The 56383-nt window shown below is 60.8% G+C and carries 52 protein-coding genes and 4 pseudogenes (1 of these 56 cut by a window edge); 31 read left to right on the top strand and 25 right to left on the bottom strand.

What is annotated here, in order from left to right:
• Positions 1 to 59: 59 nt before the first annotated feature.
• Positions 60 to 959 (bottom strand): LysR family transcriptional regulator, encoded by a 900-nt coding sequence (locus ACUSIJ_RS24300; RefSeq protein ID WP_449311011.1) that lies wholly within the window; start codon positions 957 to 959, stop codon positions 60 to 62.
• A gap of 204 nt (positions 960 to 1163) precedes the next feature.
• On the opposite strand from ACUSIJ_RS24300, the gene ACUSIJ_RS24305 reads away from it, so the two are divergent.
• The 11 genes and pseudogenes from ACUSIJ_RS24305 (at position 1164) to ACUSIJ_RS24355 (ending at position 13794) form a co-directional block, all read left to right on the top strand.
• Entirely contained in the window at positions 1164 to 2351 is a 1188-nt protein-coding gene (locus ACUSIJ_RS24305; RefSeq protein WP_449311012.1) for an acyl-CoA dehydrogenase, read from the top strand.
• 109 nt (positions 2352 to 2460) lie between these two features.
• A pseudogene (locus ACUSIJ_RS24310) lies at positions 2461 to 3169 on the top strand (4Fe-4S dicluster domain-containing protein).
• A gap of 533 nt (positions 3170 to 3702) precedes the next feature.
• Positions 3703 to 4317 (top strand): LysR family substrate-binding domain-containing protein, encoded by a 615-nt coding sequence (locus ACUSIJ_RS24315; RefSeq protein ID WP_449311013.1) that lies wholly within the window; start codon positions 3703 to 3705, stop codon positions 4315 to 4317.
• A gap of 1155 nt (positions 4318 to 5472) precedes the next feature.
• Positions 5473 to 6204 (top strand): metallophosphoesterase, encoded by a 732-nt coding sequence (locus ACUSIJ_RS24320; RefSeq protein ID WP_449311014.1) that lies wholly within the window; start codon positions 5473 to 5475, stop codon positions 6202 to 6204.
• Positions 6205 to 6693: 489 nt separating this feature from the next.
• Positions 6694 to 6876 carry a CsbD family protein gene (locus ACUSIJ_RS24325; RefSeq protein WP_449311015.1) on the top strand — a complete coding sequence of 61 codons (183 nt, stop codon included), beginning with the start codon at positions 6694 to 6696 and terminating at the stop codon, positions 6874 to 6876.
• A gap of 153 nt (positions 6877 to 7029) precedes the next feature.
• Positions 7030 to 7329 carry a PRC-barrel domain-containing protein gene (locus ACUSIJ_RS24330; RefSeq protein WP_449311073.1) on the top strand — a complete coding sequence of 100 codons (300 nt, stop codon included), beginning with the start codon at positions 7030 to 7032 and terminating at the stop codon, positions 7327 to 7329.
• 109 nt (positions 7330 to 7438) lie between these two features.
• The gene (locus ACUSIJ_RS24335) at positions 7439 to 8968 is read left to right on the top strand and encodes a PAS domain S-box protein (protein WP_449311016.1); all 1530 of its coding nucleotides are present in this window, start codon (positions 7439 to 7441) and stop codon (positions 8966 to 8968) included.
• A 135-nt stretch (positions 8969 to 9103) separates the two neighbouring features.
• Positions 9104 to 11107 carry a PAS domain S-box protein gene (locus ACUSIJ_RS24340; protein ID WP_449311017.1) on the top strand — a complete coding sequence of 668 codons (2004 nt, stop codon included), beginning with the start codon at positions 9104 to 9106 and terminating at the stop codon, positions 11105 to 11107.
• 386 nt (positions 11108 to 11493) lie between these two features.
• Positions 11494 to 12546 carry a glycosyltransferase family 4 protein gene (locus ACUSIJ_RS24345; protein ID WP_449311018.1) on the top strand — a complete coding sequence of 351 codons (1053 nt, stop codon included), beginning with the start codon at positions 11494 to 11496 and terminating at the stop codon, positions 12544 to 12546.
• A 178-nt stretch (positions 12547 to 12724) separates the two neighbouring features.
• Positions 12725 to 13639 carry a hypothetical protein gene (locus tag ACUSIJ_RS24350; RefSeq protein WP_449311019.1) on the top strand — a complete coding sequence of 305 codons (915 nt, stop codon included), beginning with the start codon at positions 12725 to 12727 and terminating at the stop codon, positions 13637 to 13639.
• 14 nt (positions 13640 to 13653) lie between these two features.
• Complete coding sequence (locus ACUSIJ_RS24355) at positions 13654 to 13794, top strand: nuclear transport factor 2 family protein (RefSeq protein ID WP_449311020.1); 141 nt, start codon at positions 13654 to 13656, stop codon at positions 13792 to 13794.
• A gap of 70 nt (positions 13795 to 13864) precedes the next feature.
• Here the strand turns inward: ACUSIJ_RS24355 and ACUSIJ_RS24360 are convergent, their stop codons facing one another.
• From ACUSIJ_RS24360 to ACUSIJ_RS24370, 3 genes are read right to left on the bottom strand one after another with little or no spacing between them, the layout of a single operon-like run.
• The gene (locus ACUSIJ_RS24360) at positions 13865 to 14257 is read right to left on the bottom strand and encodes a tautomerase family protein (RefSeq protein WP_449311021.1); all 393 of its coding nucleotides are present in this window, start codon (positions 14255 to 14257) and stop codon (positions 13865 to 13867) included.
• Entirely contained in the window at positions 14193 to 15461 is a 1269-nt protein-coding gene (locus ACUSIJ_RS24365) for a YbfB/YjiJ family MFS transporter (protein ID WP_449311022.1), read from the bottom strand. Before ACUSIJ_RS24365 ends, ACUSIJ_RS24360 begins: the two co-directional genes overlap by 65 nt.
• Positions 15448 to 16347, bottom strand: coding sequence for a LysR substrate-binding domain-containing protein (locus tag ACUSIJ_RS24370; RefSeq protein WP_449311023.1), 900 nt, complete (start codon positions 16345 to 16347; stop codon positions 15448 to 15450). The genes ACUSIJ_RS24365 and ACUSIJ_RS24370 overlap by 14 nt, the downstream gene beginning before the upstream one ends.
• A gap of 103 nt (positions 16348 to 16450) precedes the next feature.
• On the opposite strand from ACUSIJ_RS24370, the pseudogene ACUSIJ_RS24375 reads away from it, so the two are divergent.
• A pseudogene (locus ACUSIJ_RS24375) lies at positions 16451 to 16923 on the top strand (zinc-binding dehydrogenase); the annotation flags it as partial.
• Positions 16924 to 17131: 208 nt separating this feature from the next.
• On the opposite strand, the gene ACUSIJ_RS24380 reads toward ACUSIJ_RS24375, so the two are convergent.
• The 7 genes from ACUSIJ_RS24380 to ACUSIJ_RS24410 all read right to left on the bottom strand — a co-directional run bounded on the left by ACUSIJ_RS24380 (position 17132) and on the right by ACUSIJ_RS24410 (position 24431).
• Entirely contained in the window at positions 17132 to 17677 is a 546-nt protein-coding gene (locus ACUSIJ_RS24380) for an SDR family NAD(P)-dependent oxidoreductase (protein ID WP_449311024.1), read from the bottom strand.
• Between the two features lie 444 nt (positions 17678 to 18121).
• Positions 18122 to 18838 (bottom strand): ABC transporter ATP-binding protein, encoded by a 717-nt coding sequence (locus tag ACUSIJ_RS24385; RefSeq protein ID WP_449311025.1) that lies wholly within the window; start codon positions 18836 to 18838, stop codon positions 18122 to 18124.
• Entirely contained in the window at positions 18835 to 19608 is a 774-nt protein-coding gene (locus tag ACUSIJ_RS24390) for an ABC transporter ATP-binding protein (protein WP_449311026.1), read from the bottom strand. Before ACUSIJ_RS24390 ends, ACUSIJ_RS24385 begins: the two co-directional genes overlap by 4 nt.
• Positions 19605 to 20747, bottom strand: a complete 1143-nt coding sequence (locus ACUSIJ_RS24395; RefSeq protein WP_449311027.1) for a branched-chain amino acid ABC transporter permease — start codon at positions 20745 to 20747, stop codon at positions 19605 to 19607. Before ACUSIJ_RS24395 ends, ACUSIJ_RS24390 begins: the two co-directional genes overlap by 4 nt.
• A gap of 2 nt (positions 20748 to 20749) precedes the next feature.
• Positions 20750 to 21664 carry a branched-chain amino acid ABC transporter permease gene (locus tag ACUSIJ_RS24400; protein ID WP_449311028.1) on the bottom strand — a complete coding sequence of 305 codons (915 nt, stop codon included), beginning with the start codon at positions 21662 to 21664 and terminating at the stop codon, positions 20750 to 20752.
• A gap of 10 nt (positions 21665 to 21674) precedes the next feature.
• Positions 21675 to 22832 carry a branched-chain amino acid ABC transporter substrate-binding protein gene (locus tag ACUSIJ_RS24405; RefSeq protein ID WP_449311029.1) on the bottom strand — a complete coding sequence of 386 codons (1158 nt, stop codon included), beginning with the start codon at positions 22830 to 22832 and terminating at the stop codon, positions 21675 to 21677.
• A 132-nt stretch (positions 22833 to 22964) separates the two neighbouring features.
• Positions 22965 to 24431, bottom strand: a complete 1467-nt coding sequence (locus ACUSIJ_RS24410) for a hypothetical protein (RefSeq protein WP_449311030.1) — start codon at positions 24429 to 24431, stop codon at positions 22965 to 22967.
• Positions 24432 to 24620: 189 nt separating this feature from the next.
• Here ACUSIJ_RS24410 and ACUSIJ_RS24415 point away from each other — a divergent pair, with 189 nt between their 5' ends.
• From ACUSIJ_RS24415 to ACUSIJ_RS24425, 3 genes are read left to right on the top strand one after another with little or no spacing between them, the layout of a single operon-like run.
• Complete coding sequence (locus tag ACUSIJ_RS24415) at positions 24621 to 25412, top strand: IclR family transcriptional regulator (protein WP_449311031.1); 792 nt, start codon at positions 24621 to 24623, stop codon at positions 25410 to 25412.
• Between the two features lie 18 nt (positions 25413 to 25430).
• A complete protein-coding gene (locus ACUSIJ_RS24420) occupies positions 25431 to 25820 on the top strand; it encodes a hypothetical protein (RefSeq protein WP_449311032.1) in 390 nt (129 codons plus the stop codon).
• Positions 25821 to 25823: 3 nt separating this feature from the next.
• A complete protein-coding gene (locus ACUSIJ_RS24425; RefSeq protein WP_449311033.1) occupies positions 25824 to 26723 on the top strand; it encodes a LysR family transcriptional regulator in 900 nt (299 codons plus the stop codon).
• Between the two features lie 141 nt (positions 26724 to 26864).
• Here the strand turns inward: ACUSIJ_RS24425 and ACUSIJ_RS24430 are convergent, their stop codons facing one another.
• Complete coding sequence (locus tag ACUSIJ_RS24430; RefSeq protein WP_449311034.1) at positions 26865 to 27482, bottom strand: amino acid synthesis family protein; 618 nt, start codon at positions 27480 to 27482, stop codon at positions 26865 to 26867.
• A 216-nt stretch (positions 27483 to 27698) separates the two neighbouring features.
• Here ACUSIJ_RS24430 and ACUSIJ_RS24435 point away from each other — a divergent pair, with 216 nt between their 5' ends.
• Positions 27699 to 29216, top strand: coding sequence for a CoA-acylating methylmalonate-semialdehyde dehydrogenase (locus ACUSIJ_RS24435; RefSeq protein WP_449311035.1), 1518 nt, complete (start codon positions 27699 to 27701; stop codon positions 29214 to 29216).
• A 121-nt stretch (positions 29217 to 29337) separates the two neighbouring features.
• Here the strand turns inward: ACUSIJ_RS24435 and ACUSIJ_RS24440 are convergent.
• Positions 29338 to 29448 (bottom strand): annotated as a pseudogene (locus ACUSIJ_RS24440) (helix-turn-helix domain-containing protein); the annotation flags it as partial.
• A gap of 254 nt (positions 29449 to 29702) precedes the next feature.
• Between ACUSIJ_RS24440 and ACUSIJ_RS24445 the strand changes: the two are divergent.
• Both ACUSIJ_RS24445 and ACUSIJ_RS24450 read left to right on the top strand, forming a co-directional pair.
• Positions 29703 to 30347 (top strand): DUF433 domain-containing protein, encoded by a 645-nt coding sequence (locus tag ACUSIJ_RS24445; RefSeq protein WP_449311036.1) that lies wholly within the window; start codon positions 29703 to 29705, stop codon positions 30345 to 30347.
• Entirely contained in the window at positions 30344 to 30718 is a 375-nt protein-coding gene (locus ACUSIJ_RS24450; RefSeq protein ID WP_449311037.1) for a DUF5615 family PIN-like protein, read from the top strand. The genes ACUSIJ_RS24445 and ACUSIJ_RS24450 overlap by 4 nt, the downstream gene beginning before the upstream one ends.
• A 64-nt stretch (positions 30719 to 30782) precedes the next feature.
• Here the strand turns inward: ACUSIJ_RS24450 and ACUSIJ_RS24455 are convergent, their stop codons facing one another.
• Together ACUSIJ_RS24455 and ACUSIJ_RS24460 are read right to left on the bottom strand one after the other, a co-directional pair.
• Positions 30783 to 31112 carry a DUF736 domain-containing protein gene (locus tag ACUSIJ_RS24455; RefSeq protein WP_449311038.1) on the bottom strand — a complete coding sequence of 110 codons (330 nt, stop codon included), beginning with the start codon at positions 31110 to 31112 and terminating at the stop codon, positions 30783 to 30785.
• A 565-nt stretch (positions 31113 to 31677) separates the two neighbouring features.
• A complete protein-coding gene (locus tag ACUSIJ_RS24460) occupies positions 31678 to 32598 on the bottom strand; it encodes a serine hydrolase domain-containing protein (protein WP_449311039.1) in 921 nt (306 codons plus the stop codon).
• 408 nt (positions 32599 to 33006) lie between these two features.
• Here ACUSIJ_RS24460 and ACUSIJ_RS24465 point away from each other — a divergent pair.
• Positions 33007 to 33279, top strand: a pseudogene (locus ACUSIJ_RS24465) (thermonuclease family protein); the annotation flags it as partial.
• A gap of 23 nt (positions 33280 to 33302) precedes the next feature.
• On the opposite strand, the gene ACUSIJ_RS24470 reads toward ACUSIJ_RS24465, so the two are convergent.
• Positions 33303 to 33653, bottom strand: coding sequence for a type II toxin-antitoxin system VapC family toxin (locus tag ACUSIJ_RS24470; protein WP_449311040.1), 351 nt, complete (start codon positions 33651 to 33653; stop codon positions 33303 to 33305).
• Positions 33650 to 34288, bottom strand: coding sequence for a DUF433 domain-containing protein (locus ACUSIJ_RS24475; protein ID WP_449311041.1), 639 nt, complete (start codon positions 34286 to 34288; stop codon positions 33650 to 33652). The genes ACUSIJ_RS24470 and ACUSIJ_RS24475 overlap by 4 nt, the downstream gene beginning before the upstream one ends.
• Positions 34289 to 34917: 629 nt before the next feature.
• Between ACUSIJ_RS24475 and ACUSIJ_RS24480 the strand changes: the two genes are divergently transcribed.
• Together ACUSIJ_RS24480 and ACUSIJ_RS24485 are read left to right on the top strand one after the other, a co-directional pair.
• Positions 34918 to 35172: a helix-turn-helix domain-containing protein gene (locus tag ACUSIJ_RS24480; RefSeq protein WP_449311042.1), complete on the top strand. Its 255-nt coding sequence runs from the start codon at positions 34918 to 34920 to the stop codon at positions 35170 to 35172.
• Positions 35172 to 36527, top strand: a complete 1356-nt coding sequence (locus ACUSIJ_RS24485; protein ID WP_449311043.1) for a type II toxin-antitoxin system HipA family toxin — start codon at positions 35172 to 35174, stop codon at positions 36525 to 36527. The genes ACUSIJ_RS24480 and ACUSIJ_RS24485 overlap by 1 nt, the downstream gene beginning before the upstream one ends.
• Before the next feature lie 459 nt (positions 36528 to 36986).
• On the opposite strand, the gene ACUSIJ_RS24490 is transcribed toward ACUSIJ_RS24485, so the two are convergent.
• The 3 genes from ACUSIJ_RS24490 to ACUSIJ_RS24500 all read right to left on the bottom strand — a co-directional run bounded on the left by ACUSIJ_RS24490 (position 36987) and on the right by ACUSIJ_RS24500 (position 40127).
• Entirely contained in the window at positions 36987 to 37859 is an 873-nt protein-coding gene (locus tag ACUSIJ_RS24490) for a phosphonopyruvate hydrolase (protein ID WP_449311044.1), read from the bottom strand.
• Entirely contained in the window at positions 37834 to 39072 is a 1239-nt protein-coding gene (locus ACUSIJ_RS24495) for a pyridoxal phosphate-dependent aminotransferase (RefSeq protein WP_449311045.1), read from the bottom strand. The genes ACUSIJ_RS24490 and ACUSIJ_RS24495 overlap by 26 nt, the downstream gene beginning before the upstream one ends.
• A 137-nt stretch (positions 39073 to 39209) precedes the next feature.
• Positions 39210 to 40127, bottom strand: coding sequence for a LysR family transcriptional regulator (locus tag ACUSIJ_RS24500; RefSeq protein WP_449311046.1), 918 nt, complete (start codon positions 40125 to 40127; stop codon positions 39210 to 39212).
• Positions 40128 to 40297: 170 nt separating this feature from the next.
• On the opposite strand from ACUSIJ_RS24500, the gene ACUSIJ_RS24505 reads away from it, so the two are divergent.
• The 8 genes from ACUSIJ_RS24505 to ACUSIJ_RS24540 all read left to right on the top strand — a co-directional run bounded on the left by ACUSIJ_RS24505 (position 40298) and on the right by ACUSIJ_RS24540 (position 48673).
• On the top strand, positions 40298 to 41473 hold the full coding sequence (locus ACUSIJ_RS24505) for an ABC transporter ATP-binding protein (RefSeq protein WP_449311047.1): 1176 nt from the start codon (positions 40298 to 40300) through the stop codon (positions 41471 to 41473).
• Positions 41470 to 42426: a carbohydrate ABC transporter permease gene (locus ACUSIJ_RS24510; protein WP_449311048.1), complete on the top strand. Its 957-nt coding sequence runs from the start codon at positions 41470 to 41472 to the stop codon at positions 42424 to 42426. The genes ACUSIJ_RS24505 and ACUSIJ_RS24510 overlap by 4 nt, the downstream gene beginning before the upstream one ends.
• On the top strand, positions 42423 to 43256 hold the full coding sequence (locus tag ACUSIJ_RS24515; RefSeq protein WP_449311049.1) for a carbohydrate ABC transporter permease: 834 nt from the start codon (positions 42423 to 42425) through the stop codon (positions 43254 to 43256). The genes ACUSIJ_RS24510 and ACUSIJ_RS24515 overlap by 4 nt, the downstream gene beginning before the upstream one ends.
• A gap of 30 nt (positions 43257 to 43286) precedes the next feature.
• Positions 43287 to 44546 (top strand): ABC transporter substrate-binding protein, encoded by a 1260-nt coding sequence (locus ACUSIJ_RS24520; RefSeq protein WP_449311050.1) that lies wholly within the window; start codon positions 43287 to 43289, stop codon positions 44544 to 44546.
• Positions 44547 to 44747: 201 nt separating this feature from the next.
• Complete coding sequence (locus ACUSIJ_RS24525; RefSeq protein ID WP_449311051.1) at positions 44748 to 45680, top strand: TauD/TfdA dioxygenase family protein; 933 nt, start codon at positions 44748 to 44750, stop codon at positions 45678 to 45680.
• 78 nt (positions 45681 to 45758) lie between these two features.
• The gene (locus ACUSIJ_RS24530) at positions 45759 to 46907 is read left to right on the top strand and encodes an aminotransferase-like domain-containing protein (protein ID WP_449311052.1); all 1149 of its coding nucleotides are present in this window, start codon (positions 45759 to 45761) and stop codon (positions 46905 to 46907) included.
• Positions 46904 to 48391 (top strand): alkaline phosphatase family protein, encoded by a 1488-nt coding sequence (locus ACUSIJ_RS24535; RefSeq protein ID WP_449311053.1) that lies wholly within the window; start codon positions 46904 to 46906, stop codon positions 48389 to 48391. Before ACUSIJ_RS24530 ends, ACUSIJ_RS24535 begins: the two co-directional genes overlap by 4 nt.
• Positions 48392 to 48493: 102 nt before the next feature.
• Positions 48494 to 48673 carry a hypothetical protein gene (locus ACUSIJ_RS24540; RefSeq protein WP_449311054.1) on the top strand — a complete coding sequence of 60 codons (180 nt, stop codon included), beginning with the start codon at positions 48494 to 48496 and terminating at the stop codon, positions 48671 to 48673.
• A 213-nt stretch (positions 48674 to 48886) separates the two neighbouring features.
• Here ACUSIJ_RS24540 and ACUSIJ_RS24545 read toward each other — a convergent pair whose 3' ends face one another.
• The 5 genes from ACUSIJ_RS24545 to ACUSIJ_RS24565 form a co-directional block, all read right to left on the bottom strand.
• A complete protein-coding gene (locus tag ACUSIJ_RS24545) occupies positions 48887 to 49939 on the bottom strand; it encodes an FUSC family protein (RefSeq protein WP_449311055.1) in 1053 nt (350 codons plus the stop codon).
• A gap of 157 nt (positions 49940 to 50096) precedes the next feature.
• Complete coding sequence (locus ACUSIJ_RS24550; RefSeq protein WP_449311056.1) at positions 50097 to 51473, bottom strand: aldehyde dehydrogenase family protein; 1377 nt, start codon at positions 51471 to 51473, stop codon at positions 50097 to 50099.
• Between the two features lie 48 nt (positions 51474 to 51521).
• The gene (locus ACUSIJ_RS24555) at positions 51522 to 52541 is read right to left on the bottom strand and encodes an alcohol dehydrogenase (RefSeq protein ID WP_449311057.1); all 1020 of its coding nucleotides are present in this window, start codon (positions 52539 to 52541) and stop codon (positions 51522 to 51524) included.
• Positions 52542 to 52613: 72 nt separating this feature from the next.
• Positions 52614 to 53027, bottom strand: coding sequence for a GFA family protein (locus ACUSIJ_RS24560; RefSeq protein ID WP_449311058.1), 414 nt, complete (start codon positions 53025 to 53027; stop codon positions 52614 to 52616).
• A gap of 83 nt (positions 53028 to 53110) precedes the next feature.
• Positions 53111 to 54151, bottom strand: a complete 1041-nt coding sequence (locus ACUSIJ_RS24565) for a LacI family DNA-binding transcriptional regulator (protein WP_449311059.1) — start codon at positions 54149 to 54151, stop codon at positions 53111 to 53113.
• A gap of 203 nt (positions 54152 to 54354) precedes the next feature.
• On the opposite strand from ACUSIJ_RS24565, the gene ACUSIJ_RS24570 reads away from it, so the two are divergent.
• Both ACUSIJ_RS24570 and ACUSIJ_RS24575 read left to right on the top strand, forming a co-directional pair.
• Positions 54355 to 55539 (top strand): zinc-binding dehydrogenase, encoded by a 1185-nt coding sequence (locus tag ACUSIJ_RS24570; protein ID WP_449311074.1) that lies wholly within the window; start codon positions 54355 to 54357, stop codon positions 55537 to 55539.
• A gap of 1 nt (position 55540) precedes the next feature.
• Positions 55541 to 56383, top strand: the 5' portion of a protein-coding gene (locus tag ACUSIJ_RS24575; RefSeq protein WP_449311060.1) for a zinc-dependent alcohol dehydrogenase family protein. Its footprint extends 171 nt past the window's final position; 843 of the gene's 1014 nt are visible here — the first part of the coding sequence; the start codon lies at positions 55541 to 55543; its stop codon lies beyond the right edge, outside the window.

The following is a 56383-nucleotide window of genomic DNA, read 5'->3' on the forward strand; positions in this document are numbered from 1 at the left end:
TATCGAAAGGGCATGAGTGGATCGGGACACGGTTGCCTCGAAGCGGTAACCCGTCATTATCAGTCCTGCGATGCGGACGGAATTTCTCCCGCAAGCCAGTTGCGGAACGCCTCAAGCGGCGGATAGCTTGCCCGCGCGGTAGGCCACACCAGCCAATAGGCGCCCGTTCCGGTCACTGGCGTAAAGAGTGGCACGAGCCGCCCGTCTGCCAGTTCCGGCTCGGCGATATAATCGGGAAGCAAGGCGACGCCGAGACCCGCGATGGCTGACTGAGTCATCGGCGCAAATTGATCGAACAGCATCCCACCGCTACGCGGCGCTTTTCCCCCCTGGGCTGCGAACCAGAGCCCCCAGGCCCTCTGCCGCGTCTCGAGTTGGAGCAGCGGCAGTCCGCGCATGTCCTCAAGCGTCGCTACGGGGTGCGACTTCAGCAGATGCGGAGATATGCAGGCAGTCAATTTTTCATCGAACAATTTCATATGTCCGGCGTCGCGCCAGTCCTCGGTGCCGAAGTGGATCGCCGCGTCGAAGCCTTCCGCCGCGAAATTGAAGCGTTTGAGGCGCGTTGCTAGATTAATAGTCACCCCTGGGTGAGAAATCGCGAAACGGCCGAGCCGCGGCGCCAGCCAGCGCGTGCCGAAAGCCGGCAGAATTGCGAGCGATAGTGCCCCGCCGCCCGGATTGACCGCAAACTCCATACTGCCGCGCTGGATGAGATCGAGCGCACGCGTGATGTCCCGACCGTAAACCCGCGCCGCCTCGGTCGGCACTAGCCGCTTCCGGTGGCGCTCAAAAAGGGGGCGGCTGAGCTGCAGTTCGAGGTGCTGAACCAGCCTGCTGACCGTACTTTGTGATAGATCAAGCTCGCGCGCCGCCGCGGCCGTCGAACCGGTGCGCAGGACGGCCTCGAAGGCGGCAAGGAGACTGACAGAGGGCAAGAACCGGCGTGAGCGCGTCATAGACTATGCATAGCATACATATTTTGACACCCAAAGAACGTTTCCCCGCTATCGCGTCATTTGCTAGCTATCGGGTCAGTGGCACGGGTGAATCGTCTCCTGGCTGGGCTAGGACCTGGCGTGACGATTGCGGTTGGTGCCATAAGTGCTTCATGCCAATGTCGGCCCAGCACATCGCGTGGGGACGGACAGGGGGGACATACTATGTCGAAATATGGCTATTTTACATGGAACGATCCGTTCCAGCTCGACCAACAACTGACCGAGGACGAGCGCATCATCCGCGACGCGGCCGCCGCCTTCGCCGCCGACCGGCTCGCGCCGCGCATTCAGGAAGCCTACCTCCACGAAAAGACCGACCCGGCCATCTTCCGCGAGATGGGCGAGGCAGGCCTCCTCGGCCCCACCATCCCGGAGGAATACGGCGGCGCGGGCGCGAGCTACGTCGCCTATGGCCTCGTCGCCCGCGAGGTCGAGCGCATCGACAGCGGCTACCGGTCGATGATGAGCGTGCAGTCCTCGCTCGTCATGTACCCGATCTACGCCTACGGCTCCGAGGAGCAGCGGCGGAAATACCTGCCGCAACTGGCCTCGGGCGAGTGGATCGGCTGCTTCGGCCTCACCGAGCCCGACGCCGGCTCCGACCCCGGCGGCATGAAGACGCGGGCCGAGAAGATCGACGGCGGCTACCGCCTCAACGGCTCCAAGACGTGGATCTCCAATTCGCCGATCGCCGACGTGTTCGTGGTGTGGGCGAAGTCGGCGGCGCACGGCGGCCAGATTCGCGGTTTCGTGCTGGAGAAGGGCACAAAGGGCCTCTCCGCGCCGAAGATCGACGGCAAGCTGAGCCTGCGCGCCTCGATCACCGGCGAGATCGTGCTCGCCGACGTCGAGGTCGGCGAGGATGCGCTGCTGCCGAACGTCGCCGGCCTCAAGGGGCCGTTCGGCTGCCTCAACCGGGCCCGCTACGGCATCTCGTGGGGGGCGCTGGGGGCGGCGGAGGACTGCTGGTTCCGCGCCCGCCAGTATGGTCTCGACCGCAGGCAGTTCGGCAAGCCGCTGGCCGGCACCCAGCTCTACCAGAAGAAGCTCGCCGACATGCAGACCGAGATCGCGCTCGGGCTGCAGGCCAGCCTGCGGGTCGGACGGCTGATGGACGAGGGCTCGTTCGCGCCCGAGATCATCTCGATCGTCAAGCGCAACAATTGCGGCAAGGCGCTCGACATCGCGCGGCAGGCGCGCGACATGCACGGCGGCAACGGCATCCAGATCGAATACCACGTCCTGCGCCACGCCCAGAATCTTGAAACGGTCAACACCTACGAGGGCACGCACGACGTCCATGCGCTCATCCTCGGGCGCGCCCAGACCGGCATTCAGGCGTTCTTCTAACTATGCGGAAATGGTCGCGGGCTGGCCTGACAAGATCTGCACTCACCAGTTCCACCTCCCTACCGCCACCCCCTTTCCTAGCAGAAATGTTTGCTTCAGGATAATGACGATGCCTCAGTCAGCAGATCCAAAGCTACCCGAACGTGAATCGATGGAGTTCGACGTGGTCATCGTCGGGGCGGGACCGGCCAGTCTCACCGCGGCAATCCGACTGAAGCAGGTAGAGCCCGATCTATCCGTCGTTGTGTTGGAAAAGGGAGCGGAAGTCGGTGCACACATCCTTTCAGGCGCCGTGGTCGACCCAATAGGGATCAATCGCTTACTGCCCGACTGGCAGGAGGACGCCGACCATCCTTTCAGGACGGCAGTGGTCGATGATCGCTTCCTGTTCCTTGGACCCTCCGGCTCCATCCGATTGCCGAACTTTCTGATGCCACCGCTCATGAACAATCACGGCAATTATATTGTCTCCCTCGGCAGCGTTTGCCGCTGGCTCGCAGCGAAGGCAGAGGAACTGGGAGTGGAAATCTATCCAGGTTTTGCTAAGCACCAACCATGAAGAAAATCAGCCGCTCCACCTCGTGGTCGAGAATACGAATTTACAGACGTCATCCGAGCACGATGTCTATGGAGGACCATCGACACGCTACTGCCCTGCCAGCGTCTACGAATGGATAGAGAAGCAGGGCAGGCCAGCTTTCGTCATCAACGCGCAGAACTGCATCCACTGCAAGACGTGCGACATCAAGGACCCGAACCAGAATATCACCTGGGTGCCGCCCCAAGGCGGAGAAGGTCCAAGATATTCAAATATGTAAGCATCTTCAAGCTGCCCAATGGCGCACCGAAACGGATTGGCTTTGTAGGCGGGAACACAGATGAAGATTAAGAGCGAGGAATTTCTCTGTTGCGGCTACTGCGATACTCAGCATCAGCGCCCCTGGAACAGAACCTTGCGATTTCTGAATCGACAGCTTCAGCTCAACATAACGATAGAAAAAGAATCTGCACAACTCTCTAAATCATTCAAATAATAATTTATTCCGCCTATTAGTATAAGTATTGTTTACAATGGGAAGTAGACATGACGTCAATCTTCAGCACCTCCGATAGGTGAGGGCGGCGGCCGAACATGGCAGATTTCGCGTGGCTGCCGCAGCGCCAGGAGTACAAGTATCCTTTCTAAGCCGTGAATACGTAATCTGGAAGATAAGTTAGGAGCATCACCGTTTACTCGTCACTCCAGCAGCGTTCGCCTTACACACGCGGGCACCTTGTTCTTGCAAAGAGCTCGCCGTTCTATTGAGAACGTCAATCTGGCCACCCGTGAAGTGGGTGCAGCTGGGCTGGGTTGACATCGCCGCCTACTTCTGGCTTCTTGGCTCGATTACTGAAGACATACGCGGCGCAACATTTGAGCGTGCGCCTTGAGTTTTTCGATAGTGGGGTAGCTGAGCATATAAATGCCATTCAAAGCCATCAGCTGGACATTGCATTCCTCACAGGATTGACCGACGCAAGTGGTTGCGAAACGGCGTTCCTCTGGACGGAGCAGATCTACTTTGTGTTGCCTGCGGGCAGCCCTCTTGCTTTGCGTGATAAAGTTAAGTGGAGCGATTTATGCCTTCGGACCTTTGTTGTAAGCGAGCTCTGGCCGGGCCCCGAGGTCCAACAGTTCCCAGTGAAACATCTATCCAAAATAGGTCAATCTCCCACCATTGACATTCAGCCAGTCTGCCGCGACACACTCAAGTTGATCGTTGCCAGTTGCAGTAGGCTAACCTTGGTGAATGAAGCAACAATAGCAATTCAATTTCCTGACGTCGTGTATCGGGAGTTGGAGAAGAAAGTCATCCCTTTTTGTGTGGTTTGGTCACCGACAAACGACAATCCCGCTTCTTGTAGGCTATTGGCTATGGCGCAAACTATGTCCAAGCGTACAAAGGACTATAACAGCGCTCGATGACTTTATGCTAATATGCACACGATAACGTCTTTCCGCAGTGAAGCCTTTCAGCGCACGCGAATGGCTGATTCGGGGAAGCTATACCATGACTGATCCTCTTTTCTGAGTGGCTGCAATGGGCCGATACCAACTGTGTGTGGGAAAGGGCCGAAACCTGCCAGGCAGCTCCCCTCCCCGCTCCGGTCAATCGCGAAATAGCGACATCGCGTTTGCACAGTCGGGGCGAATGGCCGGAGGCTGACAACCCGACGCTCCGGCTCACGATGCAGCGATGTGGACGGACAGCCGCTATCGCGAGGCCGATCGACCAGTCCGGATTGATCAACATAAACCGCGCGGTTCGCCTGCACACCCGACTAGGGGTAGATCTGCGCGGTCCTTGAGCTGTCGGGGCTGTCTCCCTGCGTGGGCAGGGGAGGAGCCGACGTGCGGCATATCATCGCAGTTTTTGCGTTTCACCACCAGTTTTACTACGCCAGAGCCTTCTGTCTGCCGCTTCCACGACGCTTCCAAGGTGGATTGTTTCGGAGAAGATAGAGGAATCAAAAAGCCCTTGAAACGTGTTTGATTTCAAGGGCTTGATTTCTGGTTGCGGGGGCGCGCAACCATCTTTACTTGCGGCCGGCCTCTCCTCTTCACCCCATGCTGCTCCAGATGGAAACAGCGATCCTTAGCGAAGTATTGCGTACAGCCGCATAGTAAACAGCCGCAGCCGAGATATGCTTTCACATGCATTGTAAGGTACTACATTGTAAGTAATTCAACTTCGCACGCGATCAACCCAGCACTATACGACCCGCTGGCGACCAAACAGCCACATCACGCGGCCGGCAGCGATTGGGATCTCCGAGAAGGGCCAAGCCGTCGCGAAAGCGAGCGTACTGATAAGGCTCGTCCGCCTCCCTTCTAACAATGCTGTCGGTAGCTGAAAGCTCGAATCCTACCGGCTCCAAGGTTGGCAGAGCTATCTTCGCTGGCATCCTTCGCTCTCCCTCACGTATCGCGGTGCTCAGTGCATTCAGAAAACTAACTCCTGCGTTCTCCTCGCTCACGAACCAGCTGAAATCAGAGCCAACCCGGCTGTCGAAACCGGCCCGCTCATTCCCTCAACTCCGCAGCCTGCGCGACCAGGTCGATGAGTTTCCCCCTTGGTCCGTGGCGGGTCCCATCAAGGTCCTTGCTTCGGATTTGCGCGGCGCTAAGCCGAGCAACTCCCGCGGCCTGGTCACACCCACGAAAACGTTTGTCGCGGCGGTGAGACCGACGCCCGTAAAGGGCTGGTCGGTAACGCCGAACGCTCGGGGAAGCACCGTGGTCAGATCGATGCACTGCTCGTCCGCACCACTGCCTTTCCATATCTCGCTCTCGACGACGAGAATGCCGTACCTGGGCAAGGGAGACAGCCTGCGCGCCGCGGGCATCCCGGTGCCGACCGGCGGCAGCGCCCACGACCTTGCCCGGCTCGACACGCTTATCCGGCGGCTTGGGGCAGAGCGGCTCCGGATTCTCGGTGACCTATTGCACGGCACCCGCACGGCCGGCTCATGGCGCGAGCATTGGCGCGCCTGCCGCCAACAGCGTGCGTCGCTCGATATCCGGCTCGTCACCGGCAACCACGACGGGGCCGCGCCGAATGCCGGCCTCGACATCGCCTGTCATCCTGACGAGATCGAGGATGGGCCGTTCCTGTTGGCCCATCAGCCGGCACGTCATGCGCCGGCGGGATTGCTGCGGATTTGCGGCCATCTGCATCCGGTCGTGCGCGTGCCCCGCCTGCCCGGCCGCTTTCCCGCTTTCGTCATCGGATCGAGCCAGATTGTGCTGCCGGCATTTTCCGCCTTCACCGGCGGCACTCCCGCCGATCCACTTGCCAGACACGTCGCCTAAGTGAACGGCCATCTGCTCGGCATTCCTTTCCCGACACGGCCGTGACTTGCGCATGAGCATGTATTGACGCGACCTCGCGATCAGCCACAGAGCCGTGAACGCGCAGAAGCACTACGATGCGGCGAAGAGCTGCCGCCGGGCCACAAAGAACGGGCAATGGCGTTGATCCGGGAGAAAAGGGGCAAGTGCGAGCCTCCGAGCTCTACGCGATTGGAGTACCGGGCGGCCATATTACCCAGATGTGTGACAAAGGCACGCTCGTCAAGGTCGGCTACGGGCGTTATCGCGAACCTTCTCCAACGCCTTGCGGTTCACCGTCTTGTGCGAGCGTTCCGGGATGGGCACTGCCGGATTGATGCAGATGCATCAGCACACATGATCCACGCGTGTCTTTCGGGCCTCGATGCGAAACCATAGTTATCGCAAGTGCCAATGGAAAGCGACGGGCGCTCCCAGGCAAGGCACAGCAGGAATTCACGGAGTAATATCATGGACAAGGATCGCATTGAAGGCGCGGCCAAGCAGGTCAAGGGCACCATCAAGGAGGCTGTCGGCAAGGTCACGGGCGATGCCAAGACCAAGGCCGAAGGCAAGGCCAAGAAGGCGGAAGGCAAGGTCCAGAACGCGGCCGGTGGCGCCAAGGACGCGGCGCGCGACGCGCTCAAGAAGTGAACGGCGCAGGTATGGCCCCGTAGATCCAGAAAGGAACATCGCTATGCGAAAAATGATCATGAGCGTGCTGCTGTTGCCGGCGATCGCCATTCCAGCCATTGCGCCAGCCTTTTCTCAGGGCGTCGCACCGGCGACGGGCCCCACTTCGTGTCGATGGCCGAGTCGAGCGCGCTGTCTTCCAATCTGATCGGCCTGAACGTCACCAATGCCGGTGGCCAGTCGATCGGCGAGATCAAGGACGTGGTTCTCTCCGCCAACAACGGAATTGCCGGCTTCGTGGTCTCGGTCGGCGGCTTCCTCGGCATGGGCGAGCACTATGTCGTGGTCGATCCCTCCGCCATCGTGGTAAACTACGATGGAAACGACAAGAAGTGGCTGGCGAGGATGAATGCCACAGCCGACCAGCTCAAGGCCGCTCCTGCCTTCACCTATGCAGGCAAGTGGAAGTCCTGAGCGCGCCTGCAAAGAAGTTCCCGTTGCGCCAGCCGTGGCGGGGCTTCCTCTTTTCTGGCGCAAGCTGACGGTTGAGCGGCGACCGGCCCGTACGAATAGAGGGAGCGCCATGAGCAGTGAGGTTCCGGATGAGGCGGTCTTGCGTCGGCAGGTGGATCGCCGCCAGTTGCAGGAGATCATCGCCGGTCTCGGCGAAGGTATTCTTCTCCTCGACCCGGCCGACGGAATTGTCTGGGCCAATGAGCGTGCCCTGGCGCTGCATGGCGTTGAGGAGCTCTCTGAGCTGGGCACGACTCCGGCCGGGTATCGCAAGCGCTTCTTGCTCCGATATCGCAACAATCATACGCTGACGGAAGACCAGTACCCGATAAGCCGGTTGCTTGCCGGAGACGCCTTTCGGGAGGTGACGGTCGAAGTCACAAGGGTCGTGCCCGGTGACGAGGAGGAATCATGGCGATGTGTGCATCAATTGCGTGGCTTCGCGCTTACCGACAACGAGGGGATTCCTGAGTCCTACGTGCTTGTCATTGAGGACATGACGGAGCGCTTCACAGCCGAGGAACGCTTCGAGCGCACCTTCGCCGCCAATCCTGCCCCGGCCATCATCTGCCGTCTTTCGGACCTGCGCTATGTGAAAGTCAATCAGGGATTCCTGGAGATGACCGGCTATGCGCGGGAGGATGTCATCGGCCGTTCCGCCTACGAGATCGACGTTCTGAAGAATACCGCGACAAAAGATGCAGCGATCGCGGCGCTACGCGAGGGGCGCACCATTGCGCAGGCGGAGGCGACGCTGCGGCTCCCGGACGGCGGCACGAAATTCGTCATCGTCGCCGGCCAGCCGATCGAGGTCGGCGAGGCGCCTTGCATGCTCTTCACCTTCATGGACATGGAGCCGCGCAAGAGGGCGGAGGACGCGCTGCGCCAGAGCGAGGAGCGCTTCGCCCGCTCCTTCCGCCTCGCGCCGGTCCCAACCGTGCTTTCCACGCGCGAGGGGCTCCGGCTTCTGGATGTGAACGATGCCTTCTCCTCCATTCTCGGCCTCACCGGGGAAGAGGTGGTCGGCAAGGCCGGACACGAACTGCCGATCTGGGTATCGGCTGCATCGCGCCGCCAGCTCGAGCGCGAGATCGAGAAGAGCGGAGGCTTCCGCAACATCGAGATCCAGCTCCGGACGAAACACGAGGAAATCCTCGACTGCCTCGTCTCGGCGGAAACCGTGATCATCCACGGCGCCGAATGTGTGCTTACCGTCATCCAGGACATCACCGAGCGCAAGCGCTCCGAGGTCGAATTAATCGCCGCGATCGAGGCGGTCATGAAGGATACATCCTGGTTCAGCCGGACGGTCATCGAGAAGCTGGCCAACCTGCGCCATCCGGGGAGAGCCAACGCACCGGCCGCAGAACTCGCCGACCTGACGGCGCGTGAGTTGGAGGTGCTTGGGCTCATGTGCCAGGGCATGAGTGATGCTGAGATCGTCAAGGCGCTCAAGCTCACCCGCAACACGGTGCGCAACCACGTCGCCCGGATCTACAACAAGGCGGACGTTCATAGCCGGGCGGCCGCCATCGTCTGGGCGCGGGAGCGCGGCTTCACCGGCACGACGAGCCGATCTCCAAGGGCGCGGCGCCTTTAGATGCTGCTAAAGCGATTTGCACTATCGTTGACGCAGGATCTGTTGTGCAAAGCGCTTTAGATTTAATATGTTACCGAAATTTGTGTTTAACTCGAAGCTCAAGTTAGACACAAACTTCTTTAGTGATCATGGGCGGTGACTTTCAGCCGATCTCCCCATCGACGGAGTCCAAGTCCTGCTCGTGATATTACGGTAGCGGATCGGCGCGGCAGCGTTCTGCCCGGCGCTCGTTCCCGCCGCAAGTGGAGCGAAGCCATGCCTACAGGGTTCTTTCCCGGTATCGATTTGAACAGAGGGAGCGTTTTCTCCAACAATATAATGCTCCACCGCGTCAGGAGCTTTGACTGGACTTCCACGCCTGTTGGCGCTGTGGAGAGCTGGCCAGAGGAGTTGCGTGGTGTTTGCCGTACCGCGCTGCTCTCCGCCACGCCGATGTCGGTCCTGATCGGCAGGAATGGCATTGTTCTCTTCAACGATGCCGTCCATTCGCTATTCGGCTCCGAATTCGATTTCGCTCTCGGCAAGCCGGTCGCCGAAGTCTTGCCGCATGCCGCTGGCTTCTATGAGGAAATACTGGCCAGGATTTTCGCTGGCCGGCCGTCGAGCTTCCACGACCTGCCTTTCAAGCTCCAGCGGGAAGGCCGTTCACGGACGGCCTGGTTCGATCTTGATTTCACACCGATCGCCGACGCGGACGGTCGCGTGCTGGGCGCGCTGGTGATCTCCATCGAGACGACCGCACGGGTACAGGCCCTGCGCGATCTGCAAGCCTCCCGGGAAAGGCTCGATCTGGCGCTTCAGTCGGGCGGCATTGTCGGCGCCTGGGAGCTCGACCTCGCGACCAACATCGTGCGCGCGGATGAACGCTATGCCCGGCTGCACGGAGTCGACCCGGAGATGGCGAGAGTCGGGGCCGACGACTCCCACTTCGTAGCGGGCATCCACCCCGATGAGGTCGACTGGGTGATGAAGGTCTTCGAGCAAGCGAAGATCGACGGGACGTATCGGTGCCAGCACCGCGTTGTCGGCCCCGACGGAACGCGGTGGGTCGTGTGCTCGGGACGGTTCCGCTATGGTGCGAACGGCGCGCCCGTTACCTTCACCGGTACCGCCGTCGATGTGACCGAGCAGGTTGAGACAGCAGCCGCATTGGCGGAAAGCGAGAAGAAGTTCCGGACCTATGCGGAGACGCTGCCGCAAGTCATCTTCAGCTGGGACTCGGACGGGCGAACGACTTATGTGAACCGCCGCTGGCACGAATTCACCGGCCTTGAAGAAGGCAATCCGCTGGCCTGGAACTGGCCCTCATTCCTCCATCCCGACGATAAGGATCTGGTGATTGCGGACTGGCATCGGGCGATCGACCGAGGCGTAAAGCACGATGTCGTGGCCCGCCTTCGCCATCATTCGAGAGACTATCGCTGGATGCACATGGTTGCGCTGCCCCTCCATGGCGAGGGAGGCGTCACCAGCTGGCTCGGCACGCTTACCGATGTCCACGACGCCAAGCTGCTGGAGACGGAACGCGAGCTGGTATCGAAAGAACTCGATCACCGCATCAAGAATTTCTTCGCGGTAGCCCAGGGGCTCGTCAGCCTGACCTTGCGCGAGAACCACAGCGTCGAGACGTTCGCGGAGCGGCTCAGGGGGCGGCTCGCCACCCTGCACCAATCCCATACCCTCATCAGATCGGCCAATGGAATGATGGATCCTCATACCGCTCCTTCCTTGCACGAACTGATCCGGAGACTGCTCGCGCCGTATGAGGTCGCTGCCCGGGAGGAACGTTTCACGATCGAGGGAGACGATGTGCCCCTCGATCCCGGAAGGATCACGGCCTTCGCGCTGGTGTTCCATGAACTGGCGACCAACGCGGCGAAATACGGCGCCCTGTCCGCTGCGGAGGGGAGCATCCAGCTGCTGTCGTCGGCGCTGGACAATACATTGCGCCTCGACTGGAAGGAAAACGGGGGCGCGCTTTCTTCGTGCGCCGAGACGGATAGCGGCTTCGGATCGCGTCTGATCAGTCTCGTCGTCGAGGGCCAGCTACATGGCCACTTCCAGCGCATTGTCGAGCCGGACGGTATTCGGGTCGTCCTCGATCTCCCGAACGGGAACGTCACCGGCATACGCCAGTAGCCGAAAGCCGAATCCATTTGCCACCTCGCAAGGCACATCCCTCATTTTCGATTGTGAACGAATTCCGTCAGATGATTCCATCTGATCGGAAAGCGCTCTGGTGCATCTGCATCAGCAGATGCTGATGCAGCCGGCTCTGTCTCCCATCCGCGCAAACGCCTAGCCTGGCATGGTCAGGAGGGTTCGGTGACCCTTCGCAAGAACAACGACACGCCGCAGGGAGACCCCGGGGATGGAACCCGATACGTCTCGGCGGCCGGCCTAAAGCGTTTTCAAGCAAAGTGGATACCGCTTTGTGTGAAGAAAACGATTTAAATCAATAAGATAGAGCATTTCTGCGTTTCGTTGAAACGCAGAAATGCTCTATATCCCGAAGGACCTATCCGATGAAGATCGCCCAGATCGCGCCTCTTTACGAAGCTGTGCCTCCCCGCCTATATGGCGGGACCGAACGCATCGTCGCCTATCTCACCGACGGTCTCGTGGAGCGCGGGCACGACGTGACGCTATTCGCATCCGCAGATACGCAGACCAGCGCGACGCTCGTGCCGGTACGCGAACGGGCGATCCGTCTCGACCCCTGTCCCCTCAAGGCCGACCATGCAGCGCATCTATCCATGCTCGACGAGGTCCGCAGGCGCGCGGATGAATTCGACGTGCTGCATTTTCATGTCGATCTGGTGCATTTTCCGTTCTTTGAAGCGCTCGCCGGGCGCACCGTGACAACGTTGCACGGCCGCCTCGACATGAGCGACCTCGGCGAGGCCTATGCGCGGTGGCCGGACTATCCGCTGGTGTCGATCTCCGACGCCCAGAGGCGGCATCTGCCCGACGCGAACTGGGTTCGCACCATCCATCATGGTGTGCCGTCCGGCCTCTTCCGCCCGTCATTCCGATCCGGCGACTATCTCGCCTTTCTTGGGCGGGTCTCGCCGGAGAAGCGTCCCGACCGTGCGATCGCGATCGCGGCGCGCGCGGGAATGCCGTTGAAGATCGCGGCCAAGGTCGACCGCGCCGACCAGGGTTACTGGGACGAGGTTATCGCTCCGCTCGTGGCGGCAAACGCGAATGTCGAGTTCATCGGCGAGATCGGCGACGCGGACAAATGCGGGTTTCTAGGGGGCGCTGCCGCGCTGCTCTTTCCGATCGACTGGCCCGAGCCGTTCGGTCTCGTCATGATCGAGGCCATGGCGTGCGGCACCCCTGTCATCGCCTGGCGGAACGGCTCGGTGCCCGAAGTGATCGAGGACGGCGTGACCGGCTTCGTGGTCAGCAGCGAGGACGAGGCCGCCGCAGCCTTGCGGGAGGTTCGACAACTGGACCGGGCAACTATCCGGAGCCGCTTCGAGCAGCGGTTCACGACGGGGATCATGGCGGTTGCCTATGAAGAACTGTTCGGGTCTCTGCATCAAGATGGCTTCATGACTGAAGCCGCGTAATTCCACGTTGCTTTCAGACTACCCCTGGACAACGGGAACCAACATGTTCCTGCCGCGTTTACGTCTCACCTGGAACATAGGAGTGGCAATAATGGGTCGTGGAATTCTGCTGTGGCTCCTCGGCGTGCCAATACCCATCATCATCCTGATCATGCTATTCTTGCGGTAGGAGGCAGCGATGGAACAATCTCTTTCCACTAGCCGGGTCGTTCCGGCCGAATCGTCGCAATCCGCTGTCAACTGGGGAGCGATCATCGCCGGTGCGCTCGCCGCCTCGACGATCACCATCGTCCTTACGCTGGTCGGCTCGGGGCTCGGCCTCACCATGGTATCCCCGTGGCCGGGTCAGGGCGCAGGCCTGACGACGTTTGCCGCGTCAACCGCGGTCGGGCTGATCGTCATCCAATGGTTGTCATCCGCCATAGGGGGCTATCTGGCGGGCAGGCTCCGCACCAAATGGGTTGGTGTCCGCTCGGATGAGATTTTCTTCCGTGATACCGCGCACGGTTTCATGTCCTGGGCGCTGGCAACCCTGCTGATCGCAGGCCTCCTCGGATCGGGTTTGGCCTCCGCCGTCGGCGGTGGCGTACAGGCTGCGTCCACAATTGTGTCTGGCGCGGCCTCCGGGGCGACATCCGGAGCCGCGAACGTTGCTGACCGCACGGCCAGTGATACCGGCAACATCGACTATTTCGTCGACAGCCTCCTGCGGCCGAACGATCCGTCCAGCCTGGCCGGTGGCCCGGATGGACGGACGCGAGCCGCTGGAGAAGTGACGCGCATCCTTGCGCAGAGCGCGGCGGCCGGATCGCTGAGCCCTGACGACAAGGCTTATCTGGCCCGGCTGATTGCCGCCAATACCGGCCTCTCCGAAGCTGACTCCAATTCGCGCATCGATGCTGTCGTTGCGCGTATAGAGGAAGCGAAGACCGAGGCCAGGGAAGCTGCCGATACGGCCAGGAAGGCGGGCGCGACCTTCGCTCTCGTGAGCGCGCTTTCGCTTATGATCGGCGCCTTCATTGCCAGCACTGCCGCAGCTCTGGCAGGCAATCGGCGCGATGATGAAGTCGACTTGGTCGTCGCACGCCCTTAGCGAGAGGCAGTGTGGTGGCCAGGACAACGGGCTGGTTTACGAAGGTCGACGGTGCATGGCGACAGCTCCACCATCATGGCTCCATCGAGGAGCCGGGTCTTCTTTCGGACTACCAGACCGCGATATTCGGTGCCGCGCTCCAAAGACCGGCCTGACGCCTTGCAACTGCAACGGGAGGGCAGATGAACAGGTGAACGCTAAGCTTCCCCTGTTCATCCGTCGTCGTCAAGAAAGTTCGCCCGTCAGGAATTGCGCGCGGCCATGGCCGAACGACCAATTGGCATCGCCATTCTCGACAAAGGTGACGATAATGTCCGAACTGTCGAGATCACACGTCTTCTTGAGCTGGGCGCAAAGAAGATCGGAAAAGGCTTTCTTCTGGCCCTCGGGCCTGGCTCTTGACGTCACCTCGACGATGATCAGTTTTTCCGTGCGTGAAATGCCAAGCCCGATATCCAGGGCGTGAATCCGACCAGGCTTGTATTCCGATACGATCTGATACCAATTGCCCTTCGATACATTGAAAGCTGCGACGACAGCCGTATGAGCCGCCTCAAGCAGGCCGCTTGTCTCGGCGTCGGTTCGACCTTCGAGCATGTTGAAGCGCAGTAAAGGCATGGGATTTCCTCGTTTCGGATTGAGGGGCTGGCGCTGATCCGGCGGATCGATGAGCAGGGATAGCTGCACGGCACGCAGGCAGGCACAAGAGGGCGGCGACGACGAGCGAGCCGCCTGCGAACAGCAGAGAGGCATCGAAGGATTGCGTATGGCCATAGAGATAGCCGGCGAATAACGGTCCGACGATCTGGCCGACGCCATAGGACGCCGTCATGATCGCCAGAATGTTGAGCCGAACCTTCTCGGCCACCCTGCGCGCTGCCGGCATGGCGATCGTCACGGTGCCCATGAAGGTTCCACCGACGAGCAACGCGCTCGCGATATAGGCGGCAGGCGCATGCAGGACCGGCAGGACGACACCGACCGACTGAAGCAGCAGATTGAGCAGCAAGCTACGACCGGTTCCCCATCGGACATGCAGTGTATGCCACAAGAAACAGGAAGGCACGGCCCCCAGACCGAACACCGCCCAGACGTGGATAGGGTCGGTGGACGAGGGTGCATCCTTGATGAATAGAGGCAGATAGGTCGCCGTTATGATGTAACCGAAGCCCGCGAGCCCATAGATGATGATGAGCCGGGTCGCTCCGAATGATGCGGTGCCATTGCTCTGTGTCGCATGGGACGATGTTACCGAAGCGGGCTTCAAGCGATCCGCGCGGATCTGCATGATAATCGTAATGATTGTCAGCGCCAGTGCCGCCAGCGCGAGCGCCAGCCAGACGGAGTTGCTCGATAAAGCCACCAAATGACCGGCAGCGATGATCCCCGCCGACAGAAAAATGCCAACGCCGACGCCACCGAATAGTGCCGGGACACCATGGTGATGCCTGCGATCATGGATCAGCCAATAGGATGCCGCGACCATGGCGACGGCGCTCGATGCCCCGGCAAATCCGCGGATGGTGACGATCAGCCATTCCGGGAGGGACAAGGCGAGCAAACCAAGCATCACAACGGTGGTGACGGCAGAGAACATGCAAAGCTTGCGGCTCGATACGCCGGAGATGAACCCCGCCAGCAGGGCGCCGATCAGATATCCGGCATAGTTGGCGGAAGCGGCATAGGAGCCGCCCTCGACGGAGATCTGGCCGTCCACGACCATGAGCGGATAAAGGCCGGTGAAGGCGAAGCGGCCGAAACCCATGCCGATCACCAGCACCAAAGCGGCGGCGGTCGCCGCAAGCCGTTCATCGTGACGCATCGGCGGTATCCTGAATGTCCGAGAACCCGGAGAGGGTGTCGCGGAACGCGTTGAAGGCTGGAGTCCCGAATCCCGGCCGGTTCGCGAGACAGGTATCGACCGTCATCAATGGCTTGATCGTGAAACGTCCGGCATCCGGCACGAGATCGACCACGCTGCGCGGCAGGATGGAGAAGCACGACCCGGCCGCAGTGCAAGCGACCATGGCATGGTAGGACTTGACCTCGTGTATCTGAAGCTGTGCAGGCCTTGATCCGAAGCCAGTCACCCATTCTTCCGCCAGCATGCGGTATGTACAGCCAGGCGCGAAGGCTGTAAGTGATCGTGGCCTGATGTCTCCCGAGTGCTGGACCTGGGGGTGTCCGGGCGGCAGCAACAGCACCAGTTCCTCCCGGAATACGGGCACCTTGTCGAATTCATCGGGAGCAAACCACCAGTCGCTTAGCGGAACGGCGACCAGCGCACAGTCGATCCGGTGCGCCAGGAGTGCCTCGACGAGCTGGCGGGTCGGAGCGGTCGCGAGGTCGATCGTCACCTTGGGCCATTTGGCGTTGAACTGCGCAAGCGGCACCGGCAGCCGGGCGGCGGCGGTCGACTCCATGGAGCCGATGCGCAGCACGCCGATCGGCTCGGCAGGGTTGACAACTTGCTGTGCCTCGTCGGCGAGGTTCAGAATGCGTTCGGCGTAGTCCAGATAGGTTCGCCCTTCTGCAGTCAGCTCCATGCGCTTCTTGTCCCGCTGAAACAGCAGCACCCCGATCTCGGCTTCGAGTTGCTGGATGCGCGTGGTGACGTTCGAGGGCACCCGGCCGAGCAGTTCGGCAGCGCGCGTGACGCTCTGTTCCCTGGCCACCGTTCTGAAGACTGCCAGCGATGCGAGATCCAAGGTAATTCTCCATTGAAGAATTTATCTGTCTTTATATTCTTATTTTAGGAACGAAAGTCAACGCATATTCCCGAATGGAGGACCATGCTCATGGCCACCCGCCTACCGGCTCGTCGCCTCCACGGGCCGCATGGAGGAGGCGGACCACCTGACCGAACTGGGTGCCGCGGAAGTGGTGGACCGCAGGTCCTTATCGGAGCCCGGCAAGCCTTTGCAGAAGAAGCGATGGGCGGGAGCGATCGATTCCGTTGGCAGCCACACGCTGGCCAATGCCTGCGCCAGCACGCGGGCAGATGGTGTCGTGACGGCTTGCGGCCTGGCACAAGGAATGGACTTCCCGCATCGGTCGCTCCGTTCATCCTGCGTGGCGTCAGTCTGGTCGGGATCAACAGCGTGACGCGGCCGAAAGAGGAACGCATTGAAGCGTGGTCACGGCTGGCACGCGATCTCGATCTCGATCTCGACAAGCTCAACAGCCTCACACGGGAAATCGGTTTGAGCGAGACGATACCGACGGCCGAAGGCCTGCTGGCCGATCGCATCAGGGGGCGTCTGGTCGTCAACATCAATCGCTGATTGCGACGACAGATCCGCGCCAGGGGTCTTTCGGCACGGAAGGCCGGTTCGCAAGCTCATACGACGCTCCAGCCGCCATCACAGGGCGGCGCGACGTCATTGATACTACTCGCGTCGCGGCTGAGCAGGACGGTGATCGCCACAGCCAGTTGCTCCGATTGGCGGCCTGCATGTCGGCTTGCCATGTCATGGTGCTATTCCTTGACGGTCAAGAGAGGCCACGTCCTGCCCAGTGTGCCGGGCTCAGCGGAATCCCCGGGATCGCGAGAACGCGTTGCAGGTCGCCGATGATCGGCTCGGAATCCCTGCGCTCGGTGTGCAGGCGCCAGTGGAGGTCGGCGATGTCCTCTGCTTTGATGCGCGGGATGTCCGGCGGATATTGGTCGGCGTTGCCCACTTCCGACTGCCCGCAAGGCACGACGATGCCAGCGATCGCGACCATGCCTGCGAAGACGCCATCAGCAGAGACATCCCGGTTGAGGACGCGGGTATAGTTGACCAGTGCGCCGGCGACGACACCGAAGGGGGCGGTCACGATCAGCGGACGCTGCGCGGATACAGCAGAGGTGAAGAGGATGCTGCCCGACTTCCTCGCCAGCATATCCGGGAGGACCGCCTGCACCGCCGCGATCGGCCCCGGCACGTTGAACTCCAGATGATAGAGCTGGTCCTCGACGCCTAGGTCGCGCGGCGGTGGCATCCGGCCAGCCGGCTGGGTGTTGACCGCCGCCCTGGCTGGCCTCGGGATCGCCACGCTGCCTTCTTTCCTGATCGGACTTGGTCTTTGTCCGGCGAACTGCTGCCCCTTCTGAAGGACTATCCCAGTCCTGAAGCCGCGCTCTATCTGGTACGGCCGCCTGTTGCGGGTGGGATGCCGACCAAGGTGAAGGTGCCGGCCGGTCTGCTTCAATAGCGCCCGGTCAGGATGTCGAATGGGATAGCTGTCAGCGGCACCTCAGGTTGGGAAGGTCCCGGCGCCCGGCAAGACGAAAACCCGCGCCGGCGCTGTCCGATGAAAGCGGCGCGGGCGCGGCATAAGATCGCGGTTCAGTGGTTTGGTTTTGCCGCAGTGGCGAGAACACTCGCCGAGCCTGAACCCTTCCGGCGGCGTGCTTGGCTGGTCTCCTTGAGAGGCGACCAGTGTGCGGCATTGAAGTAACCGTTCGGTCGCTCATTCATCCAGTCTTGGCGGGTTCCTTCACGAGAGGCCGAAATACGCCTTTTTCATTTCTTCGTCGTTGAGCAATTCCTCGGATGTGCCATGGGCCACGACGACACCCTGACTGATGACATAGCCGTAGTGTGCAATCGCGAGAGTCTGCCGGACATTCTGTTCGACCAGGAGGATCGAAACGCCACTCTTGTTGATGTCCCGGATGATGGCGAATGAATCCCGCACCAGAGCCGGGGAAAGGCCGAGGGAAGGCTCGTCGATCAGCAGGATGCGGGGCTCGCTCATCAGGGCCCGACCGATCGAGACCATGGCCTGTTCACCGCCAGACATGGTGCCGGCGAATTGTTGCTTGCGCTCGGCCAGGCGGGGGAAAGTCTGGTAGACCTTCCGAAGCCTGTCGCGGATGAGTTCCTGGTCCTTGACCAGATAAGCGCCTACCCGGAGGTTCTCCTCCACGGTCATCTTGGGAAAGAGCTTGCGGCCCTCCGGAACGCAGCCGACACCTTGCGCCACCCGCGAATGGGGGCTGAGACCGGATAGCGTCGCGCCATCGAGCTCGACGCGACCGGACAGAGTCGGCAGGAGACCGAGAATCGCCCGTATCAGCGAGGTCTTGCCGGCACCGTTGGCGCCGAGGATGCAAGTGATCGCTCCAGGCTTCGCGGTGATGGATACGCCGTTGAGAACCTGGGCGCTGCCGTAAGCGGCAGAGATGTTTTCGGTGATGAGGTTTCCAGTCATGACGTTCCCAAATAGGCCTCCTGCACCCACGGATCAGCCACGACAGCGTCGAACGTGCCGTCGGCGACCTTGCGACCATAGTTGAGTACGATGCAACGTTCCGCGACACGCTGCATCAGATCCATTTCATGCTCGATGATGATGATGCTCATCCGCGGGTTATTGCTCCTCACCTTCAGAATGTCTTCCATGAATTCATGTGTCTCGTCGGGTGTCATACCGGCCGACGGTTCGTCGAGCAGGAGCAATCGCGGCTCAGCGATGAGCGCGCGGCACACTTCGATCCGCCGCCGATCGATCATGTTCAGGCTGTGGAGGGGGTCGAATATACGGCCGGCAAGAGTTTCGCTGAATGTTGCCAGAAGCGAGCGGACCCGCTCGTGATTCTGACGCACGGCTTCATTGAAGCGCCCGCGCAGGAGCAGGTTGCCGATGAGGCTGAGGTCCAGACCATTCTGGCGGCCAATGACCACGTTGTCGAAGACAGACAGGGAGAGGCACAAGCGCGAGCGCTGGAACGTCCGCGTCACACCCCGGCCATAGATCTGCCGTGGAGGCAGGCCGGTGATGTCGTTACCATCAAGGAACATGTTGCCGCCCGCTGTCCGGCAGAGGCCGGTCAGCGCATTGAAAAAGGTGGTCTTTCCCGAACCGTTTGGTCCGATGAGGCCGATGATCATCCCTTCATCGACATTGACAGACAGCTTGTCGAGTGCCCGGAGCCCACCGAACTGGACCGAAATGTCCTGGGCGGAAAAGAGAGGTGTCATTGGGCAACCTCCCTTCTGAACTGGCGCAGGGCTCTCGGGAACAATCCGCCCGGGCGGAACCGCAAAACCAAGACGACGAGCACGGCGAAAACGAGAATGCGGAACTCGCCAATCTCCTGCAGCTTTTCGGGAATGACGAGGACGAGGATCGCAGCTGGCAGCACGGCCCATAGATTGCCGAGCCCGCCGAGGACGATGATCGACAGCATGATGAGCGAATCCGAGAAGGTGAAATTGCTAGGGGCAATGAAATTTTGCATCATCGCGAAAATCGCCCCGGCAATGCCGATGACGAAGTTTCCGATGACGAAGGCCATTATCCGCCAGTAGGCCACGTTGATGCCGAAGACCGAGGCGCCGATCGGATCCTCGCGAACGGCATCGAAGTTGACACCGATCCAGCTCTTCTCGAGATTGCGCGCTAGTACGAAGAAGATCGTGAAGACGACAAGGGCGAAGAGGACGTAATTGAGGTAGAACGATGCCTGGAACGAACCGGTCTCGATGCCGTCGAAGAGGGAATATCCGGCGATTGCCGCCCCTTCGACCTTGAGGCCCTGCGGCCCGCCCAGCGTATGGTTGACTTCGAGGAAGCTGCGAAACAACAGGCCGAAGGCGATGGTGATCAGGGCGGCGTAGTGTCCTCTGGTTCTGAGGACTGGGAGGATCAGGATACAGCCAATGACTGCGGCCACAGCGCCACCGGCCAGCATGATGATGAGCGAGGGAACTCCCCAGTTGCCGAGCACGGCCGCGGTGTAGCCGCCGATGCCGAAGAAGGCCGCGCCCGCGAAGTTGATGACCCCGGTATAGCCGAACTGGATGGTAAGACCGATACAGGCAAGACCATAGATCAGGACAGTGGCCAGCATCATCAGCGGGAAGTGCTCTTCATGCAGCGCGAACCCGACGGCGACACCACCGAAAAGAATGAGCAGCGCGACCCAGGGCCCTGACTCATTCAGGACAGACGCGACGCTTTCACCAATTTTTGTTTGCGCCAAACCGATCGACAGGGCCGCGGCAGCCAATAATCCCCCGGTGACGATCCACTGGTTTTCGGCGACCAAGATGACACCGGTGAGCACGATGCCGAGGGCGGCGACCGTGAGCGGGATGAGTAGGTCTTTCACCGCCATGATTACACCCGCTCGCTATAACGTTCGGCAATGATTCCGGTTGGCCAGATCGTCATCGCGACGATAATGGCGGCGAAGGCGAAGACATCGCGGTAACCGCTCGCATCGGGGAACAGGACGACCCATAACGTTTGCAAAGCGGCGAAGGTGAAGCCGCCGATGATCGCACCCCAGATGCTGCCAAGACCGCCGACGACGGCTGCGGAAAAGCCAATGACCCCGAGAAGAAGCCCGATGTTGAAATTGATCTCGCTGTAATAAATCCCGTGCATTATACCGGCAACGCCTGCCAGCGCAGACCCGAGGGCAAAGGTTGCGAGCACGATCGTCTTGAACGGGATCCCCATCGCCTGGGCCGTATCGCCGTCCTGGGCAACAGCGCGAATGGCGAGCCCGAGCTTCGTGTGCCGGATCAGCCAATGGGTGAGGAGCACGACACCGAAGCCCAGGGCGAGCAGCACCAGGCTGTCGAGGCGGAAGAACACCCCACCGATTTCGATGGGGGCCTTGGGCAAGAGGGCGGGAAAGGCCTTCGGGTTGGCACCATTTGGATAGAAGAGGCGAATGGCCTCGCGGATGCTGGTACCGATCATCAGCGTCATCAGCAAGATATTGAATGCCGATGAGTTGCGCATCGGAATAATGAAGGCTTGACCGATCAGAGCACCGGCCACTCCGGTGACCAGACATGCTGCAGCAAGCACCACCACCAGTCCGATCACAGGCAGGTCGAGACCAAGGAACTGGAGCCCGAGGAAGGCGACAAGCCCCGAGAAGGCCCCCAGCGTCAGGACGTCACCATGGGAGAATTTGATGATGTCCAGCACGCCGAAGAACAGCGTGAAGCCAACGGCGACGAGGGCATACATGATGCCGAGAACGGCACCGTTGAAGAGGTATTCGAACAGAATTGCCATGATCGCCCCCTCAGAGGCCCGTCAAGCGGCGCTGACCACTCGCATACAGGCTATCCTCCCAACGAACCCAGTGCCCGTCCTGCGCGACATATTTCGTCGAGGCAACGCTATGATGGCGGTGGTCATCGAAGGTGATCGGGCCGGCGATGCTCCCATGGTCCTTCGTCCCGTTGAGAACCTCGCGCACCTTATCCCTGTTCGGTCCGACCTTCTCCACGGCATCGATAATGAGGTCAGTGGCTACGAAGGCATAAGGACCATAAGGCTCGGCGGGATCCGGGAACCTGGCCTTGCCGTACTCGTCGACGAATAAACGCCCGCCCGGAAGGCTTTCCGCTGGTGCGCCGTTGTGAAACGAGACCGTTCCCTCGGCGGTCGGGCCGAGCGCCTCGATATAGGAGGCGGACATGATACCGGACACACCTGCGAATTGAATGTTTACGCCGAGCCGCTCCATCTGCGAGCGGATGCGCACACCAAGTGGCGTCAGACCCGCGAAGACGACGATCTGAGGTTGGATCTCCTTGATCTTGAGAAGCTCGGCGGAGAAATCTTGTTGATCGGCGCTAACACCGAAGGTCGAGACGATATCAGCGTCTGTTTCGGCAACCCTCTCCCTGAATATCTTCAGAAGTCCGTTACCATAGTCAGTCGTGTCGTGGATGATAACCCATTTCTTGTATCCGGCTTCGGTCAAGAAGTTCGTTGCAACGCGAGTCTCGTCCAACATCGAACCGTTGACCCGGTGGATCTCCAGATACTCGTTGCCATAGGTAATCTCGGGCAGGATGGCCCCCCATACGACGACCGGCAGCTTGAAGCGGTGGTAGACGTCGACGGCAGCGATTGCGACAGCGGAGCAATAATGGGTGACACCGGCGATGATGCTGCGATCGGTTGACGCCCGGGTCGCCACCTGGATACCCACGTTGGGCTTGCACTCGTCGTCGAGCGTGACGAGCTGATAGTTATATTTCGAGGCGGGATTCGCGTTTCTCAGCCGGATCGCGAGTTCCGCAGAGTTCCGGCCACCAACGCCTGCCGCGGAATTACCGCCCGACATCGGACCGATGAACGCGATCTTGACGGTTTGTTTGTTCGACTGCGCATATACACAGCCGGTGCCGACCGTCAGGGCGATCGCTATAAGCAACGTTCGACGCAACATTGTACCCTCCTTGGTTTCATGATGATGGTGCATTTCTTTCCCATTAGCTGAATGGACATGCTGTCCACCCGGCCGTTTCCACCCGCTTCGTCGAGACGGGCGATTCTGTTATGCAAAACCCTGAAGGTTGGCCTAGCCAATCGTTTCGTCAGGGAGTTGCTCCTGAATGACGCTCACAGCGCCGGGTTTTCCGCCGGTCGGTTCCGGATCATCGCTGTCCAGAAGATCAGCGGCTGAGTAATAGTCTTTGACAAAGGTGTCGTCGGTTTCGCCCGTGAAGAACTGCCGGCCATAGATGAGCAAGCAGAGTATGACACCCGTTGCGAATGCCCAGGCGGCACCCCGGGTGGCCAGTACGGCACCTGTGACGCCGGCAATGCCGAGATCACGCTGTGAGCGTGCTTCCATCACACCGATGCGGACTGATACATAGCCCTGAACCATGAGTGTCAGCGTCAGCGCCACGCCGAGGATGGGCTGCACGAGGGTGACGATTGGCATCAGGAGCAGGCCGGTGTTGGTCCCCCAGCGGAACGAACCGAGCCCACCGAACAGCGACCGCATGAACTTTTGCCCTTTGGCAAAGCGTTCGCAGATGACCACATGCATCGCCGCCCAGATGGGGCCGCACATGGTCACATCCGGACCAAGGAAGGACATGGCGACGTTGCGCGACCCGAGAATGATATGGGCACAGTCGGGATTGTAGTCGATCTTCTCGTCAAGGCGCTTTTTCTGCACATCGTCGAGGATAGCGCGGGTTTTCAGGACATCTCCGAAGAGCACGATGTAAGCGGCCAGCGCCGTGGGCAGCGCGGTGAGGAACATAGAGGAGCGGCGGGAAACCAAGCCCGAAGAGCGTATAGTCGCGCCAGAGCGTCCCGAAGTCTGGAGCCGAGATTTGCCACTCCAGCGTCGGCCAGGGGCCTCGCCGAAAATCGGGGCGATGATTACGGCCAGGAGGATGCAGGGCAGAACATCTAAGTTGCCGATAAAACTCCACGGCTCTTCTCCACGCGACAGGCGGGCGAAGGAGAGCGAGAACATCAGGTGGAAGCAGAGTCCGATTGCGATGGAAATGGTGAAGGGGAACTGGTCGAAGTTCCCGCCAATCTTAAACACCGAAATCACAGCCGAGAAACCGGCTCCGATGATGATGCCCGATTTAATCGCCTGGGGGATCGCTTGAATCACCCGGTGAGCCATCCCGGTGATTCCGATCAGAATTGCGAACGCCCCGAGCAACATCTGAAACGATATCAGAGCATGAACCCGCTCGGGACCTTCAGGAAAGGTTGCACAATAGGCCATGATCAATGGCACAGCCGGTGTAATCCATCCCGGAACAAGCGGATCGCCCAGCAGATGATGCGTGAGGTACAGGAGGCCGTTGAGGATGACCACCGCCAAGGCAACCTCGAACGGCATGCCGAGGAGTTCGGTCATCAGCGGGATAGCTGACAGGTCCACCGCACACATCAGCAAGCCCTGAAAATAGTTGGGCCACTCAATACGATAATGGACAAAGGGCAGCCGGACTTTGAACGGCCCGGCAGGCATGTAAGGCGTTTCCTGCCCCTCTATGGAGGGTTTCAGCATGGCGTCCTCCTGGCCAGCGTGCTTTTTTCTTGATTTCTTGCTGGCGCATTATTAAGTTCGATATGTCGAACTAATTTCTATAGGCTGAATTTTGACATGTTCGGTGAGGTTGTCAATACCTCGTGTTGTGCGTGGATCACTGCGCCGCAAGAAATAACGCTGTGACGCAACATGAGTTGGGAGGGGGGAATGACGGTTTTGAGAACCAAACAGCAAGAGCGTGACCTTGCCCCCGCGTTGACACGCGGTTTGAGGATCTTGGACTTGATCGCCGGCCTTGGCCGAAGCGTGACCATGACCGAGATTGCTGAACAATTGGACCTCGCCAAGAGTTCGGCGCACGGTCTTCTGGCCACGCTCGTTACGGCAGGGTATCTGGAACGCCTGCCAAACGGCAGCTACAGGCTCGGCCTGCGCGTCGTGCACCTTGCCAATGCCCGCCTGGAGAGTGCGGATCTCCCGGCCGAATTCTACACGATCTGGGATCGGTATTCCGAATTCCATGAAGAGGCAGCCGTTCTTGCAGTGCTGGACGGAGCTGATGTGATCTACATCGCATGCCGGAATAGTCCTCATGCGCTTGGCGTGACCTTCCGGCTCGGAATGCGATTGCCGGCTTGTTGTACTGCAACCGGCAAGGCCTTCCTCAGCACCATGTCGAACGAAGAGGTCCGGGACTTTTATACCCGGCACGAACTGGTGCGCCTGACCCAGACGAGCGTGTCGAATGTCGAGCAACTGCTCAACCAGCTCGACCGGATCAGGGAACGCGGCTATTCGATAGATGATGGTGAAACTCGTGACCACATGTGGTCTGCCGGCGCACCCATTCTCGCTTGGGAAGGGCAGCGGGCCGAGGCGGCGGCTGCGATCAGTTTTCTCCGTTCGGACATGACGCCGGAGAAGGCCGAAAAGGCCGGTGATTTCATCCGCCGATTCGCACGGGCACTCTCTGAAAGCCAGAAAGCTCCTCCTACTTAGAACAGCTAAGGGATTATCATGTCTGTTGTATGGCTTGTTCCTCGCCGTTCTCCTGCAGGACACCCCTGCCCTGTCGCCGGCATTGTTTGCGTCGAAGTCCAAGGCCAAGACATCGAGGCCGTGGCGCACCTCCTGGCTGGTTTCGAAATCATTGTTACAAGTGAGGTCCCGATTGGCTCAGAGCTTCTGGAATACTGCCGCCGGGTCAGAGGCGTCATTGGTATCGGTCCTCGCGCCAGCGAGCTTGTCGATTGGACTCTCGCCGAACGCAGAGGGCTTTTGGTGGCAATAACTGATGCAGAAATAGATAGTTCGCCTGCATTGGAACGTCTCCTTGCAGCCATTGCCAAAATGGAAAACCACCTGCGTGCGCTCGATGACATTGCAGAACATTGGGAGGGAACGTGAAACATGGCGTCAAAACATCTGCTGTTGACCCAACTCGGTTGGGACCATCTTCGTGTGCTCCTCGAGGTTGCCCGCGCCGGCACGTTGCTCGCGGCGGCTCGAAGACTCGGTGTGGACCAGTCGACTGTCAGCCGTCGCCTGGCGCAGGTGGAATTCAGCACCGGCGGAACCCTGTTCAAGCGCAACCGTCAGGGCCTTTCATTAACCCCCCTTGGGCGCGAGATTTTCTGCCGCGTTGAACGAATGGAAACGTCGCTTCTTGAAATTCACAGCCTCGCCACCCGCGGCCAGACCATCAGCGGATGCGTCACAATCGCTTCGATGGAGGGCGTGGGCTCAATGCTGATCGCGCGGTCGGTGAAAGCGCTGGCAGGGGTCCATCCGCAGATCGAAGTTCATCTCATGACAACGTCCAAGTATGTTGACCTTGCCAAACGGGAAGCAGACATCTTTGTGAGTTTCTTCGAACCACCCTCCACATCTCTGGCGACCAGAAAGGTTGCTGATGTTAATTTTCATCTCTACGCCAGTATCGATTACATTCGCGGCCGAAGTATTAAAACAATAGAAGACCTGGAAGATGATTTATTCATTGGTTACATCGACGATCCGATCTATCTTCCTGCCGCCAGATGGCTTGAGGATATCCTTCCACAGGCGAAGATCGGCTTTCGGGCGACCAGCATGTTTTCCCAGATGTTCGCCGCGGAGGAAGGGCTTGGCATTGTCATGCTCCCACCCTACGCGCGCGCGGAATCGTGGGGCTTGAAGCGAATTGTTCCCGACAGATTCGCTATCGTGCCTATTTACATCAGCGTTCAGCAGGATCTCCAGTTTCTGCCGCATATGCGGGCCGTGCATGACTCGCTACTCACCTATTTGGGTGAGACGGTCAATTCCTGACCCTCACCGGGAGGATCCGGGCCCGCCCGTGCTCCGACCAATACCCATGGCCGTTTCATCCTTGGGTCGTCGTTCGCCCATGGACCTCCGAGAGCGCCACTCCGGAAGCCCACGGGAGGGCCGTGAGGATATGCTGACGAACTATTGTGCCGCAGCCCTGATCTCCGCGACGAGTTCGGCAACCCGTTCGGCGCTTGCCCCTTGCACACGGGCATTGACGCGGGTCGTGCCGAAACCGACGAACAGGGCGATTTCGTTCGCGGCTGGTGCGCCCGGAATCGACACGGTCGTCGCATCCATGGCGTCATAATCCCAGGCGTCGTCGGCTCCGCCGAAGATCACGTCGATCGTCGTCCCTGCAGCCCCGACCTTGGTATTGCCGGGTATAAGGGCTGGACCGGCTCCAAGGCCCCTGCGCACCGCGAGCCCGATACGAGGATGAATCAGCGCCGCCCCATGCTCGGTTTCACCGTGGGTTCCGACAATGACAGCCTTGCCGTATGCACGCGGCCGCTCAAGACCGGCAAAACGATCCAAGGCCCGTTTGGTGAGGATCGTTCCGACTTCCACGGATATTTCGGCAAGGCGGGCGAGATCCTCTTCCGATGCGGCCGCCTTACCGGCAAATGGGTTCTCGAACACTGCCCCTGCGACGACGTGAAGCGTCGGCCTGTCCGCCGGCCTCTTCGCCTCGACCAGAATCTCTCGTTCGATCAGGTGTATCTGGCGAATTTGTACGGATGCGGAGCTGTCAGCCATGCTTTCCTCCTTCAGCTTTTTTCAAACGTACCCGACGACGATGGGTACCAGTTGAAACGTTAAGGTGCAGGCCAGTTCCTGTCAGGCTGCAAGAATGCATCGCCACTTGCAGATTTATCGACTGCTTTTAGGGAAGCAAAACGTATTTTCAAGCTGGCAAGCACACGTCCGCATGCAGGCGCGTGAAGCTAAATTCGATTCTAAGGAGGAAAGAACATGAACATCACTGCTGATTCACGGATCGTGCAGATCGGACATTGGATCAATGGCTTCCCGATCGCTACCAACTCCGAGCGCTTCTCGGATGTTTTCAACCCTGCCACCGGCACGGTAGGCGGCAAAGTGACTCTTGGAAGTGTTGAGGATGTCGATGCGGCTGTTGCAGCTGCGAAGGCGGCATTCCCTGCCTGGTCAGAAACTCCGCCGCTGCGGCGTGCTCGCATCCTGTTCAAGTTCAGGGAACTGCTGGACAGGAACCACGATCGGCTCGCGGAATTGATCACACGGGAACATGGCAAGGTGTTCTCGGACGCCAAGGGCGAGGTGACACGCGGCATCGAGGTCGTGGAGTTCGCCACCGGAATCCCGAACCTGCTGAAGTCAGAATTCACCGACAACATTGGGGGCGGCATCGACAACTGGAATCTGCGCCAGCCGCTTGGCGTGGTGGCAGGCGTCACCCCCTTCAATTTCCCGGTCATGGTGCCGACGTGGATGTTCCCCGTCGCGCTGGCGACAGGAAATACTTTCGTGCTGAAGCCTTCCGAACGGGATCCGTCGCCGAGTCTGCTGTTGGCTGAGCTTCTGAAGGAGGCCGGACTGCCTGACGGAGTGTTCAATGTTGTGCAGGGCGATAAGATCGCGGTCGACGCCCTTTTGTCCCATCCGGATATCCAGGCGCTGTCGTTCGTCGGCTCGACGCCGATCGCCGAATATATCTACACCGAGGGTACGCGCCACGGAAAGCGTGTACAAGCTCTCGGCGGCGCCAAGAACCACCTCGTGGTGATGCCGGACGCCAACCTCGACCAGGTCGTCGACGCGCTAATCGGCGCCGCCTACGGTTCGGCCGGCGAGCGCTGTATGGCCATCTCTGTGGCCGTCACCGTCGGCGACGTTGCCGATGAGCTCGTGCCGCGCCTTGCGGAGCGGGCCCGCACGCTGAACATCGGCAACGGGCTGAACGACGAGGTCGAAATGGGTCCGCTCGTCACCGGCGTTCATAAGGCCAAGGTCGAGGGTTACATCGCCACGGGCGTGGAGGAAGGCGCGGCGCTGATCATCGATGGCCGCGGCCACAAGGTCGAGGGCCACGAGAACGGCTTCTTCGTGGGGGGCACGCTGTTCGATCACGTCAGCCCCGACATGAAGATCTACAAGGATGAGATCTTCGGACCCGTGCTTGGCGTGGTGCGCGTCAAGGACTTCGCCGAGGCCGTCGCGCTGATCAATGCCCACGAGTTCGGCAATGGCGTGTCGCTCTACACCAGTGACGGAGCCGTCGCCCGCGCTTTCTCGCGACAGATCCAGGTCGGCATGGTGGGTATCAACGTGCCGATCCCGGTGCCGATGGCGTGGCATTCTTTCGGCGGCTGGAAGCGCTCACTGTTCGGCGATCATCATGCATACGGTGAGGAAGGCATTCGGTTCTATACCCGCTACAAGAGCATCATGCAGCGCTGGCCTGACAGCATCTCGAAGGGCGCTGAGTTCACGATGCCTGTCGCAAAGTGATCGATCAAGCCAAGAATAATATGAGGGATTGTCGGCGCCATTCCAGTGCACAAGATTGAACTCTGAGGAATCCCGCCCCAAACGGGCTGATTGCCAGGCTTGTCAGCGCTATTTGTTCACTGGACTCGAGGCGTTTCAGGGCGGTCAGGGATACCCGGGCCTTGTCGGCGAGCGTCTCCTGGGTCCAGCCAAGCAACGCGCGCGCGGCCCGCGATTAGCGGGCGGTGATCATGTCGATCACCTCCCGCCGGGATGCCGGAAAACGCCAGAACTACGGCTATAATAGTCGTTCTTTGTGCATGAGGATAGCCGGAATAATGTTTTTTCGTAGTAGGATCGCGAATCGGGGTCAGTCTGATTCGGTTGCATCCAGACTTCGATCCACTCGACCCTTTCCAGAAGGAATGGTGCCGATCAGCGCGAAACCGACAGGCCTTTACGCCGCGGACGAATACGCCTATATTATTCTTTCTGAGGAGAATAGTTATGGCAACAGGTGCGCGCATCTACACCCCTGCCGAAGCCGCCGCCGTGAGCGGCGTGGCGGTCAAGGCGGTCCACAATGCGATCGACAAGCGGATCGTCGAGGCACGGCCGGATCCCCGGTCACGGAGTGCAACGCGGCGGGCGCTGACGCGCGACGATCTCCTGCGCCTCAAGCTCTGGTATGGGGTGGGATCGGTCCTTGCGGCCGACCGCCGCCAGCGGCTGTTCGACGAGATCAAAGCGACGCCGGATGCAACGACAGTGCGGGCCGACGATCTGCTGATCGTCGACGTCGCCGAGGCGCGCAAGCAGCTTGACGCGAAGATCCGGGCGCTTGACGAAGCAGAGGCTGCCATTCATCAGCAGAAGGACATTCTGGGCGGCGAGCCCGTGTTTCGGGGAACCAGAGTCCCGGTGCGCATGATCGTGGCCATGGTGGCGCAGGGGGCAAGCGCCGGGGAGATCCTCGAGGGCTATCCCGCGCTGACGCCGCGCATGCTGGAGCTTGCCGCGATCTGGGTTGCCGCCCATCCCGCACGCGGGCGGCCGAAGAAGCTGGATGAGCAGGGATTGCGCCTGAAGTCATCGCAACACCTGGTCCTCGAGGGCGACCCCGCCACGCGCCGATCAGGCACGAGTGCATGAAATTCCTTGTCGATGAATGCCTGCACACGTCGCTCGTCGCCGTGGCGCAGCAGCGCGGCCATGACGCAGCGCACGTGAACTGGCTCGGGCTCGGCGGCGAGACCGACTGGAATCTCATGCCCCGGATCATCGCCGGCGATTTCACCTTCGTGACCAACAACGCGCGCGATTTCCGCAAGCTCTATGCGAAAGAGGAGCTGCACGCGGGTCTGGTCATCATCGTTCCGCAGGTGGTGCCCGCGCGGCAGCGCGAACTGTTCGACGCGCTGCTGACGGCGATCGCGGACGAAGATGCCCTGATCAACGAGGTTATCGAGATTGTGGAGGAAGCCGGTAAGGCGATCCTCCGGCGCTATGCGCTTCCGGGCTGACCGGAAGCCCCGCTGATGGCACGATGCCCCGCCCGGACAGCCGGGCGAGGCATCGTTGGGCTGGCTAGTCGCCGTTTCGCCGGCCGTTGGGACGCGACCAGATCAGGCTGTAGCCTTCGCCGTCCTCGTCGTCGAAGAGGTTAGCGAAGATCGGGCCTGTGAAAGACGGATCGTCGAGCTTGAGCCCCAGGTAGTCGCGGCCCTCGTTGGAGCGCTTGGACCAAGCGGCGCCGATTTCCGCACGGCCGACGAAGATGCGGTGGCTGGGGGCGTTCTCACTGACGGCTCGGGTTTCGGGGACGATGCGCACGCCCTTTGCCTGAACGCTGAGGGTAAAGATCTCGCCGATGAACTCGCCGTTGCCAGCCTTCTTGAAGGTGCCGATGGTTGCCATGATGACTCTCCTCGTTTCCTGTCTCGGGCCTGCACCGTTGCGGCCTCGATGGCGATCGTCAGGCCGGAGACGGCCGCCGGCGCACCCCGAAGGGGCTTGACAGCAAAAGCGAAACTTTCTTGTTGCGCGAGGAATGGGCGCAGCCCAGGGGAAGAAAGTTTCGACGCCGCTGTTGCGCCCGGGCGGGCGAGGCTTCAGCCGGTCTTCGGCCAGATCAGGCCATCGATGAAGCCGCCTCGGTGCGCCCGACGCGACAGGAACCGGACGAGGAGACATGGCAAGCCGGCTCCATCATGCAAGGACAAGCGCGAAGTCCATGACGTGACCAGACTGCACCGGTTACACGCTGTCAGCGAAGACGGCCAGATCGCTGAAACCGATCGTGGAGCGCAGTGTCCGCGTCTCCGGATAGAAAAGCGACCCGGCCAGGCCGGCAGAGTGATCGTCACCCACACGGGACGAAACCGCCAAAGGCGGGTTCGGTCGACGGCCGCCCGGCGGCCGGCGATAAAGCATGATCGCGCGCAAGCGCGACTGCCCCCGATTGCATTGCCTGCCGAAAAAATCAGATTTGCCCCGCCGCGGCAAGGATGCGCCGAAGGAGTTGCGCGAAGTAGCTGGAATCAAGCCATTCGCCTCCTTCGGATACGTCAACGATCTGAGCAACCACCAGATCATGGGTTGGCATCACCGCGAGCCCTTGCCCGCCAGCGCCCAACGCAAAACTGGCGTCCGCGCCGAATGGACTGTCAGGCGGCGCAGTCCACCAGAGATAGCCGTATCCAAGTCGTCCGAGATCGGTTTGCGAATAGGCCGTGGTGGATTCTCTGACCCAGGAGGCCGGAATCACCTGCTTGCCCGCCCATCCACCACCGTTGAGAAACAGCAGGCCGACACGCGCGAGATCGTGCGCGGAGAGGTGGAAGGTGTGCGCAGGATGGTCGGACACAGGATCAAACACACGGCGACAACGCGCTACAGAAAAATGCTTCATACCGATCGGCTCAGCAATGCGCTGCGCGAAGCTCTCATAGATGTCCTCGCCGGTGACCTGCTCATAGATGACGCCCAATGTATTGAAGTCCCAATTGTTGTAGTACCAGAAGGTACCGGCGACATGGGTTCCACGTGGTGGCCGCTTTGCTTTCATACTCGGCGGCTCATAGGCGGCTGCGTGATAGACGCCTGAGCGCGCCATCAGCAGATCGCGAATGCTGGCCTGCCGTTCTTGATCCGACAGAACAGGATCGCGATCATTGATGCCCAAATCCATCAAAGTTGCCCCGAGATCCAACGGCTTGTCCAATGAAGCCGCTCCATAGAGTGCGCTGAGCAGACTCTTGCGGACAGAGCGCACATTGAGAGGCCGAGCAGCGTCGCCCCATTCAGCCATCTCTCCATCGCCGCGCGCTGCGACAACAGCGGTGAGACCGAAGTCGCGCGCCAACGCTGTGACTTGCTGAGGCAAGGGATTGAATGTGCTCATATTGCTGTCGCAAGCTCCCCTTTGGCATGACGGTTTTGTAGTCGGCTGTGCGATGTCAGTGCCGTGGCGCTCCCCAGTCCGATTATAGATGGGTCGCCACGTGCATACACCGAGACCGCCGGCATGCTGCCGGGGCCCAGCCGCCTGCCGAGAGTCACCCACGCACCTCTCTTGTCCATCGACGCTTTCCACATCGCTAACGGTCGATTGGGGCGTTTCGAAGGGTAACGGAGCGCAACAGCCTCATTTTTGCGGTAGAGTCGATGCCGATGACAAGAGGCCGTGAATATATTGAACACGATCATCAGCTTTCCCAAATCACCGAAACAACAACAGCGGAAGCAAACCGTTCGTCCGGTCGGAGGCGCCCCGATCCGGTTTCCGGTCAGTCAGGCAAGAACCGCACCGATGCGACGGCTCCTGATTCTGGTCTCCGCCGCCGCGGCCGTGACCACTGCCTACGTGTTCAACCACCCGGGCGGCTTTGACCACCTGCTGATCCAGATCGGCTTTCCGGCAGAGGACACCCGATCAGCGACGTTTACGCTCTGCGGCAACGGTCCTCGCGAAAATTGCGTGGTGGACGGCGATACGTTCTGGTTCGCAGGGACCAAAATCAGGCTTGCCGACATCGATGCGCCGGAGCTCAGCCCACCGCGCTGCGAGGCGGAACGGATCAAGACCGCATCGGGCGTCGCCATCATCTAAATGTCCAAAACCTCCGGCGGCGATTTGAACGGGTTGAGGACACGAACCCCGCGCCCTGCGAAATCGGAGGCATTTCTCGTCACGACCACAAGACCGTGGACGCGGGCGGTCGCGGCCAAAGCGACATCCCATCGATCCTTGTTCTTGTTGCCGAGCAAGCGTGTCCATTCCGCGACGACGGGTCCGTCAATCGGGATGATGCGATCAGAGAACGATTTCTCGAATAGCGTGGCCACGCTCAGTCGCAGGTCCGTGTCGTCGACCGTCGCAATCCACCGATGCACATTCTCATGGCCGCCGGGCTTCAGCTCCCGGAGAACATTTTCGTCGAGCAGATAGAGCGTCACGGAACAGCTCTTGGTTCGACGTCGCCAAGGTCATCATCGTCATCGAACGCACCAGCATCGGCCAGAGCGGCCAAAGTCGATTTCAGGCTCTGCGCTGGATAGGGGCGGCCGCGTTTCGGGTAAGCCTTGGCATATTCGACTGCCGCTTCGACCTGATCCCGTGTCAACGAGGGGAGGTCCGCAAGGACGGCATCAACACCTTGGCCGCGTGCCAAAGCTGCGATCAGGTGCGCCGCGATCGTCGTTCCGCGAATAAACGCCTCGCCCTGATCGCCCTTGCGTTCGATCCTGCCCCTGATCGCTTCAAGCCGCGCCATCCGGTCTTTGAGGTCGGCGTCAATTCGTGCGAGATCCAGTTCCAGACTTCCGAGCCGGAGCTTGTGGGCATCGCTGGGCAACTTGCGCAACGCACCGTAGAGCCGGCGCCGTCCCGCCGGTGTCAGATCCTTGTCGAGCTCATCGGCAAGCCTCAGAAAGCGCAGTTCCGCAGAGCCAAGGAGCCTCTGCACCGCGTTTCCGACTTTCCTTTGCCTCGCCTGAATGACACCTGTGTCAACTGCCTTGTTGAGCACTGCCGGGGACCGGCCCAGGACGTACCCTGCCTCGCTCAGCGTGAAATTATGGACCTGGGACATTTTCTACTCCATCAACAATCCATCCCAATATAGGGATGAATTAGTTTTCGCGCAATCCTATAAAGCACCCCATCGAACAGCCAGCGCCGGGCAAAACATATACGTGAGCTTCCTTTGAGGCGGGGATCGGCTTGCCGTGCTGACGGCTCCTGAGCGTGCCCGATGCACAAGCAGCGACCTAGTGCCGATCAAGCGTTATCGGCATATCGCCGGTGATAATGCCGCTGCGCCAGATTTGACGGGCACTGGTCTGAACGGCTATCCAAGGTCTGTTTCGCAGGCCGCTTTCGAGAGCCGCCATTCCGCCGCCCACCCAGAGCCAACCGTTCGGCTTCCGACCTCATTTCGGCCATCGGGCACATTGAATGCTTTACCCGAAACTGGACGCCCTCCGAAGCTTCTTCAGCGTCTGGCCAGGCCAGTAAAAATATCCGACGCTGCCCTATTCAGAAAACAGACTTTTCAACGGTATTGGCGCATAATGGACAGGGCGAGCAACATAGATAGCCTGATCGTAGCGGATTTAACCGTCCTATTTAGACGGGATCGCGCATAAGTTGCCAATATACGCGAATTCGCATATTGAATGAAAATACGCAATCGCGTATATATCTGTCATGGAGGCTCCCATGACGGACCAGATCGCCCGGAACGAAAAGCAGCTCGGTGCCATTCTGCGCCGTGCCCGCAAACAGGCAGGGCTGACGCAGGGTGCGCTCGGCGATCATGTCCATCTACGGCAGGGCACGGTATCCCGTCTGGAGGCGGGGGAGCCTGCCGTCCAGCTGCGCACGCTGATGGCCGCCCTGTCCGCCCTCGATCTCGAACTCGTCGTCAGGCCGCGTAGCAAGGCTAGCGCCGCTGATATCGAGGACCTGTTCTGATGGCGCGCCGCCGGACTCACGCGCCTCTGAACGTCTTCCTGAACGGTCGCCTCGTCGGGGTACTGCGCCGCGAATCCACCGGCGCGATCGATTTCCAGTACGCCCGCGACTGGCTCGCCTGGGAAAGCACCTTCCCGGTCTCGCTCTCGCTGCCCCTGCGCGAGGACCGCTATATCGGCGTTCCCGTCCTCAACGTCTTCGACAATCTGCTTCCGGACAGCGATGCCATCCGCAGGCGTGTCGCCGAGCGCGTCGGCGCGGGCGGTACGGACGTCTACAGCCTGCTCGCCGCTCTGGGCCATGACTGCGTGGGCGCGCTGCAATTCCTCCCCGATGACATCGATCCCGGCCGGGCGGGCGCCATCGACGGCAAGCCCGTCAGCGAGGACGAGGTCGCCGCCATCGTCAACAATCTGTCGAGCGCGCCCCTCGGCATGGGTGAGGACAAGGATTTCCGCATCTCGATCGCCGGGGCGCAGGAAAAGACAGCCCTGCTGCGCATGAACGGCCAGTGGTTCAAGCCGACCGGCACGACCGCCACCACGCATATCCTCAAGCCGCAGATCGGCCAGCTCCCAAATGGCATCGACCTCTCGAACAGCGTCGAGAACGAGTATCTCTGCCTGAAGTTGCTTGCTGCCCTCGGCGTACCGACGACCCATGCCGAGATCGCCGATTTCGGAGGGCGGCGAACACTCGTCGTCGAGCGTTTCGACCGTCGCTGGACGAGAGACGGTCGCCTGCTGCGCCTGCCGCAGGAGGATATCTGCCAGGCGCTTTCCGTGCCGCCAACGCGCAAATACCAGTCCGACGGCGGCCCCGGCATGCGTGATATCCTCGAGCTCCTGAAAGGCAGCGACACACCCGACCAGGATATTGCCACCTTCATGCGCGCCTGCATCCTCTTCTGGATGCTCGGCGCCACGGACGGCCACGCTAAGAATTTCAGCATCGCAATAGGTCCCGGCGGGCGCTTCCACCTGACCCCGCTTTATGACGTGCTGACCGCCCAGCCGAGCCTCGATGCGGGCCAGATACAGCCGAAGAAATTCAAGCTCGCCATGTCCGTGGGCAAGAACCGCCACTACCCGGTCGCAGACATCCTGCCGAGGCACTTCATGCAGACTGCCGCGATTGCCGGTGTCGGCGTGCCTCTGATGCGTGCCATCTTCGAGGAACTCGCCGAGGCCACGATCAAGCAGACCGACGCGGTCATTGCGTCATTGCCGCGCGGCTTTCCGGACCAGCTCGTCACCTCAGTGAGGAGTGTCATAAAGCAGAGAGCGCAGCTGACCGCGATCATCACGTTTGAGGCCGAGGAAGGGGCACACGGTATTCGGCCGGATCCTGCATAAAAACGCGGCAGACAGCCGCAAGCACCAGGACATGGGATTTCGGGAAGGCTGGGGCACCACAACCGACCAGCTCGCTTCCTACGTCGAGCGCCTGGAATGCACCGGCTATCAGGAACCAGAGTCGCGCCGCCGCCATTCGGCTTCGTCGGCAGCAGGCATTCAATCCTAAACGTGAGTTGCCGCCCGTCGCACCTTCGCCAATCCGCAATCGGTAGCGATATATAGCTCCGGCATCGGCACGATCAGCTTCTGGGGATCAATGACGGGCTCCCTCGCGACCGCCAAGCGGATGGGTCGCCGGTCGCATGGCCGGAAGCCTTCAGTCCATATCCGCCGCGAATGGTCGTGCGACGCCGTGGCCACCCGTTCGACGGAATGCCGGCCTCTAGAGCAAGACCGACATCGGGAACCGGCCAGCGCGCAACATGGCGACTTCTCGGCCTCGGAAATTCGGACTGTTCAGGCCAGGAATACGTTCTCGTCGGCCTTCACCTGGTCCATCTTCTGCAAGCGGAAGATTTCTTCGACGGAGACAATGTCACGGTTGACGTTGTGGATGCCGCGATCGGCGATGATGCGCGCGAAGACGTCCTGCATGGCCGTCACCGAAGCGCGAATGGCATGGTTGCCGTAGATGACGATGGCGATCTTGCCGAGCGCCCTGATACGCGCCTCGTTCATCTCCGGATAGGCGGTCGGCACGATGACAATGGGCACCCTGCCCTCCCAGGCACGCACGAAGCTCTCCACCTCGTCCGGCGCCTTCTGCTTGGAGTGGATCAGAATCATGTCGGCGCCGGCCGCTTCGTAAGCCGCGGCACGCTTCAGCGCCTCTTCCTCGCCGAGACCCGCGATCAGCGCCTCAGTACGGGCGATGACAAGGAAATCCGGATCGACACGGGTGGCGATGGCGGAGCGAACCTTGCCCTGGAACTCCTCCACGCGCAGCAGTTCCTGCCGCCCGCCGGCGACGAGGCTCGTGACCTTGGGGAAGGTCTTGTCCTCGATGACGACGGCCGCCGCCCCGGCGCGCTCATATTGCCTTATGGCATGAATGACGTTGATGGCGTTGCCGAAGCCGGTGTCGATGTCGGCGATGATCGGCAGCGAGGATTGCTCGGCGATGGCCCGCATCATGTCGAGATGCTGCGTCATGGAGATGAGGCTCACATCGGGCAGTCCGTAAAGGGCCGACAGCTCGAAGCCCGACGCCCAGAGGCCATCGAAACCGGCTTCCTCCGCCAATCGCGCAGACAGCGGGCTGTGGGCGGCCATGACATGGGCCAGGCCGCGTTCGGCGATGCGGTCACGCAAAAGTCTTGGCTTTTTCATGGGGCTTCTCGCTTTCGAAAAGGGCTTCGCAAGCGGCCAGGACGCGCGCGCAGGCGCGTTCCAGCTCGGCAATTGAAGAGGCATAGGAAATGCGGATATAGGGCGAGGCCATGAAGCCGGAGCCCGGCACCACGGCGACGCCGAACTGCTCCAGCAGGTACATGGCGAAATCCGTGTCGGTTTCGATTACCTTGCCTTGGCTGGTCATCCTGCCGATCACCACGGCGCAGGAGACGAAGACATAGAAGGCACCGTCCGGCACACGGCAATGCAGGCCCGGCGCGGCGTTGATCTTCTCGACGACGATATCGCGGCGCTTGCGGAAATCCGTGACGAAGCCGGAAAGATAATCCTGATTGCCGGCGATGGCCTCGATCGCCGCATATTGTGAAATCGAGCTGGTGTGCGACGAGGTCTGGCCCTGGATGGTGTTCATCGCCTTGACGAGATCCTTCGGTCCGGCGCCATAGCCGAGACGCCATCCCGTCATGGCCGCCGACTTGGAGACGCCATTGACGGTCAATATGCGGTCGAACAGGTCGGGAGCGGCTTCGGCCATCGTCGTGAACGGCACGTCATAGACGAGCTTCTCATAAATGTCGTCGCAGAGCACATGAACCTGACGGTGACGGCGCAGCACCTCGCCGAGCGCGGCAAGTTCGGCCCCGGAATAGACCGCGCCGGTGGGATTGTTGGGCGAATTGAGCATCAGCCATTTGGTTCGCGGGGTGATGGCGGCTTCCAGATCCGCAGGCTTCATCTTGAAGCCGAACGATTCCTGGCAGGACACCAGCACCGGATTGCCGCCGGCGAGCCGCACCATGTCGGGATAGGATACCCAGCAGGGCGTTGGGATGATGACCTCATCCTCCGGATTGAGGCTGGCGAAGAACGCGTTGAACACCACCTGCTTGGCGCCGCAGCCCACCGTAATCTGCTCGATGTCGTAGTCGAGGCCGTTGTCGCGCAATAGCTTTTCCCGGATCGCCTCGCGCAGCGGTTTGATACCGGCAACGGGCGTATAGCGCGTCCTGCCATTGTGGATGGCGGCAACACCGGCATTGCGGACCGCTTCCGGGGTGTCGAAATCCGGCTCGCCCTGGCTCAGGGCGATGACGTCGATCCCCTGTTCGCGCAGGGCCGCCGCCCTGGCGGTCATGGCCTTGGTTTCGGATGGGCGGACGGCCTGAAGCCGCCTGGCGAGCAATGGCACGGAGAATCTCCTCGAAGCGACGGGTCCTTACCCATGGCTAAAGGAGGTTGCGGCAGTCCGCCAAACTTCATCATCGCAGAAAGCGTTCGATATGATTGCTTTTTGCGATACCTGTTCAGACGGGTGGCGAAACACCGTCAGGCTTTGCCGTTTACGACATCCTCCTCGGTCATCTTCCGGCACAGCCGGGTCAGCCAGCGGCAAAAGGCCCGGGCAAGGTCGGGGTTATGGCTGCGGTCGACCGCATAGGCACGATACTGCATGCCGCTCGGCGCGCGCGAACCGGGAAGCACCTCCAGAAGGCCTTGCCGGATCAGACCGGCCACCACGATATGCGGTGTCACCAGCAGGGTCTGCCCGGTCGTGACCGCTGGCAGCGCCAGATAATGGTGATCGTAGCGCGCTCCGGTCAGGATGTCGGACGTCTTCATATCCATGCCTCGAAGCCAGGTCGGCAGGATGTCGGGACGCGAGGTGACAGCGAGCACCGGCGTCGTTCGCAAGGCTTCCAGGCCACGGCCGGCGACGCAGTCCGGGGAACCGACGCAGACGAGCTGCTCGTCATAGAAATCCCAGCGATCGCCCGGCTCGGCCAGGGTCAGATCGCGGGTCAGGAGCACATCGAAGTTGTCGGTCGATGTCGGCGCCGACAATGTGCTGATGACGTCGACCGTCACGCCGCCCATCTCCTTCGAGAACTCCCGCAGGTTGGGAATGAGCAGCGTATAGGCAAAAGTGGAGAGCGACGTCCGCACGACGAGGCGGTTGGCTTCCGCCTGATCGTTGCGGCGCATGCGCTTCGCTGTGAACAGGATCGTGTCCAGCGACTCTGCGACGGCTTCGGCGAACAGCCGGCCAAAGTCGGTCAACTGGCTATTGCGCCCGCGCCGTTCGAGGAGCTTCGCCCCGAAATACTCCTCCAGAACCGCGATATGGCGGCTGACCGAACTCTGGGTGATGCCGAGGGTCTTAGAGGCCCTTGTGACGGAGTTATCGCGCGCCACCTGCACGAAGGCCCGCACCGCGTTGAGCGAAATATCCTTGTCCTCGGTCACGATGCCCCTCTTCGCGCTATCCTGACGATTCATCCGAATTTGCGCGTTACTTATCGCATAATGCGATACCCGTCACCTGTCTGTAACAAACAGATTCAATGTTGCTCCCGAAGCCGGACGCATGAGGCAAAGGTTTTTGACCGCTGTCAGGCAAGCAGAGGTAACAGGCGATGGCAGCGATAACCATCGAGAAAATAGAAAAATCCTTCGGAGCGACATCCGTACTGCGCGATGTCTCGCTCGAGATCGCAGATGGCGAGTTTTTAACGCTCCTCGGCCCGTCCGGCTGCGGGAAATCGACGCTTCTGCGGATTCTTGCAGGGCTGGAAGTGCAGACGGGCGGGTCTGTGGCCATTGGCGACCGGGTGGTGGACGGCGTGCGACCCAAGCGCCGCGACGTGGCGATGGTCTTTCAGACCTATGCGCTCTATCCGCATATGACGGTCGCCCAAAACATGGCGCTGCCGCTGCGCATGCGAAGACTCTCCTCATGGCAGAGGCTGCCACTGGTGGGGCGGTTCCTGCCGGGAACGAAGGCGACGCTTGCGGAAATCGAGAAGGACGTCACCCGTACCGCCAAGGCGCTCGGTATCGGCCATCTGCTGGCCCGCAAGCCCGGCCAGCTTTCAGGTGGCCAGCGCCAGCGCGTTGCCGTCGGCCGTGCCATGGTGCGCCAGCCGGCCGTCTTCCTGATGGACGAGCCGCTTTCCAACCTCGACGCCAAGCTCAGGGTGCAGATGCGCGCCGAGATCAAGGAACTGCACAAGCGGCTCGGCGTCACCTTTGTCTATGTTACCCACGACCAGTCGGAGGCGATGACCATGTCCGACCGGGTGGCGGTGATGCTCGACGGCACGCTTTTGCAGGTCGCCCCGCCGCAGGAGATCTACGCCGACCCCGACGACCGCCGTGTCGCCGAGTTCATCGGCTCGCCGAAGATCAACATGCTTGAAGCACGCCTGCGCGCAGTCGGCATCGCCGATGCGGCTGGCACCACCTTTACAGTCGAGGTCGGCGGAGCACCCAACACGGCGCTGGCTATCGGGATTCGACCCGAGGCGTTTCATCCGGTGGAGGCCGCCGGACCGAATGTCCTGACCGGATCGGTCCGGCTGGTCGAGCACATGGGCTCCGACCTGTTCGTGCATCTCGACGTTCCGGGAGCCGATCATCCGGTTGTTGCGCGGCTGCTGGCCGAGCGGGCCCCCCACATCGCCTCGGGTCAGACGCTGCATCTCGGTGTCACGCCGGAGCGGTTACTGCTGTTTGCCGCGGACGGTCAGCGCCTGCGGTCACAGGTGCAGGGAACCGCAACCGTGGTGCGATTGAAGGAGCACGCAGTATGAGCATTGCTTCCGCAGCGGTCAACGGACCGGCATCTCCTTCGACCGCAAATGCTGCCTCGCGCAAGGCTCTCCGCAACCACCGGATCAGCGAGATCCTCACGGCTTGGTCGCTCGCCGGCCCGGCGCTCGTCCTGCTCATCGTACTGTTCTTCCTGCCGGTCTTTGCCGTCTTCGCCATCGCCCTCACCGACTGGCAGTTCGGCGCGCGGACGCTGTCCTTTGTCGGGACGGCCAATTTTCAGGAGGCCTTTTCCGATCAGGGCTTCCGCGCCTCGTTGAGGAACACCATCCTTTACGTCGCTATCGTCGTGCCCGGCACCATCGTACTTGGGCTCGCAGTCGCACTACTGATCGAAAGGGGCGAGTCGTTCCGCGCCTTTTACCGCGCCATCCATTTCCTGCCCTATATGGCGACCCTCACTGCCATGGCAATTGCCTGGGAGGCACTGCTGCATCCCACCATCGGCCTCGTTAACCAGACGCTTTCCGGCCTCGGCCTGCCGACCGCCAACTGGCTGCGCGACGAGAACACGGTGCTGCCGGTCTTGGCCGTGATCGGCATATGGCAGAATCTCGGCTTTGCAATGGTGCTCTTTCTCGCCGGGCTGAAGAGCATTCCGCAGGATCTTTATGACGCGGCCGATATCGACGGGGCCGACCTCTGGCTCGACCGGCTGCGTACCGTCACGCTGCCGATGCTCGGCCCGGTTACCATGTTCGTCTTCATCGTCGTGGCGCTCAAGGCTTTCGAGACCTTCGACACGGTGCAGGTTCTGACACAGGGCGGCCCCGGCCATGCCTCGGAACTGCTGCTGTTTACGCTCTACCGCGAGAGTTTCCAGTATCTGCGCACCGGCTATGGCGCCTCGGTCGCCGTTGTCTTCCTGATTATCGTCGTCGCTCTGACGCTGATCCAGGCTCGCATCATGGATCGGAGGGTGCACTACCAATGAGCCGTTTCGCCCCTCCGCCTTCTGCCATTCTGCGCCACGCGGCCCTGCTCATCACAGGCGCTCTGATCCTGGTCCCATTCGTCTGGATGGTCAGCCTGTCGATCAAGCCTCCGGGCGAGATATTCGGCGCGTCCTTCACCTTCTGGCCCGAGCAGTTCTACGGCCTGGAGAACTATACCAAGGCCGTCACCAAAGCGCCCTTGCTCCGCTACATGCTGAATGGTCTCGTCGTCTGTGCATCCATCTTGTCGCTCCAGATCATTGTCTGCGCGCCCGCGGCCTATGCCTTGGCCAAACTGGATTTTCCCGGCCGCAATCTGCTCTTCGCGCTGGTGCTGATCGGGCTGCTGTTGCCGCATGAAGTGCTGGCACTCCCACTGTTCATCATGGGCTATCAGGTAGGCATTCTTAACACCTATGCCGCGCTGATCTTCCCTTATGTTGTCTCGCCTTTCGGCATCTTCCTGTTCCGGCAGTTCTTCAGGACCATTCCCGATGACGTCGTCCATGCCGCCCGCCTCGACGGGCTCTCCGAATTCGCAATCGTCTGGCGGATCATGGTGCCAATGGCACTGCCAGCCATCATCGCTTTCGGCATCTTCTCGGTGGTTTCGCATTGGAACAGTCTCTTCTGGCCGCTTATTGCTGTACGCGATCAAAACTTGATGCCGCCACCTCTCGGTATAACGGCATTCAGAAATGAAGAAGCGAGCAGCGACTTTGGCCCGCTGATGGCTGCATCGACCCTCGTGGTGGCCCCGCTGATCATCGCATTCCTCTCGGCTCAGCGTTGGTTCGTAGAAGGACTGGCGAGCGGGGCTGTGAAATAAATCGGACTCTCTCAAGCAATGGAGACACCCATGAATATCTCTCGCCGAACTTTTGTCGCAGCGACTGTGGCGACTGCTGCTTTCACCGCACTTCCCGCCATAGCGCAACAGCGGACGCAGTTGAACGTCCTTTACTCCAATGCGTACGTCAACAAAGATCTCATGGAGGAAGTAAAAGCCTCCTTCGAGAAGTCAAATCCCAACGTTGAGCTAAAGTATGACGTCGTCAAGAACTATACTGAGATGACGCAGCTTATGCTGCGATCGGCCCTGACAGACTCGGTCCCGGATGTCGGATTCCAGGGGCTGAATTTCGTACGTCTCTTCGCCGAGCGTGGGCTGGCAGTGCCTCTCGATCCGTTTATCGCAGAGGAAGCCAACTGGTCGAACAATGGCTTTTCGGAATCTGCGCTTGAAATGGCAAAGCTCGGCGATTCCGCCTACGGGATACCATTTGAGATCAGCATTCCGACAATTTACTACAACGCGGATTTGGTTCGTCAGGCCGGCGGCAATCCGGAAAAGTTCCCGACTACCTGGCGGGAGATTGCGGCCCTAGGCGCAAAAATACAGGCTACGAGTGGCGGAATATACTTTGACTATCTGCCGACTGGGAACTGGACTTTTATCGCGCTTGTGCAATCCCTCGGCGGCTCAATGATGGCGCCGGACGACCGCACTATTATGTTTAACGGCGCCGAAGGCGAGGAAGCACTTTCAATCCTGCATTCCATTGGAAATACGGGGATGCAGGATATGACCCGCGATCAGGCAAAGCAAGCATTTGTGGGTGGTTCCTTGGGAATACTCGTCACATCAAGCTCCGATATTACTCTTTACACGGAACAAGTTGCGGGGCGATTTGATCTGAAGGTAGCGCCCTTTCCGGTTGTCGAAGGCTCCGGGCGGCTCCCTGCAGGGGGCAATGCCGTTATGATCCACACAAAAGATGTCCAGAAGCAGAAATTGGCTTGGGAGTTCGTGAAACACGTTTCGAGCCCCGAAGTGCAGACGGTTATGGCGACCAGGACGGCATACATGCCTGTCAGCGAAAAGGCCATCTCCGATCCGGCCATGCTAGGCGACTTTTACGCGGAGCACCCCAACCTTCTTGTTCCGATCAACCAGCTTCCGATCGTAACAGGTTGGTTTTCGTTCCCTGGAGAGAACTCGCTCAAGATTACAAAGGTGATCGAGGATAAGCTCCGCGAGGTCATTGTTCTTCACCGTGACCCATCTGTGGTGCTGGTCGAGATGACCGATGCGGTAGCCCAGATGCTTCCCAAATAAAGTACGACCGCTCGGGACCTGAGCGTCAAGACATACGGCACGACACTCGCCGATTACTGCCGGCATGAAGGCAAGACGACTTGTAGCCCCGATCCGCACCGAAGTTCGACCGATCCGGCGACGAGGCTTTGAAAACATACGCATGTGCACGACTCATAGCGGCATGAAGATACGACCTGGAAAGGAAAGGAGAGGAAGACGATGAACGTGAGTACGCACGATGAATTGAGAATAACTGCCGCGAGTCCATTTCTTGGAGCGGATGTAGCAGGGCTCTCTGTGAAACAACTGGTCGTCAACCCAGATCCGTCTATCGTGGAAACGCTCAAGCGAGCCCTTGATCAGCATCTAGCGCTACGATTCCGACAACCAACGCTTGAGAATGAAGAAATTATCAAGTTTGCGCAGCTGTTCGGCAGGATTCTTACGGACCGAAAGAACACCGAGGAGGCGGACTCAGCCCAGACAAGTGGCCACGCTGAACTAAAAATCCTTTCCAACGCTCCGGCGGATGAAGGAAAAGCACTCGGTGACAAAGGGGCCGCCGCGCAGATTTGGCACACCGATGGCTCTCACCGGGAAGCTCCGAACGCATTCTCGGTCTTATACGCCCGCAAGGCACCCAAAAATCCGCCGCGGACTGGCTTCATAAACGCCTACGCGCTTTACGAAAAGCTTCCGTCAGAGCTCAAGCGCGAGATTGCGAATCTCCGTGCGATATTCAGCGTTCACAACCGGTCTCAAGATCTCGATCTCTTTCTGAACGGGACGTCCGTCTCGCTTGAAAAACGCGCCGAAGGACCACGCCATCCGTTGGTGCGCCTGCATCCATCAACTCGGCGGCCGTTCCTGTACCTTCCGAGACGGAGAGACGCACTTATCGAAGGCTGGTCGCCCGAGAAAAGTCGCCAATTGCTAGAGCGCTTGTGGGGCGCAGTTTTTTCCATGGACGAGCAGTGGCACGTCGCCCTCGAAGCAGACGACTTCGTGATCTTCGACAATCGGGCTGTTCTTCACAACCGAGAGGGTTGGAGCTCCGACGAGGAGCGCACGGTTTTTCATGTTGCGATTGAAGGCGAGGCTCCAATTGCTGCGTTTGCTCCAATTGGAGTCGATCGGCCCATCGCGGCATAGGCGTAGAAAAGAGTCAGCCCACGCAGCTTCAACGGCTTGGGCCTCTGCCAAGGATCAAGAGAACGCGAGGAGAAGCGAATGCCATTAGACGTTCAAATTCCACAAGCGCCCATAAGTCTTGAACGCTCCACGCCTCCGGCGCCTGCGAATCTGGACGCCATTTTGAGGGACAGTCTGCAAACACTCTCCCAGTTGGGAAATATCAACAAAATTATCCGCACTCATCGGTTTGGCGGAACGGAGCAGGATAAAGCCCGAGCTGCCGCTTGGCTCGAGCCGCGTTTCCGCACCTCGATCGATCCTCGGCGGATCATCCTGACCAATGGCGCACAAAATTCCATGGTTATGGCGCTCGCCTCCGTCGCCAGACCGGGAGACACGGTGCTGCTGGAAACGCTGAGCTATCACGGTTTCCGCAAACAGGCTCAGTTACAGAATATCCGATCCGAGAGCATCGAAATGGACGAAGAGGGGGCCCTGCCGGATGCTTTCGATAAGGCATGCCTGGCGTTCAAACCCAGAGCACTCTTTCTCATGCCGACGGTGCATAACCCAACAACCGGCGTCATGTCGTTCGAGCGCCGACAGCAGCTGGCTGACATTGCGCGCAAGTATGGCGTTGCCCTGGTGGAGGACGATGTCTATGGCGTTTTGCCGACCGATGTACCGCCTCCGCTGGCGGCGATCGCTCCTGATGTAACCTGGCACATCACCAGCTTTGCAAAATGCCTGGGACCAGGTGGTCGGATTGGCTATCTCGTCGCGCCCTCCGCAGACGCCGCGCAGGCGACGCTCGATCGGTTCTACGGCATGTCATCCTGGTTCTGTGCGCCGCTATCAGCCGAGTTGATAGGATTATGGCTGGACAACGGAACCATGGGTACGTTTGTCGAGAGCGTTCGTCAGGAAGCGAGCTTGAGACAAAACATTGCGCGGAAATATTTGGCGGGGATGGAGTACCGCAGCCTCGCCGACGCATTATTCCTTTGGATCAATCTCGACCGCGTGATCGATCAGGACATGCTTGTGGCACGGTGCGCGGATCGAAACGTCATCATTCGCCCGGGGCGCCTGTTCTCAACTGATCCCGGCCAATCGCCCAATGCCGTGCGGATCGTTGTCGGCAGCCCTGACACCCGCGACGAACTGGAATCCGCAATGGCTGTTATCGGCGACTTGCTTGCATCCGCCTCAGAGGCCCATTCAAGAGCGACGGCAGACCGATGAGCGAGAGCACACGTTTCCTCATCGTCAGTTTCGACGGCCTTCGCCCTGACCTAATTTGCCTGGAACTGACGCCAAACCTCTGCCGTCTACAATCTCTGGGAGCAACGCTATCGGAGCATCGCACGGTCTATCCGAGCGAAACCCGCTCAGCCTTTCCGAGCCTTGTCACCGGCACGACCACCAGCCGCCACGGCATGGTCGGCAACAAGTATGTCGATCGCTCCGTGATGCCGCCGCGCTACATCGACACCGCCGACGCCGTCCTCCTGCGCCAGCTCGATCTGGAAAGCGGCGGGCGGCTGATGTCTGCGTCCACGCTCGGCGAAATCCTAGCCTCGGCGGGTCGAAGCCTTGCCGTCCTGGCCACCAACTCCCCGGGCACCACACGCTTCTTCCATCACAAGGCCGAGGATCTCGGGCATGTCCGGCTCTCCGGCCATTTCCGCGAAGCTTGCGCGCCGGATGAGGTGCTGGCAGAGGCGGAGGCTCGCGTGGGGCCGTTGCCTCCGGAGCCTCCGAAGACGGAGCCTGATACTGCCGGACAGGACTGGATCACCTCGGCTTTTCTCGATGTGATCTGGCCCAAATACCGGCCCGACGTCGCGATCCTCTCCTATGGCGAGCCCGACATCACATCGCATTTCCACGGCACCGGATCTGAGACGACGCGCAGCATCATCGCTCATTGTGATCGGCAGTTCGGCCGTGTGCTCGACTGGTGGGAAGCGGAAGGCCGCGCCGATGGTGTCCAGATCATCGTGGTCTCGGATCACGGGCATATCACCGCCCATACGCGCGTTTCGGTGATCGACAGCCTGCGCGAGATCGGATTTCGCCCGGGTACAGCGCCGGCGCCGGACGTCGATGTCGTGGTGGTGCCCGGACAGGTCGGCGCGCTCTATTGCGCAGACCCGACTGACGAGCAAAAGATCACCGGCCTCGTCGCAGCGATCACCAGTCAACCTTGGTGCGGGCCGGTTTTCACGCGCGCAAAGAATGGAGTCGAAGGCATCGCTCCCGGCAGCCTCGGCAATCACCTCGTCTTTGCGGACCATACCCGCGCGCCGGATGTTTCATTCTCCTTCCGGGCGGATGACGGCACCGATCCTTTCGGACTTGTCGGGGGCACGTTCTACGACAACGGGCGACGCAGCGGCCTCGGCGTGCATGGTGGGCTGCACCCGAAGGAACTGGCCGCCGTCGGCATCGTCGCCGGTTCACTTTTCTCGGCTGCCGGATCAGTCTCGACGGTGCCGACGGGGATCTGCGACTTGGCACCGACCATTCTGCATCTGCTTGGCATTGCCCAACCGGAAAGCATGACAGGGCGCATTCTGCGTGAAGTTCTGGAAGGGAGATCAGAAGCCGAACCGGCCATTCGCAGCGAGACTTTCGAGGCGAAGCTTGGCAACTTCAAACAGGTTCTTCGGCGCGTTCACGTTGGAGCGACGGCTTATATCGAAAGTGGAACGGCAGAAGGATAGCTTCCTCATTTGTCGCCAAGCAGCCACCTTCCTTGCCGCTGTGGCATATGCCGCGCCATAGGCGCCGACGAACGCACCGGAGAGGATGCAACGACCGACGACATGAAGATGATCTTGCCGCTGCGTCGCGCCACCATCTTGCGGGCTATCCCCCTGGGTGAGCTGGACGGGGCCAAAGACGTTGACATCGAACTGCCGCCGGATGTTCTCATCCGGAATATCGATGATTGCGCCGCCTTCGATAATGCTGGCGCCGTTGGCGAGCACATCGACATCCCATGACGCAGCGCGTTTGCGGTCGCCTTCGGTGGGTGACGTCGGGCTTCTCGATGCACAGGGTGGCGTTGTGACCTGGCAGTGCGGGCTGTCTGGCATCGTCGCCCCCTCCAGCAAACAGACGCCCGCCGATCGGGCCTGCGAGAACTGCTGGCAAACCTGCATAGGAAGGAGGCGACGGACCGCACCGCCGCCTGCGTCGCGATGGATAAACCATGACTAGAGCTGATCCTTTCGGCGACGGTCGCGCCTCTGACAGGAATGCATGCAGACCGCGCCCAGCAAGCCGATCAACGCACCGACGATCGTGTCGATAAGTCGGGCCTGCATCAAAGCGCCGGTATTCATCGTGACCGAGTTGCTACTTTCGGCGAGCAGAATGGCCAGCGGCGTGAAGAAGATAGCTGCGAATGCATAGTGCCGAACGATCGTCGCCTCGACGAGGAATGTCAGAACTGCGATAGCCGCCGCGATCGACCAGCTCGTCGTGAGGATCGGCGCCAAGAGTCCGGTCACTCCCAGGCCGATGAACGTCCCCGAGACGCGGTGAATATTGCGGCTCAGCGAGGCTCTAAGCGTGGTGCCCTGCATCACCGCCACGCAAGTCACCGCCGCCCAATATGGCTTCTGAAGATCGAGCATTGCGGCCACCGCGACGGACGAGCCGACGAACAGACCTGTCAGGATCGAACTTGTCACCCCATTCGTCGTGTGCGGTACGGCGGGTTGCGGCTGCTGCGACGCAGGCCGGGAGATGACGGCGAGGTAGATGACCGAGACCGCGCATGACCAGACGCAGCCGATGACGAACTGACCGAGGGATACAGCTGCGGTGGGCGCATCGACTGGCGAGAAGGCGCCGATGGCGGCGGCGATGACCATGAACAGCGGCCCCGGCGGTGCGAGCCGGTTGAACTGGCAAAACCGAAACCCGGCGGCAGCGACACAGCCTATCAGGATGGGCGCAGCTGCAGGTGCGATGCTTCCGGCCAGACCAAGCGCGTAGCTTGCGGTCATGGCAAGCGCCGACGCCAGGACGATCGCTATGGCATGCCGCGAACCGGCCAGCGGCGTGTACAGGAACGACAGCCCTGCGACCGCGCCGAGCGCGCCAAATGTGGGCAATTCCAGAAGAGCCCCGAGCGCCATGGGCATTCCACATGCCGCGGCCGCCGCAAGCGGGAACTGCCAGGCTCGGTCGTTTCGCTGAACTGCGATCAGCGCCCCGATCTCTTTACGCGCGAAGTCAGCCAGCGACTGCCATTGGAACATTTGCATACGAAATCGCTGATGAGGACCAACTCGTCGGACTGTTCCCGTACTTGGAGATGAGAGGCGACTGCCGACTTGGTGATGAAGAAAGCCGCGCCCGCCAAGGCTGCCGCGCGGCGTCCCTGGGCGGGTGCGTAGGTTTACCGGTTCACCGGTCTCAACCGATCTCGGTGACCTTGATCAGCTTGTGGTTCAGGAATTCGCCAATGCCCAATTCCGACAACTCGCGACCGAAGCCGGAATTCTTGACGCCGCCGAAGGGCGTTTCCGGCGCATCCATGAAGCAGGTGTTGATATACACCATGCCGGACTCGATCTGCGCCGCGACCTCCTGGGCGTGCTTGATGTCGGCATCGAAGACATAGCCGCCAAGCCCGAACTTCGTCGCATTGGCGAGCTTGATCGCTTCTTCCTCGCTGTCGACGACATAGAAGGACAGAACCGGGCCGAAGGCCTCTTGATTGAACAGTGGATTGTCGGTCGAGATGTTGGTAATGATCGTCGGCTCGAGGAAGAAGCCGGGCCGGTCGACGCGCTTGCCGCCGAAGACGATCTCGGCACCCGCGGCGGTCGCGTTGTCGATCTGCTTCAGCAGCGTCTCCAGCGCGGTTTCGCTCACAACCGGACCGATATTGGTCTCCTCGTCGGTGGGATCGCCGACCTTGATGACCGCGAACTTCTCCTTGAGGGCAGCGAGCATCTGAGCTCCGCGCTCCTTGCCGACCACGATGACGCGCTTGATGTTCACGCAGCCCTGGCCCGAATTGAACGTCCGGCCCATGACGACCTGTTCGGCCGCATGATCGAGCGGCGCACCGGGAAGGATGAGGGCGGGATCGCTGCTCCCGAGCTCAAGGATCACCTTCTTCAGATTGCGCCCCGCGCGCTCGCCAACGGAGATGCCGGCTCGTTCACTGCCGGTGAGCGCGACGCCGCGCACACGGAAGTCCTCGATCAGGTTGGCGACCTGCTCCACGCTGCAGAACAGGTTGGTGTAGGCCCCGATCGGAGCGCCGGCCTCCTCGAACAGTCGCGCGAAGGCGAGTGCGCACTGCGGCACATTGCTAGCATGCTTCATCAGCACCACATTGCCTGCGACGAGCTGCGGACCGGCGACGCGCGCGAGCTGGTAGTAGGGAAAGTTCCACGGCTCGATCGCGAGGATCACGCCGGTCGGCTCGGCGAAGACGGTGGCTCCAGGCGCATCGGGCAGCGGTTTCGGTGCCAGGAACTGCTCGGCGTTCTTGGCGTAATAGGCAAGAATGTCGGCAGCGAGATCGACTTCCATGTAGCCGAAGCGGGTGACCTTGCCCATTTCGAGGGTGAGATAGCCCTGATATTCATCCCGCTTCTCGCGCAGGATTTCGGCGGCACGGCCGACGATGCGCGCGCGCTCGGCAACCGGACGCTTGCGCCAATCATCGTGGAAGCAGCGATCCGCCGTCTCCAAGGCCGCGAAGACCTCCTTGTCAGAAAGATATGGAAATTCCGGGCCAGCTTCGCCGGTTGTCGGATTGATCGTCTGAAAGCCCATGATCTGCTCCTTAGTCGAGGGGGAGTGCTCCGCGATTAGGTGGAATTGTTATTGCCCAGGCCTGAGCACGGCCCGGAACCGGACCTTGCTGGCCATCACCCGGTTGTAGGCTTCGGCGGCCTGGGAGAGCGGGAATTCCTGGATCATCGGCCGCACGTCCGACAGGACGCTGAACGCGAGCGTTTCCTGCGAGTCCGCCGCCGTGCCGGACGGCCAGCCCTGGATGGAATTCCGACGCATCACGAATTGCGGGATCGGGACTTCGACCGGTTCCTCGGCCCAACCCACCATGATCATCTTGCCGTCGATGCCGAGCCCGCCGATCGCGGCGCTCATGGCTTTGGCGCTGGGAGCGGTCGCGAGGATCACGCGCGCGCCGCCCAGCGCCGTCAGGGACTCGGCGACATCTTGCGCGCGGGAGTCGATGTAGTGATGGGCCCCGAGTTGCTCCGCGAGCGCCGCCATCTCCTGGCCGCGCGCGATCGCCACCGTCCTGAAGCCCATCTTGTGCGCGAACTGGACGCCGAGATGGCCCAGGCCCCCGACGCCAAGAATCGCGACGGTGTCGCCCGCGCGAGCCCCGCTCTCGCGGAGCGCGTTGAAGGTGGTGATGCCTGCACAGAGAAGGGGAGCGGCATCGGCATCCGACAGATCGTCGGGGATGCGGACCAGCGCCTCCTGCGGCGCTACCATGTACTCGGCGTAGCCTCCGTCATAGCTGATGCCCGGCACGCGCAGAGATTGGCAGAGGACGAAATCGCCGTGCCGGCAGTTCTCGCAATGGCCGCAATGGCCACCATGCCAGCCGACGCCGACGCGCTGGCCGACCGGCCAGCCTTCGACGCCGGAGCCGACCTTGTCGATCACCCCGGCGATCTCGTGGCCGGGCACGCGCGGATATTCCAGGCCCGGCCACTGGCCCTCCTTGGTGAGGGAGTCGCTGTGGCAAATCCCGCAGGCCTGCACCTTGATCCGAACATGACCTTGACCCGGTTCGGGCATGTCGCGCTCAACAAGTTCGAGCGGTCCGCCGGCGGATGTCACCTGCACAACCTGCATCGTTCGCATTTGCTCCTCCTTGCCTGGCTAGCGAAATCGATTTCGATCAAAGCCGGAGGTATCCGGCCCTGTCAGTCTCACTTAGGGGTTCGGCGGGGCTTGATCGAATCGGGCCGCGCCTTCGACCGGCGTGAACCAACCAACCGCGTGATCCGTGTAGATTTCGACCTGCGGATGAACGGCTTCCACGCTGTCGAGCGTGCCGGCCTTCACGATCGCCACCGAGGGCATGTTTTCGGCCTTGGTGAAGATCGGAGAGCCGCATTTCGGGCAGAAGTGCCGGTAGGAGGGCAAGCCGCTGTCGCCGTGGTCGACGAAGAAGGCGGTCTCACCGCGCGGCTCGAAGTCGCCTTCCGGCATGAGAAGGTTGACCGAGAACGCGCTGCCACTCTGCTTCTGGCAATGCGTGCAATGACAAATCACGGTCGCCTGCGGCTTACCCTTCAGGGTGTAACGCACGGCTCCGCACAAACATCCGCCTTCCTGATCCCGCACGATCTCTTCCTCACTACGGACTATCGAAAACGTTTTCGTAAATTATGTCTCGACAGCCGCAGAGTCAAGAGAGGTCGAGATCGTCAGGCCTGTCGAGCCGCCTCTAAAGTGGCGCCATGGGAAGAACGTAGAATCAACTCCGGCGACCAGACTTCCTGCAATCCCTCGGGACAACGACCGTCCATGGAAGCCAGGAGCAGTTCGACCATCCTGCGACCCGCATCGAATGTCGGCGCGGAAAAGGTGGTCAGAGGCGGGTTGAGATAGGGTCCGAGCGGATGGTTGTCGCAGCCGATGATCGCGAGGTCCGCCCCCGGACGCCTGCCGGTTTCGGCGATCGCCTGCATCGCGCCGGTGGCGATGAGATCATGGCCGCACATGATCGCGGTGGGCGGGTTCTTGAGGGCCAAGAGACGCCGGGCGCCGTTGAGGCCACCCTCCTCGCTGAACTCGGCCTCGACGACGAGTTTCGGATCGAATGGCAGGTCCGCCGCGGCGAGCGCAGCCCGATAGCCTTCCTGCAGATAGTGGCTCAGCATGAGATAATCTGGCGTGCTGAGCAGGCCGATGCGCCGATGGCCCAGTCCGACGAACCGCGCGGTGCCGTTTCTGCCGGCAACGGTCCTGTCTATGTCCACGAACGGGAAAGAGGTGCCCGTCTCGCTCCGGCCCAGCGCGACGAAGGGGACCTTTCGATCCTGAAGGTAACGGATCCGGGCATCGTCGCGCCGCGTGCGGCCGAACAGCACCGCATCCACACGCTGCTTCTCGACGAGACGGCGGAAGCTCTCCAGTTCTGTCTCGAGCGTTCGCGCCGTGACGATCACGAGCTGAAAGGACGTTTGCTCCAGCGCCTGGTCGATCCCCATCAGTAAATCCAGGAAGAGCGGTTGCGCGAAATGGCTTTGCGGAGGAGAAAGCACGAACCCGATGACTTCGGATGCCTGCCGGCGCAAACGTCTGCCCGCCGGATCGGGTGAAAATCCGAACTCGTCTGCGGCTTCTCGCACCCGCTTCCGCGTCGCATCGCTCACATCCGCGCGGTCGTTAAGGGCCTTGGAAACCGTCGACACTGACAGCCCGAGATGCTGCGCGAGTCCGACGATATTGATCCGTTGCTTCATCCGAGTCCCGTTACGGCCAACGCGCCTTGGCATTCATCGCCATCGTCATATACATTATCGAAATCGTTTTCGATGTGGCAAGCCACATTCGAGTCGGCGGGGTCGATTGTAGCGGCTCGGGAGACAGAGTGTCGCTTTTGCGGCTGTTTATAAGGTTGGGCGCGAAGACCATATGCGCGGAATTCGGAACAATGAGGTGGAACATGAGTTGGGCTGGGCGCGAATTACGGTCAACCATCGACAGGAGCGGCAAGCTGGTCCTGTCGATTCAGAACGTCGAGCAAGACGATCCGGGCGATGACGAGATCATCGTCCGCGTCGAGGCGACTCCGATCAATCCGAGCGATATCGGTCTGCTGCTGGGCCCTGCGGATGTCTCCGACATCGTCGTGTCCGGAAGCACCGCAGAGCCGGAGCTGACGCTCACGGTGCCGGAAGCACGTCTGGGCGCCGTCAAGGCACGGCTTGGCCAACCGCTGGCCGTTGGCAACGAAGGCGCGGGCACGGTCGTGGCGGCTGGTAGGAACGCGACCTCGCTCCTTGGCAAGCGCGTCGGCATGTTCGGTGGAGCCATGTATGCCGACTATCGCCGCATCCGCGCCGCAGACGTCATCCAGCTCCCCGAAGGGGCCAGCGCCGCCGATGGCGCCTCCATGTTCATCAATCCCCTTACGGCGCTCGGCTTCGTGGAGACCGCCCGCCGCGAAGGTCACAAGGCGATCGTTCACACCCCGGCCGCATCCAATCTCGGCCAGATGCTGCAGCGGATTTGCCTCGTCGACGGGATACCGCTCGTCAATATCGTGCGTTCCGAAGAGCAGGCCGCCCTGCTGCGCGGGATCGGCGCGACCCACGTGCTGAACAGCAAGGACGACGATTTCATCCCCCGCTTGACCGACGCGATCGCCGAGACCGACGCGACCATTGCCTTCGACGCGATCGGCGGCGGCACGCTCGGCAGCGACATCCTGCAGGCGATGGAGCGCGCGGCCGTCCAGAAGATGCCGGCTTATGATCGGTACGGCTCGACCGTCTTCAAGCAGCTTTATGTCTATGGCAGCCTCGATAACGCGCCGACCATGCTGAATCGCGCCACCTTCGGCTACGCATGGGGCGTGTCGGCCTGGTTGCTGTTCCACTACCTGCGCAGGATCGATGCCTCCGCGCTGGAACGGCTCCGTCAGCGCGTGGTGGATGAACTCACGACGACTTTCGCCAGCCATTACACCCGCACCATCGGCCTCGCAGAAGTTCTGCAGCCCGACGTGCTGCGGGCTTTCGAACGCAAGGCAACGGGCGAGAAATTCCTGATCGACCCGAGCCGAGGCTGGCGGCTCCCAAGCAATCCATCACGCGAGCATGGCCCCGTCTTCGGCATGGAGAATTAAGATGTCTGAACTGGTGAAAATCGTGCGCTTCCATGAAACGGGCAGCGCGGACGTGTTGCGCATCGACGAGCTTCCGCTGCCGGAGCCCGGTCCCGGCGAGGTGCGCCTTCATGTCAAGGCGATCGGCCTCAACCGGGCCGAGGTGATGTTCCGCGAGGGGCAGTATTTTCTGGAGCCAAACCTGCCGTCGAAGCTCGGCTATGAGGCGGCGGGCATCGTCGAGGCCGTCGGCCCGGGCGTCGATGCCGATCTCGTCGGAAAGGTGCGCTCGACGGTGCCGGCCTTTCCGCTGAATCAGTATGGCGTCTATGGCGAAGTGGCGATTGTGCCCGCCGGCGCGCTCGCAGCTTACCCGGAGCATCTGTCCTTCGAGCAGGGCACCAGCATCTGGATGCAGTACATCACCACCTATGGCGCGATCGTACATAATGGGCGCGTCGCCAGGGGCGACTATGTCGTCCTGACCGCGGCGACCAGCTCGATCGGTATCGCCGCGACGCAGATCGTCAAGGCCGAGGGTGGCATCGTGATTGCGACCACGCGTGGCGCCGACAAGCGAGACGAACTCCTTGCCGCCGGCGCTGACCATGTGATCGTGACCGACGAAGAGAAAGATATCGCCGCGCGGATTCTGGAAATCACGAAGGGCGGTGCGAAGATCGTGTTCGACGCCGTTGCCGGTTCGGGCATCCTCGAACTCGCCAAGGCTACGGCTCGAGACGGGCTTATCATGATCTACGGCAACCTGGCTCCCGAGCCGACGCCGTTCCCGATCTACGAAGCCTGGGGTCAGGGCGCGCAAGGCAAGCCCTTCAGGATGATGGGCTACACGATGTTCTCGATC

This window comes from Pseudochelatococcus sp. B33, from assembly GCF_053570585.1.

Coding starts and splice junctions, on each gene's coding strand:
- ACUSIJ_RS24460 (WP_449311039.1), bottom strand. CDS start 32,598: ATGAGCACATTCAATCCCTTGCCTCAGCAAGTCACAGCGTTGGCGCGC.
- ACUSIJ_RS24570 (WP_449311074.1), top strand. CDS start 54,355: ATGAGTTGGGCTGGGCGCGAATTACGGTCAACCATCGACAGGAGCGGC.
- ACUSIJ_RS24565 (WP_449311059.1), bottom strand. CDS start 54,151: ATGAAGCAACGGATCAATATCGTCGGACTCGCGCAGCATCTCGGGCTG.
- ACUSIJ_RS24395 (WP_449311027.1), bottom strand. CDS start 20,747: ATGGCGGTGAAAGACCTACTCATCCCGCTCACGGTCGCCGCCCTCGGC.
- ACUSIJ_RS24325 (WP_449311015.1), top strand. CDS start 6,694: ATGGACAAGGATCGCATTGAAGGCGCGGCCAAGCAGGTCAAGGGCACC.
- ACUSIJ_RS24540 (WP_449311054.1), top strand. CDS start 48,494: ATGAAGATGATCTTGCCGCTGCGTCGCGCCACCATCTTGCGGGCTATC.
- ACUSIJ_RS24410 (WP_449311030.1), bottom strand. CDS start 24,431: ATGCTGAAACCCTCCATAGAGGGGCAGGAAACGCCTTACATGCCTGCC.
- ACUSIJ_RS24530 (WP_449311052.1), top strand. CDS start 45,759: ATGCCATTAGACGTTCAAATTCCACAAGCGCCCATAAGTCTTGAACGC.
- ACUSIJ_RS24555 (WP_449311057.1), bottom strand. CDS start 52,541: ATGCGAACGATGCAGGTTGTGCAGGTGACATCCGCCGGCGGACCGCTC.
- ACUSIJ_RS24350 (WP_449311019.1), top strand. CDS start 12,725: ATGGAACAATCTCTTTCCACTAGCCGGGTCGTTCCGGCCGAATCGTCG.
- ACUSIJ_RS24485 (WP_449311043.1), top strand. CDS start 35,172: ATGGCGCGCCGCCGGACTCACGCGCCTCTGAACGTCTTCCTGAACGGT.
- ACUSIJ_RS24550 (WP_449311056.1), bottom strand. CDS start 51,473: ATGGGCTTTCAGACGATCAATCCGACAACCGGCGAAGCTGGCCCGGAA.
- ACUSIJ_RS24415 (WP_449311031.1), top strand. CDS start 24,621: ATGACGGTTTTGAGAACCAAACAGCAAGAGCGTGACCTTGCCCCCGCG.
- ACUSIJ_RS24405 (WP_449311029.1), bottom strand. CDS start 22,832: ATGTTGCGTCGAACGTTGCTTATAGCGATCGCCCTGACGGTCGGCACC.
- ACUSIJ_RS24360 (WP_449311021.1), bottom strand. CDS start 14,257: ATGCCTTTACTGCGCTTCAACATGCTCGAAGGTCGAACCGACGCCGAG.
- ACUSIJ_RS24475 (WP_449311041.1), bottom strand. CDS start 34,288: ATGTCCCAGGTCCATAATTTCACGCTGAGCGAGGCAGGGTACGTCCTG.
- ACUSIJ_RS24330 (WP_449311073.1), top strand. CDS start 7,030: ATGGCCGAGTCGAGCGCGCTGTCTTCCAATCTGATCGGCCTGAACGTC.
- ACUSIJ_RS24520 (WP_449311050.1), top strand. CDS start 43,287: ATGAATATCTCTCGCCGAACTTTTGTCGCAGCGACTGTGGCGACTGCT.
- ACUSIJ_RS24400 (WP_449311028.1), bottom strand. CDS start 21,664: ATGGCAATTCTGTTCGAATACCTCTTCAACGGTGCCGTTCTCGGCATC.
- ACUSIJ_RS24535 (WP_449311053.1), top strand. CDS start 46,904: ATGAGCGAGAGCACACGTTTCCTCATCGTCAGTTTCGACGGCCTTCGC.
- ACUSIJ_RS24505 (WP_449311047.1), top strand. CDS start 40,298: ATGGCAGCGATAACCATCGAGAAAATAGAAAAATCCTTCGGAGCGACA.
- ACUSIJ_RS24515 (WP_449311049.1), top strand. CDS start 42,423: ATGAGCCGTTTCGCCCCTCCGCCTTCTGCCATTCTGCGCCACGCGGCC.
- ACUSIJ_RS24430 (WP_449311034.1), bottom strand. CDS start 27,482: ATGGCTGACAGCTCCGCATCCGTACAAATTCGCCAGATACACCTGATC.
- ACUSIJ_RS24525 (WP_449311051.1), top strand. CDS start 44,748: ATGAACGTGAGTACGCACGATGAATTGAGAATAACTGCCGCGAGTCCA.
- ACUSIJ_RS24385 (WP_449311025.1), bottom strand. CDS start 18,838: ATGACTGGAAACCTCATCACCGAAAACATCTCTGCCGCTTACGGCAGC.
- ACUSIJ_RS24445 (WP_449311036.1), top strand. CDS start 29,703: ATGGCAACAGGTGCGCGCATCTACACCCCTGCCGAAGCCGCCGCCGTG.
- ACUSIJ_RS24480 (WP_449311042.1), top strand. CDS start 34,918: ATGACGGACCAGATCGCCCGGAACGAAAAGCAGCTCGGTGCCATTCTG.
- ACUSIJ_RS24450 (WP_449311037.1), top strand. CDS start 30,344: ATGAAATTCCTTGTCGATGAATGCCTGCACACGTCGCTCGTCGCCGTG.
- ACUSIJ_RS24305 (WP_449311012.1), top strand. CDS start 1,164: ATGTCGAAATATGGCTATTTTACATGGAACGATCCGTTCCAGCTCGAC.
- ACUSIJ_RS24300 (WP_449311011.1), bottom strand. CDS start 959: ATGACGCGCTCACGCCGGTTCTTGCCCTCTGTCAGTCTCCTTGCCGCC.
- ACUSIJ_RS24455 (WP_449311038.1), bottom strand. CDS start 31,112: ATGGCAACCATCGGCACCTTCAAGAAGGCTGGCAACGGCGAGTTCATC.
- ACUSIJ_RS24365 (WP_449311022.1), bottom strand. CDS start 15,461: ATGCGTCACGATGAACGGCTTGCGGCGACCGCCGCCGCTTTGGTGCTG.
- ACUSIJ_RS24435 (WP_449311035.1), top strand. CDS start 27,699: ATGAACATCACTGCTGATTCACGGATCGTGCAGATCGGACATTGGATC.
- ACUSIJ_RS24345 (WP_449311018.1), top strand. CDS start 11,494: ATGAAGATCGCCCAGATCGCGCCTCTTTACGAAGCTGTGCCTCCCCGC.
- ACUSIJ_RS24425 (WP_449311033.1), top strand. CDS start 25,824: ATGGCGTCAAAACATCTGCTGTTGACCCAACTCGGTTGGGACCATCTT.
- ACUSIJ_RS24490 (WP_449311044.1), bottom strand. CDS start 37,859: ATGAAAAAGCCAAGACTTTTGCGTGACCGCATCGCCGAACGCGGCCTG.
- ACUSIJ_RS24335 (WP_449311016.1), top strand. CDS start 7,439: ATGAGCAGTGAGGTTCCGGATGAGGCGGTCTTGCGTCGGCAGGTGGAT.
- ACUSIJ_RS24420 (WP_449311032.1), top strand. CDS start 25,431: ATGTCTGTTGTATGGCTTGTTCCTCGCCGTTCTCCTGCAGGACACCCC.
- ACUSIJ_RS24390 (WP_449311026.1), bottom strand. CDS start 19,608: ATGACACCTCTCTTTTCCGCCCAGGACATTTCGGTCCAGTTCGGTGGG.
- ACUSIJ_RS24510 (WP_449311048.1), top strand. CDS start 41,470: ATGAGCATTGCTTCCGCAGCGGTCAACGGACCGGCATCTCCTTCGACC.
- ACUSIJ_RS24545 (WP_449311055.1), bottom strand. CDS start 49,939: ATGTTCCAATGGCAGTCGCTGGCTGACTTCGCGCGTAAAGAGATCGGG.